This window comes from Streptomyces sp. NPDC029296 (assembly GCF_055569255.1).
In genome coordinates this window covers 45845-102115 of sequence record NZ_JBVHXT010000034.1, presented here as the reverse complement: position 1 = coordinate 102115, position 56271 = coordinate 45845, and the positions used below count along the sequence as shown (strand labels likewise).

Genomic DNA, 56271 nt, shown 5'->3' with positions numbered 1-56271 from the left:
CGACCTGCTCGCGGCGCTGCGCCACGTCGCCCGGCAGCCCGAGGTGCGGGCCGTGGAGGAGGCCATCAACCCCTATCTGGAGCAGGAGCGGGACCTGGACGACCAGGAGTCCGCGCGGGTCTTCTTCACCCGGGCGGCGCTGCCCGCCGTGCACCACGTCACCGCGGGCGAGCTGACCGAGGGCGAGCGGCTGGCCCGCTACTACCCGGCCCGGCCGGGCGACGGCATGCGGCTGGCGGAGCTGCTCGCCCGGCAGGACGAGGCGGCGGCGGACGACCCGGACAGCCCCGTCCTGCGCAGCACGATCTTCCAGCGCGACGACGTCGTCGTGCGGCTGCTCGACGTACGTCCCGGCTCCGGAGCCCGGGCCGCCCTGCCGGAGTCCGGGGACCCGGCCGAGCTGGAGGCCCTGCTGGACGGCGAGCCCGCCGGCATGGACCTCGTCACCGACCGCCGTTCGCCCGACGCCTGACGCCCGCGGGCCGGCCCAACCAACGGAGGAACACCGTGATCACACCCCTTCCGAAAATCGTGGACCTGAGCGAGATCGAGCCCAACACCCGGCGCGGCGGTGATCTGCGCGCCATGCTCACCCCCACGACGGTGGGCGCCACCAGCGGTTTCATGGGCGTGGCCATCGTCCAGCCCGGCGACCGCATCGGCGAGCACTACCACCCCTACTCCGAGGAGTTCGTCTACGTCCTGTGCGGGCAGCTGGAGGTGGACCTGGACGGCGAACCGCACCCGCTGCGGCCCGAGCAGGGCCTGATGATCCCGATCAACATGCGCCACCGGTTCCGCAACGTCGGCAACGTGGAGGCGCGGCTCGTCTTCCACCTGGGCCCGCTCGCCCCGCGGCCGGCCCTCGGCCACGTCGACACCGAGGAGACGGAGCGGCCCGTGGCCGCCGTCGCCGAGCCCGCCGGCCGGGAACAGGTCCGCTCATGACCCGGCGCGTGGCGGTCACCGGCATAGGCGTCGTCGCTCCGGGCGGGATCGGCGTACCGGCGTTCTGGGACCTGCTGGCCGCGGGCCGTACCGCGACGCGGGGCATCACGTTCTTCGACCCGGCCGGGCTCAGGTCCCGGATCGCGGCCGAGTGCGACTTCGACCCGGCCGCGTATGGCCTGGACGCCGAGCAGGTCCAGGGGGCGGACCGGTACATTCAGTTCGCCCTGGTCGCCGGCGAGGAGGCGGTGCGGGACTCCGGTCTCGACCTCGCCCGGGAGGACCCCTGGCGGGTCGGTGTCTCCCTGGGCACCGCCGTCGGCGGCACCACCCGCCTGGAGCACGACTACGTCCTGGTCAGCCACCGCGGACAGCGCTGGGACGTCGACCACGCCGAGGCCGAGCCGCAGCTGCACCGGGCGTTCTCCCCGAGCACCGTGGCCTCCGCCGTGGCGGAACGTTTCGGCGCACGGGGTCCGGTACAGACCGTCTCCACCGGCTGCACCTCCGGACTGGACGCCGTCGGCTACGCCTTCCACACCGTCCAGGAGGGCCGCGCCGACATATGCGTCGCCGGGGCCTCGGACTCCCCGATATCCCCGATCACCATGGCCTGCTTCGACGCGATCAAGGCCACGAGCCCGAACAACGACGACCCGGCGCACGCCTCCCGGCCCTTCGACAACAACCGTGACGGCTTCGTCATGGGCGAGGGCGGCGCGGTGCTCGTCCTGGAGGAGCTGGAACACGCCCGGGCCCGCGGTGCCCATGTGTACTGCGAGTTCGGCGGCTACGCCACCTTCGGCAACGCCTACCACATGACCGGCCTGACCAAAGAGGGCCTGGAGATGGCGCGGGCCATCGAGACCGCTCTCGGGCAGGCGCGGCTGGACCCCACGGCGATCGACTACGTCAACGCGCACGGTTCCGGCACCCGGCAGAACGACCGCCACGAGACGGCGGCCGTGAAGCGGGCGCTCGGCCACCACGCCTACGACACCCCGATGAGCTCCATCAAGTCCATGGTGGGGCACTCCCTCGGGGCGATCGGCGCCATCGAACTGGTCGCCTGTGTGCTGGCCCTCGCCAAGCAGGTCGTACCGCCGACCGCGAACTACGAGATCCCCGACCCGGAGTGCGACCTGGACTACGTCCCGCGTGTCGCCCGCGAACGGAAGCTGAGCAGCGTGCTGTCCGTGGGCAGCGGGTTCGGCGGATTCCAGTCCGCGGTGATCCTGACCCGGCCGAGGGAGTGAGGACACACGATGAGCGAACCGAAGGACCGGCAGGCGGCCATCACCGGCATCGGGGTGGTCGCACCCAACGGCACCAGCACCGACACCTTCTGGAAGGCGACCCAGGAGGGCCTCAGCGTCCTCGGCCGGGTCACCCGCGAGGGCTGCGAGCACCTTCCCCTGAAGGTGGCCGGTGAGGTCCGCGCCTTCGACCCGGCGGCCACCATCGAGGAGCGCTTCCTCGTCCAGACCGACCGGTTCACGCACTACGCCATGGCCGCGGCCGACTTCGCGCTGGACGACGCCCGGCTCGGGCCGTCCGGCATCCCGGACGCGCCGTACTCCATCGGCGTCGTCACCGCCGCCGGATCCGGCGGCGGCGAGTTCGGCCAGCGCGAACTGCAGCGACTGTGGGGCAAGGGCAGCCGGTTCGTCGGGCCGTACCAGTCCATCGCCTGGTTCTACGCCGCGAGCACCGGCCAGGTCTCCATCCGCCGCGGCTTCAAGGGGCCGTGCTCGGTCGTCGCCTCCGACGAGGCCGGCGGCCTGGACGCCCTCGCCCACGCGGCCCGGGCGGTGCGCCGCGGCACCGACGTGATCGTGGCCGGCTCCACCGAGGCGCCGCTCGCGCCGTACTCGATGGTCTGCCAGCTCGGCTACGCGGAACTGAGCCGCGAGACCGACCCCGCCCGGGCCTACCGCCCCTTCACCGAGGGGGCGTGCGGGTTCGTGCCGGCCGAGGGCGGCGCCATGCTCGTCGTCGAGGCGGCGGGCACCGCCCGGGCCCGGGGCGTCGACGTCCGGGCCGTCGTCGCGGGCCACGGGGCCACCTTCACCGGTGCCTCCCGCTGGACGGACTCCCGCGACGGACTCGCGCACGCCATCCGGCAGGCCCTGGCGGAGGCAGGCGCGGCCCCCGAGGAGATCGACGTCGTCTTCGCCGACGCCCTCGGGGTGCCGGAGGCCGACCGGGCCGAGGCGCTGGCGATCGCCGACGCCCTCGGCGCGCACGCCGTCCGGGTCCCGGTCACCGCCCCGAAGACCGGGTTCGGCCGCGGCTACTGCGCGGCCCCCGTGCTGGACACCGCAGCGGCCGTGCTGGCGATGGAGCACGGCCTGATCCCGCCGACGCCGAACGTCTTCGACGTCTGCCACGACCTCGACCTCGTGACGGGCCGCGCCCGCGCCGCCGAGCCGCGCACGGCACTCGTGCTCAGCCGCGGACTCATGGGGTCGAACTCGGCGCTGGTGCTGCGAGCCGGCACCAGGCAGTGAGCACAGCAAAGGAGGAAAGCACATGCCGCAGATCACCGTGGAAGAACTCGCCGCGCTGATGAAGAAGGCCGCCGGGGTCACCGTCAGCCCGGAACAGCTGATCGAGAAGCCGGACACCGGCTTCGACGTCCTCGGTGTCGACTCGCTCGGCCTGCTCGGCATCGTCGGCGAGCTGGAGAACACCCACGGCACCCCGATGCCGGTCGACGCCGAACGCTGCAAGACGCCGCAGCAGTTCCTCAACCTCGTCAACACCACCCTGATGGCAGGAGCCTGAGATGGCAGGACACACCGAGAACGAGATCACCATCGCCGCCCCGCTGGACCTGGTCTGGGACATGACCAACGACCTGGAGCGCTGGCCGCAGCTGTTCAGCGAGTACGCGTCGGTGGAGGTCCTCAAGCGGGAGGGCGCCAGGACCACGTTCCGGCTCACCATGCACCCGGACGAGAACGGCACCGTGTGGAGCTGGGTCTCCGAGCGCGAGCCGGACCGCGACTCCCTCACCGTCACGGCCCGCCGGGTGGAGACCGGCCCCTTCGCCCACATGAACATCCGCTGGAGCTACGAGGAGGTCCCGGCCGGCACCCGGATGGTGTGGGTCCAGGACTTCGCGATGAAGCCGGACGCGCCGGTCGACGACGACTGGATGACCGACAACATCAACAAGAACTCCAAGGTCCAGCTGGCCCTGATCCGGGACAGGATCGAGAAGGCGGCGGCCGGACAGCGGCCCGCCCCGGCCCTGGCCGACTGAGCCGGACGACAGGAGACGACCGTGCACCAGGCCCTGATCGTCGCCCGCATGGCCCCCGGCTCCGCCCCGGACATCGCCAAGGTGTTCGCGGAGTCCGACCGCGGGGAGCTGCCGCACCTCGTCGGGGTGGTCCGGCGCAGCCTCTTCCAGTTCGGTGATGTGTACATGCACCTCATCGAGTCCGAACGCGAGCCCGGACCGGCCATCGCCAAGGTCACCTCGCACCCCGAGTTCAAGGAGGTCAGCGAGCGGCTGTCGGCGTACGTCAGCGCGTACGACCCCGAGACCTGGCGGTCCCCGAAGGACGCCATGGCCCAACGGTTCTACGTCTGGCAGCGCGACACCGGAGTCTGACACCCTCGTCCGGAGCACCGGTGCCGGGTCCGCGTCCGACGCGGACCCGGCACCGGTGTGCCGTGGGGGAGTGCGCTCAGACGGGGACCGTGCAGTCGAACGCGTGCAGGAAGGGGTTGACCGGCGCGATGCCGCCGACCTCCAGGCCCGCCGCCCGCAGCCGGCCGGTCATGCCGGCGGTGGTGTGCTTGGCCCCGCCGACGTTGAGCAGCAGCAGCAGGTCCATGGCGGTGCTGAACCGCATGGACGGCGTGTCGTCCACCAGGTTCTCGATCACGACGACCCGGGTGCCGGGGCCGCCCGCCTCGACCACGTTGCGCAGCAGCCGGGTGGTGGACTCGTCGTCCCACTCCAGGATGTTCTTGATGACGTAGACGTCGGCCTTGACCGGGACGGCCTCGCGGATGTCGCCCGGCACGATCCGCGCCCGGCCGGCCAGGTCGCCGCCCTCGCGCAGCCGCGGCAGGGCGTTGTCCACCACCCGCGGCAGGTCCAGCAGGTAGCCCCGCATCGCCGGGTACTTGTCGAGCAGGCTGGCCACCACGTGCCCCTGCCCGCCGCCGAGGTCGGCGACCGAGTCGCTGCCGGACAGGTCGAGCAGCGCGGCGACCTCCCGGGCCGACTGCTCGCTGGAGCGGGTCATGGCCCGGTTGAAGACGTCGGCGGACTCCGGGGCGTCCTCGTTGAGGTACGCGAAGAACTCCTTGCCGTACAGGTCCTCCACGACGTTCCGGCCGGTGCGCACCGCCCGGTCCAGCCGGGGCCAGGCGTCCCAGGTCCAGGGTTCGGTGCACCACAGGGCGATGGCCCGCAGGCTGTTCGGGTCGTCCTCGCGCAGCAGCCGGGACATCTCGGTGTGGGCGAAGGTGCCGTCGGGCCGCTCGGCGAAGACGCCGTAGCAGGACAGGGCGCGCAGCAGCCGGCGCAGCGGCCCGGGCTCGGTGTGCACGGCCGCCGCCAGGCCCTGCACGGTCATCGGGGCGTCACCGAGGGCGTCGGCGACGCCGAGCCGGGCGGCGGCGCGGACGGCGGCGGCGCAGGCCGCCCCGAACACGAGCTCGCGCAGCCGCATCGACGGCGGCGGGGTGGGGGGTGCCCCGGGCTCCGGTGCGGTGGAGAGCGCGGGGGATGGTGCGGTCATGGGCCGCCTTCCTTCCTTGCGTGGGTCGGGTACGGCTGTCCGGTCAGCACAGGCCCGCGGGCCTGGAGGCGCGGCAGGAGTTGCGGTCGAAGGCGTTGCCGCTCTTCGCGGCCTCCTGGTTGACCAGGTCCGCCGGGGAGTTGGCCGACAGCTGGTTGCCGGTGATCCGGTTCCGCTCGCTGGGGGCGCCGACGAAGCTCTTGAACAGGACGATGCCGCCCGACAGCGGGGACTTGCCGAAGTGGCCGGTGACGGTGTTCCGGGAGATCAGGGTCTTCTCGGTGCCGGTGAGCACGATGCCGGAGCCCTGGAGGTGGGGCAGCCGGGCGGTCTTCGGGCAGTACTTGTTGTTCCGCTCGACCAGGTTGGCGCGCACGGTCAGCGCGCCCGCCCGGGGCTTGTTCTCGTCGCCCACCACGAACACGCCGGCGCAGTTGCCGGTGACGTGGTTGCGCCGGACGGTGAGGTTGCGCAGCCGGCGGACGGTCAGGCCGATCCGGTTGCCCTCCAGCAGGGTGCGCTCGACCACCGTGCCCTTGCTGTCCTTGGCGCCCTGCTCGGCCTTGACGCTGTTGGCGAGGAACAGGCCGGCGTCGCCGTTGCGCCGGGCGGTGTCGCCCCGGAAGAGCCCCCGGGTGGAGTGCTGCTGGGCGATGCCCCACTGGCCGTTGTCGTCGGCGGTCACCCCGGTCACGGTCAGCCGGTCGGTGCCCATGGACCACAGGCCGACCTTGGCGAAGCCGGTCACCTTGAGATCGGCGACGGTGACGTCCCGCAGGGGCTTGTTCTTGCCGCCGATCACGCAGATGCCGTTGCCGGACCCGCGACAGGTGGGGGTGGCCCCCTTCGCGGGCGGTACGGCCTTGGGCCCCGCGGGCGGCCGGATGACGGTGCGCGGGCCCGCGCCCCGCAGGGTCAGCGCGGCGGTCCGCACGGTGACGCTCTCGTGGTAAGTGCCGGCCAGCACCCGCACGATGTCGCCGGGCCGGGCGGCGTTCACCGCCTTCTGGATGGACTCACCCGGATGCACCACGAGGGTCCGGTGGGCCGCCGACGCCGGGGCTGCGCCGGCGAACGCGCCGACGAAGGCCGTGGCGCATGCGAGGTACGTAATATGGCGTTTTGTCACACTCTGAAGGCTAAGAGCCGATGAGCTGATTACCTGCCGGATGCTCCGTTCGGTGGCGTGTCAACGACAAACCCCGCACCCTTCGGGGGCGCGGGGTCTCGTCGATGGCGTACGGGGGTGCGGTCAGCGCCCCCGGGGTCCGCCCTTCGGCAGCTTCATGCCCTTGGGCATCGGGCCCTTGGGCAGCGGCATGTTGCTCATCAGGTCGCCTAGCGCACGCAGCCGGTCGTTGGTGGCGGTCACCTGGGGGCCGGTGAGCACCCGCGGGAGCTTCAGCAGGGTGGTGCGCAGCTTCTTCAGCTCGACCTGGCCCTCGCCGGTGCCCACGATCACATCGTGCACCGGCACGTCCGCGACGATGCGGTTCATCTTCTTCTTCTCGGCGGCCAGCAGGGTCTTCACCCGGTTCGGGTTGCCCTCGGCGACCAGCACGATGCCGGCCTTGCCGACGGCCCGGTGCACCACGTCCTGGCTGCGGTTCATCGCCACCGCCGGAGTCGTCGTCCAGCCCCGGCCGATGTTGTCCAGCACGGCCGCGGCGGCGCCCGGCTGGCCCTCCATCTGGCCGAAGGCCGCCCGCTCGGCCCGGCGGCCGAACACGATGGCCATCGCCAGCAGGGCGATCAGCAGACCGAAGATGCCCAGGTAGACCGGGTGCCCGAGCAGGAAGCCGATCACGAGGAAGACACCGAGGACGCCGATGCCGACGGCCGCGAGTACAAGACCGATCTTCTTGTCGACCTTGCGGGTCATCTGGTACGTCAGGGCGATCTGCTTCAGTCGCCCGGCATTCGCGGCGTCCGCCGCGGTTTCCTTCCTCGCCATGTCACGAAGTCTACGTGCCCCCGGGAGCGCCGACGACGGCAGTGCCCGGCGGGGCCCGCCCCCGGGACGGGGCGGGGGCGTCAGGAGCGGCCGGCGGCCTGCTCCAGGAACCGCTGCGCCTCGACCCGGTCCTGGGCGCGACGGCGGTCCTCCAGGACGGACGTCCAGGCGTTGCGGCGGGCGGTGCGCTGGCCGCCGCTCAGCAGCAGGGACTCGACACGGCGGAGCGCGTCGGTGAAGGACGGGATGGCGGTGGCGCGCACGGGTGCTGCCTGCATGGGCGGGATCCCCCCTCGAAGCGGTGGAGATAGGGGCATGACACCAAGGGTCACTGTCTGGTGTTACCAGGGCGTGACCGACCGGTCAAACAGTGGTGAACCCCCCGGTGCGGGGGCCGGAACGCCGACGCGGCCCCGCCGCCGCCCTCATCAGCGAGGACGGAGGGGACCGCGTCGACCCGGCCGCTACCGGCCGGTAGTGATGTGTGCGGCGATTCACACGCGCGGCTCACACCGCGGGTCTCACGCCTTGGGGCTCACACCGCCTGCGCGGCGATGAACGCACCCCGCTTCTCGACGGCCATCTGGTACAGCCGCCCGGCGCGGTAGGAGGAGCGCACCAGCGGGCCGGACATCACACCGGAGAAGCCGATCTGCTCGGCCTCCTCCTTCAGCTCCACGAACTCCTGCGGCTTCACCCAGCGCTCCACCGGGTGGTGCCGGACGGACGGGCGCAGGTACTGGGTGATGGTGACCAGCTCGCAGCCCGCCTCGTGCAGCTGCCGGAGCGCCTCGCCGACCTCCTCGCGGGTCTCGCCCATGCCGAGGATCAGGTTCGACTTGGTGACCAGGCCGAAGTCGCGGGCCTCGGTGATGACCTTCAGGGAGCGCTCGTAGCGGAAGCCGGGGCGGATCCGCTTGAAGATCCGGGGGACCGTCTCGACGTTGTGCGCGAAGACCTCGGGGCGGGAGTCGAACACCTCGGCCAGCTGCTCGGGCACCGCGTTGAAGTCGGGGGCGAGCAGCTCCACCTTCGTGCGGCCGTCCTCGCGGTCCGCCGTCTGGGCGTGGATCTGGCGCACGGTCTCGGCGTACAGCCAGGCGCCGCCGTCCGACAGGTCGTCGCGGGCGACGCCGGTGATGGTGGCGTAGTTCAGGTCCATCGTGACCACGGACTCGCCCACGCGGCGCGGCTCGTCGCGGTCGAGCGCCTCGGGCTTGCCGGTGTCGATCTGGCAGAAGTCGCAGCGCCGGGTGCACTGGTCGCCGCCGATGAGGAAGGTCGCCTCGCGGTCCTCCCAGCACTCGTAGATGTTCGGGCAGCCGGCTTCCTGGCACACCGTGTGCAGGCCCTCGCTCTTCACGAGGTTCTGCATCTTCGTGTATTCGGGGCCCATTTTCGCCCGGGTCTTGATCCACTCGGGCTTGCGCTCGATGGGGGTCTGGCTGTTGCGGACCTCCAGGCGCAGCATCTTGCGTCCGTCCGGTGAGACTGCGGACACGTCGGCTCCCTGTGACTTCGATTCTTCGGCGTACACCAGGGTACGCCCGTGCTCATTGCGCCCTGCCGGTGAGACCAACCCCGCGTCCACGGGGCGCATTCCCGGCGCGGGTGATCAGGCGGACGCCTTCTCGATCTCCCGGGGCTTGAGGTCCGCGTTCTCCAGGACGTCCCTGAGGTGCCGCTCCACCACCGGCACGACCTCCTCGACCGTGATGTCCCGGCCCAGCTCGCCCGCGAGGGAGGCCACGCCCGCGTCGCGGATGCCGCACGGGATGATCCGGTCGAACCACTTCATGTCCGGGTTCACGTTGAACGAGAAGCCGTGCATCGTGACGCCCTTGGCCACCCGGATGCCGATCTGCGCGATCTTGCGGTCCTCGCGCCGCTGGCCCGCGTTGGAGGGGGCGTACTCCGGGCCGTTGAGCCGGGGGTCGAACTCCTCGTCGGTCAGGCGCGGGTCGAAGTCCAGGGAGAGCCCCCCGAGCGCGGGCCGCCGCTCGACCGGGTCGCCGAGCACCCACACGCCGCTGCGGCCCTCGACCCGGGTGGTCTCGAGGCCGAACTCGGCGCAGGCGCGGATGAGCGCCTCCTCCAGCCGCCGCACGTGCGCGACCACGTCCACCGGGCGGGGCAGCTTCTGGATCGGGTAGCCCACCAGCTGGCCCGGGCCGTGCCAGGTGATCTTGCCGCCGCGGTCCACGTCGACGACCGGGGTGCCGTCCAGCGGGCGCTCGCTGTCCTCGGTGCGCCGGCCGGCCGTGTACACCGGCGGGTGTTCCAGGAGGAGCACGGTGTCGGGGACCTCGTCGGCGAACCGGGCCGCGTGGATCCGGCGCTGCTCGTCCCAGGCCTCCTGGTAGTCGACGGCATCGGCACCGAATCCCCTGCGGACGAACCGCAACTCACTCACGGCAAGCGCCTCCCTCGGCGATGGGTGTGTCAGGCATGTATCGCGCCCACGCCACTGTACGTCCGACCCCTCCAGGTCAGCCCCGCGGGCGTAGCTCACACGAACGGATGAATGAGTGGTGAAGATTGTGATCGCACGCTCACTCTCCGCTACATTCGCGCCGTTCGTGAGCCATAAGGGCTGCTCAAAGGCAATCCGGGCACGTCGACAGGCCCGGAAGGCAGGAGACCGCACCGCAGATGACGGACCGACCCGCGCAGCGCACCCCCAACCGCCAGCTCGCCGCGCTCATCGCAGAAGCGGGGTTCTCCAACGCGGGTCTGGCCCGCCGGGTCGATCAGCTCGGTCAGGAACACGGGCTGGACCTCAGATACGACAAGACATCGGTCACCCGCTGGCTGCGCGGGCAGCAGCCGCGCGGGACGACCCCCGCCCTGATCGCCGAGGTGTTCACCCGCCGGCTGGGGCGCCGGCTCACCGCCCAGGATCTCGGCCTGGACTCCTGTGCGCCGGTGTACGCCGGGCTGGAGTTCGCGGCCACCCCGGAGGAGGCCGTCGACATCGTCAGCGGGCTGTGGCGCAAGGACTCCGGCAGCCACGCCGAGCTGCGCAAGATCGCCTTCACCCCGGCCGGCCTGGTCGTGCCCAGCCGGGACTGGCTGATCGGCAAGCCCGACGACCGGGTGGCCCACGAACCGGGGCCCCGGGTGCCGCCGCAGGGCCGCCCCGGCACGGCCAGGCCCCCGCTCCCGCCGGGGGCGGCGGCCGTGGCCCGGGCCCGCGCGAGCGTCGAACGCGCCCCCAGCCACCGGGTCACCCCCGGTGACATCGCCGCGCTGCGCTCGGTCGGCGAGCTGTTCCGCACCCTGGACGACCGGTTCGGCGGCGGCCACGCCCGGCAGGCGCTGGTGCGCTACCTGGAACACGAGTGCGAGCCGATGCTCCGCGGCAGCTACGGCGAGCAGACCGGCCGACGGCTGTTCGGCGCCGCCGCCGACCTGACCCGGCTCGCGGGCTGGACGTCGTACGACATCACCGCGCACGGACTCGCCCAGCGCTACTTCGTGCAGGCCCTGCGGCTCGCCCAGGCCGCCGGCGACCGGGCCTACGGCTCCTACGTCCTGGTCACCATGAGCCGCCAGGCCGTCTACCTCGGCCACGGCAGGGAGGCCGTGCAGCTGACCCGGGTCGCCCAGCAGGGCGTGGGCAGCGGGGCCCCGCCCGTCGTCCAGGCGCTGCTGCACGCCTCCGAGGCACGGGCGCACGCCGTCCTGGGTGAGATCCGGGCGTGCGCCGCGGCGCAGATCCGGGCCGAACGCGCGCTGGGGGCGGCCCGGCCCGGGGACGAGGTGCCGCACTGGGCCCGGTTCTTCGACGAGGCGCAGCTCGCCGACGAGTTCGGCCACTGCCACCGGGACCTCCAGCAGTACCGGGCCGCCGCGCAGCACGCCGAGCGCGCCCTCCAGCTGCGGGCGCCCGTGCACGCCCGCAGCCGGCTGTTCTGCCGGGTCGTCCTCGCCACCGCGCGGCTCGGCCTCGGCGAACTCGACCAGGCGTGCGCGCTGGCGGCGGAGGCCGCGGGGCAGGCGGCGGAGATGCGGTCCGCCCGCGCGGTGGAGTACGTGAAGGACTTCGAACGCCGGCTGGAGCCGTACCGGGACGCGGCGCCCGTGCGCGGCTACCGGGAGAAGGTCGCGGCGCTGGGGTAGGGCCCGGCGCGTCTCACGCCGCCCTCGGCAGTGTCGGGGCCGGGTCCGCGCGGTGCATCGGGCCCGCCGCGCCCAGGTCCGCCAGGAGGGCCGACGTCGCCCGGCGGGCGGAGTGCAGCGCGCCCTGCACCGTACTGGTGTCGCGGTGGTCGCCGCAGACGTACAGGCCCGCCAGGAGGCGTACCGGGCGGCGCGGGTCGTGCGGGGGGCGCATGGCCGGGACCGCCTCGGGAGTGTGGTGCACGGCCAGCGTCTCCCAGCGGCGCGTGGAGGTGCCGTAGAGGCGGGAGAGGTGGATGCGGACGGCGGTGTCGACGCCCTCCGGCGGCGGACCCAGCACGGTCGAGGAGATCAGCACCCGGCCGGCCGGGGCCCGGCCCGGGTCCACGGTGCTGAGCACCGCCGTGTGCGCCACCGGCCCGCCCCGGTCCGCGTCCAGCAGCAGCGAGGCGCCGGTCGCGAACGCCTCCGCGGGCTCGTCCGTGGTGTGGTGGACCACCGTCACCGGATGGAAGTCCGGCACCCGCAGGCCCGGCAGCAGCTCCGCCGCGGCCCGTGCGTCGGTGGCCACGAGCACCGCCCGGCAGCGGATCTCGCCGTGCTCGGCGGTGCTCACCGAGGTCGTGGACACCGAGGTCACGCGCACCCCGGTGTGCACCGTGCCCGGCGGCAGCATCCCGGCCAGCAGCTGCGGCACCCGCTCCGCGCCGCCCTCCGGCACGCACAGCCGGCCGCTCGCGAAGGCGCGCAGCGCGAGATCGGCGCACCGGCTGGACGTGGTCAGCTCCGGGTCGCACAGCAGCGCGGCCAGCAGCGGGCGCAGGAAGCCGTCGATGGTGCGCGGCGGCACCCCGCGCCGGGCCAGCGCCTGGGCGGCGGGCAGCTCCGGGCGGGCCAGGACGCGCTCGACCGGGGTCGCCGCGAGCCGGCCGAGCGCGGCACCCAGCCGGGCCTGGTCCACCGCGCCGCCCACCGGTGCCGCGCCGGCCCGGCCGGGCGTGACCGTCGTACCCCGGCCGGTCGCGGCCCGGGCCGCCGTCGCCCGGGGCGCCGTGCCCCTGGGCGGGCCGGCGAGGGCGCGCACCGCATGGAGTGCGCCCCGTGCGCCCCGTGCGCTCCCGCCGACCGCCGGCGTGCCCGCGCGCTGGAGGCAGCCGTCGCGGTGCAGCAGCACGCCCGGCGCGAAGCGGCGCACGGCCAGCCCGGCCAGGCCCGGGGTCAGCCGGAGTTCGGGGCAGGACGTGGTCAGCAGCTGTCCGAAGCGGTCGAGCCGGAAGCCGTCGACCTTCTCCGTCGCCATGCGGCCGCCGACGTACGGGGCGGCCTCCAGGACCGCGGTGGTGACTCCGGCGCTGGTCAGCCGGTGGGCGGCGGAGAGGCCGGCGATGCCGGCCCCCACGATGACGACGTCCACCTGGTACGCGGGCTCAAGCACGAGGCCCCTCCTGTGGTTACGCGGCCGGGGGAGGAGCCATGCCTCCCACTGGCGCCACGGATACCCGAGTTCGGATCGAGGTTAGGGCGGTGATCTGTCCGGAGGAGTCGCGCATCAACAGGGCACGGTCGCATGGAGGTCGCATACGGTCACTTTTGTTCGCCCTTGTTGCCAACCGGCTCACTACGCCGCGCGGATCGCCTCCTCGATGCCCGGGAACGCGAACCGGAACCCCGACTCCAGCAGCCGTCTCGGCACCACCCGCTGACTGCCGAGCACATCCCCGGCCATCTCCCCGAGCACCGCCCGCAGCACGCCGGCGGGCACCGCGCACACCGCCGGCCGGCGCAGCACCCGGCCCATCGCCGCCGTGATCTCCCGGTTCGTCAGCGGCTGCGGGGCGGTCAGGTCGAACGGGCCGGACAGGTCGTCCCGGTCGATCAGATGCCGGATCGCGGCCACCTCGTCGTGCAGCGCGATGTACGACCAGTACTGCCGCCCGTCGCCCAGCCGCCCCCCGAGACCCGCCCGGAACAGCGGGAACAGCCGTCCCCACGCCCCGCCGCCGCGGGCCACCACCAGTCCCGTGCGCAGGAGCACCGTCCGCACCCCGGCCTCCTCGGCGGGCGCCGCGGCCTCCTCCCACTCCACGCACAGCCGGGCCAGGAAGCCGTCCCCCGGGGGCGCGTCCTCGTCCACCACCCGGTCGCCGGTGTCGCCGTAGAAGCCGATCGCGCTGCCGTTCAGGAAGGCCCGGGGCGGCTTCGGCAGCGACGCCACCGCCTCGGCGAGCGCGGCCGTGCCCAGCACCCGGCTGTCCCGCAGCACCCGCTTGTACTCCGGGGTCCAGCGCCGGTCGCCCACCCCGGCCGCCGCCAGGTTGACCACCACCTCGCACCCGGTCAGCCCGGCCGCGTCGACCCGGCCCCGCTCCGGGTCCCAGCGGACCTCGTCCGGGCCCCGGGGCGCCCGGCGCACCAGCCGCACCACCTCGTGCCCGTCCGCGGTCAGGGACCGCACCAGAGCGCCGCCGATGAGACCGGACGCGCCGGCCACCGCGATACGTGAACGTTCCATGACCCCCAGCATGACCCCCGCGCGCCCCGGAAGACCCACCGGGCGCCCGGACCGCGCGTCGTAGGGTGATCTTCATGTCCGAGCCCTCCATACGCACCGCCCAGGCCGACGACGAGGAGGAACTCGCCGTCCTCGACCGGGCCACCTGGTCCACCCTGCACGCGGTCATGCCCCGGCCGCGGCCGCCGTACCCGCCGTTCTTCGACGACCGGCACCCCCCGGAGGACTTCCTCGTCGCCGAGGACGGGGACGCCCGGGCCGGCGGACGCCTCCTCGGCTACATCCGCCTCGCCCACCCCACCCCGCTCGCCTCCAACGCGCACGTCCTGCAGATCCAGGGGTTCGCCGTCGCCGAGGAGGCGCGCGGCCGGGGCGTCGGGCGGGCGCTGGTCCGGGCCGCCGTCGGCCGCGCACGCGAACGCGGCGCCCGGCGCCTGACCCTGCGCGTGCTCGGGCACAACACCCCGGCCCGGGCGCTGTACGCGTCCGAGGGGTTCGCCGTGGAGGGCGTACTGCCGGGGGAGTTCCTCATCGACGGCCACTACGTCGACGACGTGTGCATGGGCCGGTCCCTGTGACCGTGACCCGGGGGCGCTAGGCGGCGACCAGGTCGCCCGTGTCCACCGGTGCCGTGGCCGTGGCCGCGCGCTCGGCGTCGCCCGTCACCTCGGCCGCCGTCAGCGCGTACCCCGTCCCGTCGTCCGAGGCGGACCGGGCGAAGACCAACCCGAAGACCCGGCCGTCCGGGGTCAGCAGCGGGCCGCCGGAGTCGCCCGGCCGGATCGGGGCACGGATCGCGTAGACCTCCCGGGTGACCGTGTGCTCGCTGTAGATGTCCGCGCCGATCGCCCGCACCCGGCTCGTGACCGTCGCCGCCCGCAGGTCCAGGCCCCCGTTCTGCGGGTAGCCCGCCACCACCGCCGCGTCCCCGCGCCCGGCGCCCGGGGCGAACCGCAACGCCGGCGCGCGCAGCCCGGGCACGTACAGCACCGCCACGTCCCGGCCCGGGTCGAAGAACACCACGCGGGCCGGGTACGACCGTCCGGTGCCGCCGACCCGCACGCCCGGGCGGTCGATGCCGGCCACCACGTGCGCGTTGGTCAGCACCCGCCGGGACGCGTAGACGAACCCGGTGCCCTCCCGGCCCTCGGCGCCCGCGGCTCCCGTGATCTTCACCGTGCTGTGCCGGGCCGCCTTCGACGCGGCCGCGGTGACGCCGTCGCCCGGCGGCCGGGCCACCCCGGCCGCCGACCGGGTTTCGAACGGGTCGGACACCCGCGGCAGACCGGCGTCCGTCAGCCTGGCCGCGGCCCGCGAGAACCAGGCCGGCGCGGTCGCCGGCATCCGCTGCCCCACCGCCTTCAACAGCGCCGAGTCCCCGATCGCCGCCGACAGCGCCGGCGCGGGGGCCGCGCCCAGCACGCCCGCCGCCACCCAGGCCACCACCAGCACCGCGACCCCGTTCACCGCGGCGCCCCCGACGCCGTCCGCGACCCGCAGCGGGCCCCGGTCCAGCCGCGCGCGCAGCCGCGGCGCCGACCGGCCCGCGAGCTGCCGGCCCAGCAGCGCCGGCCCCAGCACCGTGGCCGCCGCGAGCGCCGTCGCCGCCGTCGAACCCCGTGCCACCTGGGCCGTCGCCCACGGCAGCAACCACACCCCGACGAGCGCGCCGCCCACGAACCCGGCCAGCGAGACACACCCGGCCACCAGCCCGCGCCGGTATCCCGACAGGGCGCAGCAGACGGCCACCACAGCGAGCAGCAGATCCAGCCGGTTCACGGAACAGCCTTTCTCCCGGGCCCCCGGATCCCCCTGCCACGACGAGGCTTGCGCCAAGTGGCAGAACGCGCGTCGCGGCCACGGCCCGGCGGCTTGACAGTGGGACCATGCGTGTCCTGCGAAGAGCCCCGCGGGCCCCGGCACGGCCGGCCGCGGGGACCCCCCGTCCCGCCCGGCGGACCCCCGGTGCGCTGCTGGTGCTGCTCGGCTGCCTGCCCGGGCTGCTCGCCGTCGGCGCGCTGGCCCTGTGCGCCCGGGGCGGCGAACGCGCCGCCGTCTCCCGCCCCGACCGCCCCGCCGCCGGTGCCCGGCCGCCCGTCGGGCACCGGGCCGTCCGGCCGCGCATCGTGCCGCGCTCCGCCTGGCTGGACCGCGTCACCGGGCACACCCAGCCGCCGCCGCGCTACGACGACAAGGTGGTCGCCGTCTTCCTGCACCACACCGACTCGCCCAACGGCTACGCCTGCGCCGACGCGCCCCGCATCATCCGGGGCCTGTACGCGGGCCAGACCGGCGCCCGGCGCTGGGACGACATCGGCTACAACTTCCTCGTCGACCGCTGCGGGACCATCTACGAGGGCCGCGCCGGGGGCATCGACCGGCCCGTGACCGGCGCCCACACCCAGGGCTTCAACCACCGCACCGCCGGCATCGCCGCCCTCGGCACTTTCACCGCCGGCGCCGCCGTGCCCCGGGCCATGACCGACGCCATCGCCGCCCTCGCGGCCTGGAAGCTCGGGCTCGCCGACATCGACCCGCGCGGCCGGGCCCGGCTGGTCTCCAGCAGCGGCCAGAGCCGCTACCGGACGGGCGCCACCGCCACCCTGCCCGCCCTCGCCGGGCACGACGCCGGATTCCGCACCAGCTGCCCCGGCGAGGCCCTCACCGCCCGCCTCCCGGCCATCCGGGAGCATGCCGCCCTGCTCCAGGGCCGTCCGGCCACCGCCCGGCCGCACCGCCCGCACCTCACCGGCCGGCCGAGGGCACCCCGCGGTCCGGGCACGCCCCGCCCCACGGCCGCCTCCGGCACGGGCACCCACCGGGCCGGTGCCGGTGCCGGGGAGCACGGAAAGCGGCCGTGACGGCGGGCCGGACCGACCGGAGGCGGTAGGCGCGAGGTACGGCCAGGGGCCCCGAAGGGCCGGCGTCGCCCCGGCGCGGCCCGCGGCCGGGGCGGGGCGGGAGCGGGCGGCAGCGCCCGCCGACGGAGTCCGCCCGCGTACGGCCCCGCACGAGGCGGCCGTCATGTCCGCAACCGCTCCCACAGCCGGGGGAACCGCTCGGCGAGCACCCGGTCGTCCTCCAGGTCGAGCGCGGTGCCCCCCGGCTCGGCCGGCGCCGGGGCGAGGCCCAGGTCGGGCGCGACCGTGCCGGTCAGCTGCTCGTACGCCTCGTCGGCCGCGTAGCCCAGCTCCTCGCCGTCGCCGTCGATCTCCTCGTCGAACTCGCCCAGCAGCCCGGCCAGCGCGTCCGGGTCGTGCAGGGCCCCCTCGAAGACCTCCCGGCCCTGCCCGATCAGCCAGCACCGGAAGAAGTCGAACGCGTCGTCGCTGCACCCGTCCAGCAGCAGCCAGGCGGCCCCCCACAGATCCCAGCGGTAGGCGCGGTTGTAGCGGGCCTCGAAATGACGGGCGAAGTCCAGGACCCGCTCCGGATCCAGCGCGAGAAGCCGCTCCACGAGCAGGTCGGCCTGCTCCTCGGGGTCACCCCCGGCGGCCTGGCGGGTGGAGTCGATCAGCTCCCAGAACTCCGTCTCGTCCATCACGCCACCAGCATCGGGCCTGATCCGGCGGCACGCACCCGGAGTACGGCGGACTCGCTCAGCCGTCCCCGCCGTGGTACAGGGCGGCGGCGCGGGCCGCGTCCGCCGCGAACCGCTCGCGCAGCGCGGCCGGCGCCAGCACCTCGGCCTCCGGGCCGAGCGCCGTCAGCTGCTCGTACGCGACCTCCTCCGACTCCACCGGCAGCGTCACCGTCACCCGGCCCGCCGCGTCCGGCGCGCCCGGCTCCGCGAGGGCCGTCCGCGCGGCGAGCGGGTCGACGGCGTGCGGCAGCCGGCGCACCCCCTCCGGGGAGAGCCGTACGACGACCTCGGCGCGCAGGATCGAGCGGGCGAACCGCTCGGCCTGCTCCGCCCAGAAACCGGGCAGATCGAATTCCGGATCGCGCTCGAAGCGCTCGTCCAGCGCCTCCACGTCGGTGAACCGGTCGATCCGGTACGTCCGGAAGGAACCGCTTCCCGCGACCCGCGCGCACAGGTACCAGACACCGGCCTTCAGCACGAGCCCGTACGGCTCCAGCCGCCGCTCCACCGTGTCCCGCCCGCGCCGGTACCGGGCGAGGACCCGGCCGTCGCCCCACACCGCCTCGGCGAGCACGGGCAGCGGCGCGGGCGTCACCGGCTCCCGGAACCAGGCGGGCGCGTCCAGGTGGAAGCGCTGCGCGGCGGTGTCCGGGGCGTCCCGCAGCGAGGGCAGCAGGGCCGCGGACACCTTCAGCCGGGCCGCCGAGGCGGCGTCCTCGAGCCCCATCTCCCGCAGCGCCCCCGGCACCCCGCTCAGGAAGAGCGCCTCGGCCTCGCCGCGGGCCAGCCCGGTCAGCCGCGTCCGGTACCCGCCGACCAGCCGGTACCCCCCGGCCCGCCCCCGGTCCGCGTACACCGGCACGCCCGCCTCCGACAGCGCCTGCGCGTCCCGCGTCACGGTCCGCTCCGACACCTCCAGCTCCCGGGCCAGCTCGGCGGCGGTCATGACGGGCCGGGACTGGAGAAGCAGGACCATCTTGATGAGCCGGGCCGCACGCATGCGTTCATGATGCCGAACGGCACCGACGACGCGGACCGCGGGGGAAGACGAACGCGGGGGAAAGACGAACGCGGCGGACAGGAGCGCGTCCGCACCCGCGAAGGCGCGCACCCTCCTGTCCGCCGCGACGGCGCTCGGCCGCGACGGCCGGCCCGGCGGTGCCGGGCCGGCCGTCACGGTCCGCCGGCCTTCTTACAGGCCGTACTTCTCCCGGGCCTCCTTGACGGCCGTCGCCTTGACCTCGCCGCGGCGGGCGAGCTGGGCGAGGGCGGCCACGACGATCGACTCGGCGTCGACGCCGAAGTGGCGGCGGGCGGCCTCACGGGTGTCCGACAGGCCGAAGCCGTCGGCGCCCAGCGAGGACCAGTCCTGCTCGACCCACTGCGCGATCTGGTCCGGTACCTGGCGCATGTAGTCGGACACCGCGAGGACGGGGCCCTCGGCGCCCTGCAGGGCCTGGCGGACGTACGGCGCACGGTCCTCGCCGCGCAGCAGCGCCGCGTCGGCCTCCAGCGCGTCCCGGCGCAGCTCGGTCCAGGAGGTCGCCGACCACACGTCCGCGGCCACGCCCCACTCCTCGGCCAGCAGCTTCTGCGCCTGGAGCGCCCAGTGGATCGCCGTGCCCGAACCCAGCAGCTGGATGCGCGGGGCGCCCGCCGCGACGGCGATGCCCGCCGACTCCGCCGTGTTGAAGCGGTACAGGCCCTTGACGATGCCCTCGTCGATGCCGAGGCCCTGCGGCTTGGCCGGCTGCGGCAGCGGCTCGTTGTAGACCGTCAGGTAGTAGAAGACGTTCTGGTCCTCGCCCGGCTTGGCCTCGCCGTACATCCGGCGCAGACCCTCACGGACGATCACCGCGATCTCGTAGGCGAACGCGGGGTCGTACGTCAGCGCGGCCGGGTTGGTCGCGGCGATCACCGGGGAGTGGCCGTCGGCGTGCTGGAGGCCCTCGCCCGTCAGGGTGGTGCGGCCCGCCGTCGCGCCGATGAGGAAGCCGCGGCCGAGCTGGTCGCCGAGCTGCCACATCTGGTCGGCCGTGCGCTGCCAGCCGAACATCGAGTAGAAGATGTAGAACGGGATCATCGCCTCGCCGTGCGTCGCGTACGACGACGAAGCGGCGATGAAGTCGGCCATCGAACCGGCCTCGGTGATCCCCTCGTTGAGGATCTGGCCGTTCTTGGCCTCCTTGTAGTACATCAGCTGGTCGCGGTCGACCGGCTCGTACGTCTGGCCCTTGGGCGAGTAGATGCCGAGCGACGGGAAGAGGCTCTCCATGCCGAAGGTGCGCGCCTCGTCCGGGACGATCGGCACCCAGCGCTTGCCCGTCTCCTTGTCGCGGACCAGGTCCTTGACCAGGCGGACGAAGGCCATGGTGGTGGCCACGTTCTGGGAGCCGGAGCCCTTGTCGAAGGAGGCGAACGCCTTCTCGGCCGGGGCCGGCAGCGCGGGCAGCGGGTGCGTGCGGCGGGCCGGGGCCGGGCCGCCGAGGGCCGCGCGGCGCTCCTGGAGGTAGCGCACCTCGGGGGAGTCGGTGCCCGGGTGGCCGTAGGGCACCACGCCGTCGACGAAGTCGCTGTCCTTGATCGGCAGACCGAGCCGGTCGCGCATCGCCTTGAACTCGTCCACCGTCAGCTTCTTCATCTGGTGGTTGGCGTTCTTCGACGCGAAGCCCTCGCCCAGGGTGTGGCCCTTGACCGTCTGGGCCAGGATCACGGTCGGCGCGCCCTTGTGCTCGACGGCGGCCTTGTACGCGGCGTAGACCTTGCTCGCCTCGTGACCACCGCGCGAGAGGTGGAAGCACTCGAGGATCTTGTCGTCGCTCAGCAGCTTGGCCATCTCGGCCAGCGCCGGGTCCTTGCCGAAGAAGTCCTCGCGGATGTAGGCGGCGTCGCGGGTCTGGTACGTCTGGACCTGCGCGTCCGGCACCTCGCGCAGCCGGCGGACCAGCGCGCCCGTGGTGTCCAGGGCGAACAGCTCGTCCCAGGCCGAGCCCCACAGCGTCTTGATCACGTTCCAGCCGGCGCCGCGGAACTGGGCCTCCAGCTCCTGCACGATCTTGAAGTTGGCGCGGACCGGGCCGTCCAGGCGCTGGAGGTTGCAGTTGATGACGAAGGTGAGGTTGTCCAGCTGCTCACGCGAGGCCAGCGCGAGGGCGGCCGTGGACTCCGGCTCGTCCATCTCGCCGTCGCCGAGGAAGGCCCAGACGTGGGACGCGGAGACGTCCTTGATGCCGCGGTTGGTCAGGTAGCGGTTGAACCGCGCCTGGTAGATCGCCGACAGCGGGCCGAGGCCCATGGAGACCGTCGGGAACTCCCACAGCCAGGGCAGTCGGCGCGGGTGCGGGTAGGAGGGCAGGCCGTTGCCGCCGGCCTCCTGGCGGAAGTTGTCGAGGTGCGCCTCGTTCAGGCGGCCGTCGAGGAAGGCGCGGGCGTAGATGCCCGGGGAGGCGTGGCCCTGGATGTACAGCTGGTCGCCGGAACCGTCGCCCTCCTTGCCCTTGAAGAAGTGGTTGAAGCCGGTCTCGTACAGCCAGGCGGCGGAGGCGAAGGTCGCGATGTGGCCGCCGACGCCGTGCTTGCTGCCGCGGGTCACCATGGCCGCCGCGTTCCAGCGGTTCCAGGCGGTGATCCGGGCCTCCAGCTCCGGGTCGCCGGGCAGGGCCGGCTCCGCGGAGGTGGGGATGGTGTTGACGTAGTCCGTCTCGAGGAGCTTCGGCAGCGCGATGCCGCCCGCCTCGGCGCGCTCCAGCGTGCGGCGCATCAGGTACGCGGCGCGGTGCGGTCCGGCTTCCCTGGCCACGGCGTCCAGGGAAGCCTGCCATTCGGCGGTCTCCTCCGGGTCGCGGTCCGGGAGCTGGTCGAGCGCGCTCGGCTGGATGGCGTGGGGGTCGGTCATGTCGCCGCCTTCCTCAGTCGAAGGGGGTTCCCTCATCGTCAAGGGTTCGGGGGTGCCCTAGGTCTTTGGCAGGACAGGGCAGCGGACTTCGGTGGAAGTCCGTCGGCGACTGTAACCCTCTGATCGATGATCGATCAAAGGGTAGAGGCGGAAAAAGCCCCGATTCCGGGAAAGTAGGCACCCGGTGCCTTCGAAATGGGCACCCGGTGCCGCTTTCGGGAGGGGTTTTCGCAGGTGAGCGTGGGTGTGCTCGGCTGGGTCAGGCGCGCGGCGCGCACCCCAGCACATGCGCCTTCACCAGTTCCGCGATCCGCGGATCACGGCGCTTGAACGCCTGCACCAACTCCTCGTGCTCCTCCGCGTACGACTGCTGGACCGTGCCCAGCCAGCGGATCGACAGCGCCGTGAAGACCTCGATGCCCAGCCCTTCCCACGTGTGCAGCAGCACCGAGTTGTGCGCGGCGCGCACCAGCTCCCGGTGGAAGCCGACCGTATGCCGCACCTGGGCCGTGCCGTCCGCTTCCCGGTCGGCCTCGTACAGGGCCGTGACGTGCGGTTCCAGCGCCGAGCAGTCCTCCGCGAGACGCTCCGCGGCCAGCTCGGCGGCGATGGCCTCCAGCCCCGCCCGGACCGGGTAGCTCTCCTCCAGGTCGGCGGCCGTCAGATTGCGGACGCGTACGCCCTTGTTCGGGGCCGACTCGATCAGCCGCAGCGACTCCAGCTCGCGCAGGGCCTCCCGCACCGGGGTCTGGCTGACCTCCAGCTCGGTGGCGATCCGCCGCTCCACGATCCGCTCGCCCGGCTGCCAGCGCCCGCTGACGATTCCCTCCACGATGTGCTCGCGGATCTGCTCGCGCAGCGAGTGGACGACGGGCGCGGTCATGACGGCTCCTTAGGGAGGGGCCGTCCTGCGGCCCCCGGGGGCTTTGACGTTTAGACAATACGGCTGGTTCGCGTCGCGGGGAGGGCGCGCGGGGGCGCTTTGATGCAGGTGAGACGAGCCTTACACGCTCCGCATCCGGACAAACACGAACACCCCGCCCGGAAGAAAACTCCGGGCGGGGTGTCGTCTGCCTGAGCAGGCGTGATGCGGTCAGAGGCCGAGCTCGACCTCGAACTCGCCGGCCTCCAGGATCGCCTTGACCGCCGTCAGGTAACGGGCCGCGTCGGCGCCGTCGACCAGGCGGTGGTCGTAGGAGAGGGTCAGGTAGGTCATGTCGCGGACGCCGATGACCGTGCCCTCCTCGGTCTCGATGACGGCCGGACGCTTGACCGTGGCACCGATGCCGAGGATCGCGACCTGGCCCGGCGGCACGATGATCGTGTCGAACAGCGCGCCGCGCGAACCGGTGTTGGAGATGGTGAAGGTCGCCCCCGACAGCTCGTCCGGGGTGATCTTGCCGGCGCGGACCTTGCCGGCCAGCTCCGCCGTGGCCTTGGCGATGCCCGCGATGTTCAGGTCGCCGGCGCGCTTGATGACCGGGGTCATCAGGCCCTTCTCGGAGTCCACCGCGATACCGATGTTCTCGGTGTCGAAGTAGGTGATGGTCCCCTCGGCCTCGTTGATCTTGGCGTTGATGACCGGGTGGGCCTTCAGCGCCTGCGCGGCGGCCTTGACGAAGAACGGCATCGGGGAGAGCTTGACGCCCTCGCGGGCCGCGAAGGAGTCCTTCGCCCGGGCGCGCAGCTTCATCAGACGGGTGACGTCGACCTCGACGACGGACGACAGCTGCGCCTGCTCGTGCAGCGCCTTGACCATGTTGTCGCCGATGACCTTGCGGATGCGGGGCATCTTGACGGTCTGGCCGCGCAGCGGGGAGGCCTCCAGCGCCGGGGCCTTCTTCGCGGCGGCGGCCGGGGCGGCCGCGGCGGGGGCCGGGGCGGCGGTGGCGGCCTTCGCGGCCTCGGCGGCGGCGAGGACGTCCTGCTTGCGGATCCGGCCGCCGACGCCGGTGCCCTTGACGGTGGCCAGGTCGACGCCGTTCTCGGCGGCGAGCTTGCGCACCAGCGGGGTCACGTACGCGCCCTCGTCGGTCGCCTGGGTGGCGGTCGGCGAGGTCGGCGCGGTGGCCGGGGTGACCGGAGCCGGGGCCGGGGCGGGCGCCGGAGCGGCGGCGGGCGCGGCCTGGGCGGCGGGCGCCGGAGCCGGGGCGGGCGCCGGGGCAGCGGCCGGAGCCGGAGCCGGAGCCGGGGCGGGCGCCGGAGCGGGGGCGGGCGCCGGGGCCGGAGCGGCCTCGGCAGCGGGGGCCGGGGCGGCCGGGGCGGCCTCGGCGGCGGGGGCCGGGGCGGCACCCGGGGCACCGATGACGGCGAGCTTGGCGCCGACCTCGGCCGTCTCGTCCTCGCCGACCACGATCTCCAGCAGCACACCCGAGGCGGGCGCGGGGATCTCGGTGTCGACCTTGTCCGTGGAGACCTCGAGCAGCGGCTCGTCGGCCTCGACGGTCTCGCCGACCGACTTCAGCCAGCGGGTCACGGTGCCCTCGGTGACGGACTCGCCCAGCGCGGGCAGTACCACGTCGGTGCCCTCGGCGCCGCCTGCCGGGGCGGCCGGTGCGGCCTCGGCGGCGGGGGCGGGGGTCTCGGCCGGGGCCTCGGCGGCCGGGGCGGGGGCAGGCTCGGCGGCGGGGGCCTCGGCGGCCGGAGCGGCCTCGGCGGCGGCGGGCGCACCCGTGCCGTCGTCGATGAGGGCCAGCTCGGCGCCGACCTCGACCGTCTCGTCCTCGGCCACCTTGATGGAGGCCAGGATGCCCGAGGCGGGGGCGGGGATCTCGGTGTCGACCTTGTCCGTCGAGACCTCGAGCAGCGGCTCGTCGGCCTCGACGCGCTCGCCCTCGGCCTTCAGCCAGCGGGTGACAGTGCCCTCGGTGACGCTCTCGCCGAGCGCCGGAAGGGTTACGGAAACCGCCATGGTTTCGGTTGCTCCTAACGAATTGCGGAAGTCTGTGGTCGTCGCGCCCGAAGACGGAAGGCGTCAGTCGTGCATGTGGAGGGGCTTGCCGGCCAGGGCCAGGTGGGCCTCGCCGAGAGCCTCGTTCTGCGTCGGGTGGGCGTGGATGAGCTGGGCCACCTCGGACGGCAGCGCCTCCCAGTTGTAGATCAGCTGCGCCTCGCCGACCTGCTCGCCCATGCGGTCGCCCACCATGTGGACGCCGACCACGGCACCGTCCTTGACCTGGACGAGCTTGATCTCGCCCGCGGTCTTCAGGATCCGGCTCTTGCCGTTGCCGCCGAGCGGGAACTTGATGGAGACGACCTTGTCCGCGCCGTAGACCTCCTTGGCCTTGGCCTCCGTGATGCCGACGGAGGCGACCTCCGGGTGGCAGTACGTCACCCGCGGAACACCGTCGTAGTCGATCGGGACGACCTTCAGGCCGGCCAGGCGCTCCGCCACCAGGATGCCCTCGGCGAAGCCGACGTGCGCGAGCTGGAGGGTCGGGACGAGGTCGCCGACGGCGGAGATGGTCGGGACGTTGGTGCGCATGTACTCGTCGACGAGGACGTAGCCGCGGTCCATCGCGACGCCCTGCTCCTCGTAGCCGAGGCCCTGGGAGACCGGGCCGCGGCCGACGGCGACGAGCAGCAGCTCGGCCTCGAACTCCTTGCCGTCCGCCAGGGTGACCTTCACACCGTCCTGGGTGTACTCGGCCTTCTGGAAGAACGTGCCCAGGTTGAACTTGATGCCGCGCTTGCGGAAGGCGCGCTCGAGAAGCTTGGAGGAGTTCTCGTCCTCGACCGGGACGAGGTGCTTGAGGCCCTCGATGACCGTGACGTCGGCGCCGAAGGACTTCCACGCCGAGGCGAACTCGACGCCGATGACACCGCCGCCGAGGATGATGGCGGACTTCGGCACGCGGTCCAGGACCAGGGCGTGGTCGGAGGAGATGATCCGGTTGCCGTCGATCTCCAGGCCCGGCAGGGACTTCGGCACGGAACCGGTCGCCAGCAGGATGTGGCGGCCCTGGACGCGCTGGCCGTTCACGTCGACGGAGGTGGGGGAGGACAGCCGGCCCTCGCCCTCGATGTACGTCACCTTGCGCGAGGCGATCAGACCCTGCAGACCCTTGTACAGGCCCGAGATGACCTCGTCCTTGTACTTGTGGACGGCCGGGACGTCGATGCCCTCGAAGGAGGCCTTGACGCCGAACTGCTCGCTCTCGCGGGCCTGGTCGGCGATCTCGCCCGCGTGGAGCAGGGCCTTGGTGGGGATGCAACCCTTGTGCAGGCAGGTGCCGCCGACCTTGTCCTTCTCGATCAGGGCGACGTCCAGGCCCAGCTGAGCCCCGCGCAGGGCCGCGGCGTAACCACCGCTACCACCGCCGAGGATCACTAGGTCGAAAACGGTGCTGGCGTCGTTCGCCACGTCACGTCCTCCATGCATGTGCGCCGTACGCCGGTCGGCGATGACCGGCAGGCGGCTGGTGTCCGGCCGCTTGATGCTTCGGCCCTTCGGTGGGGGCCCTGTCCTGCCGGGCTCCATCTTTGCACTTGTCGGACGAGATCGAGACGCCGGGCCGGTGTGTGAGACGTCCCACGTTCGGCGGCGCCGAGGGGGCGCGGGGCCGTATCCGGTGTGCGGCTCCGCCGCGTGGGCGCGACCGGCCTCCACGCGACGGAGCCGCCGGACGGCGGACCGGCCCCGGCTCTCAGGCGGGCATCAGCCCAGGTCACCCTCGGCCGTGAGCTCCGCCAGCCGCACCAGCGTCCGCACCGCGGAGCCCGTGCCGCCCTTCGGGGTGTACCCGAACGGCCCGCCCTCGTTGAACGCGGGCCCGGCGATGTCCAGGTGCGCCCAGGTGATGCCCTCGCCCACGAACTCGCGCAGGAACAGGCCGGCCACCAGCCCGCCGCCCCAGCGCTCGCCCATGTTCGCGATGTCGGCCACCTGCGAGTCCATGCCCTTGCGCAGGTGCTCCGGCAGCGGCATCGGCCAGGCCGGCTCGCCGACCTCCTCGGCCGCCTCGTGCACCGCGGAGCGGAACGCGTCGTCGTTGGCCATGACGCCGAACGTCCGGCTGCCCAGCGCCAGCATCATCGCGCCGGTCAGCGTGGCGACGTCCACGATCGCGTCCGGGTTCTCCTGCGAGGCCGCCCACAGCGCGTCGGCGAGCACCAGCCGGCCCTCGGCGTCGGTGTTGAGCACCTCGACCGTCTTGCCGCTGTACATGCGCAGCACGTCACCCGGGCGGACGGCGGAGCCGGACGGCATGTTCTCGGCCAGCGCCAGCCAGCCGGTGACGTCGACCTCCAGGCCGAGCCGGGCGGCGGCGACGACCGCGGCGAACACGGCGGCGGCGCCGCTCATGTCGCACTTCATCGTCTCGTTGTGCCCGGCCGGCTTCAGCGAGATGCCGCCCGAGTCGTAGGTGATGCCCTTGCCGACGAGGGCCAGGTGCTTGTCCGCCTTCGGGTGCTTGTACGACAGCTTGACCAGGCGCGGGGTGGCCGCCGAACCGCCGCCGACGCCGAGGATGCCGCCGTAGCCGCCCTTGGCCAGGGCCTTGTCGTCGAGCACCTGCACCTTGATGCCGTGCTCCTTGGCCGCGGTCTGCGCGAGGGCGGCGAAGGCGGCGGGGGTGAGGTCGTTCGGCGGCATGTTGACCAGGTCGCGGGCGCGGTTCAGCTCCTCGCAGACCGCGACGGCGCGGGCGAGCGCGCCCTTGTGGGCGGCGTCGCGCGGCTTGCCGCCGAGCAGCGCGGCCTCGGCCAGCGGCGCCTTGCCGTTCTTGGCCCGGGCGTTCTTCGCGTCCTGGGCGCCGCCCTTGTAGGCGTCGAAGGAGTAGGCGCCGAGCAGGACGCCCTCGCCGATGGCGCCGAGCGCGCCGGGGCCGTCGACGGGCAGCGCGAACGCGGCCTTCCTGGCTCCGGTGAGCGCGCGGGCGGCCACACCGGCGGCCTTGCGCAGCGCCTCGGCGTCGTAGCCGGCGTCGTCGCCCGTGGGCTCGGCGCCCAGGCCCACCGCCACCAGGAGCGGGGCCTTGAAGCCGGCCGGTGCGGGCAGCTTCGTCAGCTCGCCCTCGGCACCCGAGGCGCCGAGGGTCTCCAGGACGCCGGCCAGCTTGCCGTCGTACGCCTTGTCCACGGCCTCGGCGCCCGGCGCGACGACGGGCCCCTGGGCGCCCTTGGCGACACCGATCACGATCGCGTCGGCCCGCAGGCCGGGCGCCGCGGCGGTGCTGAGAGTCAGAGCAGTCACGGTGGTGAGTTCTCGCTTCCGATGTGAAGTTGCAGTGGCCGAAATGGGGTGGGTCGACCGGGCCCGAGAGCCGACCCTAGGTCCAGGCCTGGGGACAGGTGGCAACCGGGGCCTTCACCCTGTCGGCGAACACCCGGGACGAGACTACGCGCGTGGGTGCGTTCGCTCATTCCTTCGGGTGTTCACCCGCGTGTGGCGTCGTGTCCACGGAGGGCTTCCCGGAGGGCTCCGCGGAGGGCCCCGCGGCGGCGGCTAGCGGCCGAGCGCGAACACGACGAGCACGGTCGTCGCCGCCGTCTCCGCGAGCGCGCCGAACACGTCCCCGGTCACTCCGCCGAACCGGCGCACGCACCGCCGCAGCAGCGCTTCGGCGACCACGGGAGCGGCGGCCACCGCGAGGGCGGTGCGCACGGCGTCGTACCCGCCGAGGCAGGCGCCCGCCGCCCCGGCCGCCGCCGTCACCCCGGCCGCGACGGCCAGGGCTGCGGCCCCCGGCACCACCCCGGCCACCGCCGCGCCGAGTCCTTCCGGGCGGGCGGGCGGAACCCCGGCGCGGGCGGCCAGGGTGAGCGCGAGCCGGGCCGCGACCGCCGAGACGACGGCGGCGAGCGCGCCGCGCGCCCAGGAGTCGCCGTAGAGCTGGGCCAGTACCGCCACCTGGGCCAGCAGCACCAGGACGAGGGTGAGCACCCCGAACGGTCCGATGTCCGACTGCTTCATGATGCGCAGCGCGTCCTCGGCGGGCTTGCCGCTGCCCAGCCCGTCGGCGGTGTCGGCCAGCCCGTCCAGGTGCAGCCCGCGGGTCAGCGCGGCCGGTACGGCGACCGAGGCGACGGCGGCGAGCGGCGGACCGGCGCCCAGGCGGAGCAGCAGCAGCCCGAGCCCGGCCGCGGCGGCGCCGACGACCAGCCCGGCCGCCGGGGCGCACAGCATCCCGCCGCGCGCCGCCGCCCGGTCCCAGCGGCGCACCCGCACGGGCAGCACGGTGAGCGTCCCGAAGGCGAACCGCGGACCGTCGGACACGGAGGGCGGGGGAGAGGACGGGGACGGGGACGGGGAGGACGAGGACGACGTGGCCACCGGCGCAGGGTACCGGCGGCCCCGGGCCCCGGCGGACCCCGGGGGGACGGCCGGGGTTCACGGGCGGGCCGGCGGGGTGCCCGGGCCGGGTGCGGGCCAGGCACCCGGCCGGCGAGGGGGACGGGGGCGGGCCGGGCGGTCCCGCAGGGCGGCCAGCAGGCACAGCAGTCCGACCACGGTGAGCGCGGCCAGGTGCTCCTTGCCCGCCAGGTTCTCCTTCAGCAGCACCTCGGCCACCATCGCGAGGGTCACCGCGCCCGCCGTCGCGTAGGCGCCGTACCGCCAGCCGGCGTACACCGCGAGCCCCACGACCGCCGCCGAGGGGCCGGTGTCCACCACCTGCGCGTCGGTCCAGGGCAGCCCGAACGGGGCGTGCGCGCCGAGGGTGACGCCGAGGCGCGCGTACAGGGTCCCGGCGAGCGTGGCGGCGTAGGCGACGGTCAGCGTCCGCCACCGGCCCAGGCACAGCTCGGCGACCCCGAACACCAGCAGGATCTGCGCCAGCGCCCCCCACACCGGCAGGTCCGGCGCGGGCACGAACAGCGACAGCGGGGTGCGCAGCAGGGCCGCCCACAGCGGGTCGTCGGCCCGCACGGCACCCAGGTTCCGCACGAGCGGGTATCCCCACGGCTGGTTCTGCGCGTAGTGGAGGAAGGCCGTCAGGCCCACCGCGGCCAGGGTCATCGGCGGTACCGGCAGCCGCCGCCGGCGCAGCGGGCCGCGCACGGCGGCGTACAGCGGGCCCCACTCGGCTCGGGCCCAGCGGGCGAGCGTTCCCTTCACGTGTCCCTCGTCCCCGTACGGTCATCGGTGGGTCCGCGGCTGCCCGCGGTGCGGCCACCCGGGCGGTCGCGGGGCCCCCAGGAACCCTTCCGCGCGGGCCGAGGCGAGGCCGATGCGCGGCAGGTCCGCGCTCTTCTCGAAGAGCAGGAAGCGCGGCTCCCAGACGGGCCGGTACTTGGCGTTGGCGCGGTACAGCGACTCGATCTGCCACCAGCGGGAGAAGAAGCCGAGCAGCGACCGCCACAGCCTCAGCACCGGTCCGGCGCCGAGGCGTGCGCCACGTTCGAAGACCGAGCGGAACATGGCGAAGTTGAGCGAGACCTGAGTGATCCCGATCTCGCGGGCGCGCCGCAGCAGCTCGATGACCATGAACTCCACCAGCCCGTTGCCGCAGTCCCGGTCCCGTCGCATCAGGTCCAGCGACAGCCCGTCGGGGCCCCACGGCACGAAGGACAGCAGGGCCCGCAGCCGCCCCTCGGCGTCCGTGCACTCCAGCATCACGCACCGGCCGTCCCGGGGGTCCCCGAGCCGACCCAGCGCCATGCTGAAGCCGCGCTCGGTCGCGCCGTCCCGCCAGTCGTCGGCGCGCTCGACCAGGTACGCCATCTCGGGCGCCGGGATGTCCTCGTGGCGCCGGACGCGCACCCGGTACCCGGCCCGCCGCACCCGGTTGTACGCCTGCCGGACGGTGCGCATGGCCCGCCCCTCCAGCGTGAACCGGGCGACCTCCACGACCGCCTCGTCCCCGAGTTCCAGCGCGTCCAGGCCGTGCCGGGCGTAGACCGTCCCGGCCTCCTCGCCCGCGCCCATCACCGCCGGGATCCACCCGTGCGCCCGTGCCTCGGCCAGCCACGGCACGATCGCCCCCGGCCAGGCCTCCGGGTCCCCGAGCGGGTCCCCGGACGCGAGGCTCACCCCGCCGACGACGCGGTAGACGACGGCGGCCTTCCCGGTCGGCGACCACACCACGCTCTTCTCCCGGCGCAGCGCGAAGTAGCCGAGCGAGTCCCGTGCACCGTGCCGCTCCAGCAGCTCCCGCAGCCGTTTCTCGTCGTCCTCGGTGAGCGGGTCGACGGCCCGCCGGGAGCGGAAGGCGGCGTACAGGACGGCGAGCAGGAGCGCGGTGCTGAGCACGTTGACGGCCACGTTCACCCAGGTGGGCGGGGCGATGCCGGGGAAGCGGGACTCCTCGGCCGAGACCGACACCAGCCGCAGGGTGCCGTAGTACCAGCGCTCCGGGAACGTCGAACGGGCCGCGCCCGGCGCCTGGCCGGTGACCGTGACCAGCAGCCCGGCCAGCAGGCTCGCGGCCAGGCCGCCGCCGACGGCCACGGCCGCCGCCAGCCGGGGGTTGGACCGGTCGCCCGTGGCGTAGAACTCCCGGCGGCCGATGAGCAGCGCGGCCACGAAGGCGGCCGTCAGCGCCAGGGAGACCCAGTTCTGCGCGTACCGCCGGATCTCCGGGAAGGTCATGGCGAACGCGAGCAGGGCCAGGAAGAGCCCGCTCAGCACCAGGTTCAGGATCCACGCGGCCCGTTTGCGGCGGCGCGTGGTGACGGCCAGGAAGGCGGTGAAGACACCGGAGGCGAAGCCGGCCGTCAGCAGGTACGGCGTGAAGAGGTCGTCCTGGTTGTGCCGGCGCACGTCCTGGCCGAGCGAGACCCACACCGCGCTGAGGAAGTTGACGAACGCGACGGTCCGCAGATACCAGACGGCGAACGCGGCGGCCCGCCGGGACGCCCCGGCGGCCCACCGCACCCTCACTCGCCGCATCACGGCAATTCGGGCATCCTCCATAGCGGAAGATCATATGGGTGCGATCAGAATAAATCGCACTTTTCGCGCCATTCGCGGCATCAGTCCAGGGACTGTTCCTTCTCCGCCGGCTCCTGCCCCACCGGTTCCCGCTCCGCCGGCTCCTCGGGTGCCGGCTCCTTCTCGGGAAGCTCCGCGGCCAGCGCGGCGGCGGCCCGGACCAGGGGCAGCGCCAGCAGGGCGCCCACGCCCTCGCCGACCTTCACGCCCTGCTCCAGCAGCGGCTCCAGGGCCATCCGGTCCAGCGCCTTCGCCTGCCCCGGCTCCCCGCTGACGTGCCCGGCCAGCCACCAGTCCGGCGCCCGGAAGGCGACCCGCTGGGCGACCAGCGCGCACGCGGCGGCCACGACCCCGTCGAGGATCACCGGCAGCCTGCGCACCGCGCACTGCAACAGGAATCCGGTCATCGCCGCGAGGTCCGCGCCGCCCACGGCCGCCAGCAGCCGGAGCTGGTCCCCGAGCACCGGCCGGGCCCGCCGGAGCCCGTCCCGGATCGCCGCGCACTTGCGCATCCACGCCAGGTCGTCGATGGCGAGCCCGCCGCGCCCGGTCACCACGGACGCGTCGGTGCCGCACAGCGCGGCGATCAGCACCGCCGCCGGCGTGGTCCCGCCCACGCTGACGTCGCCGAGCACCACCAGGTCGGTCCCCGAGTCGGCCTCCTCGTCGGCGATGGCGACCCCGGCCCGCAGCGCGGCCTCGGCCTCCTCCGGGGTGAGCGCGTCCTCGATGTCGACCCGGCCGCTGCCGCGCCGCACCCGGTGCCGCACGACGTCCGGCGGGAAGGCGTCCGGCGGGCAGTCCACCGCCATGTCCACGACCCGCACCGGCACCTCCAGCCGGCGGGCGAGCACCGACACCGGGCTCGCGCCCTCCAGCACCGCCCGCACCAGCCGCTCCGCACCGCCCGCGGGCCGCGCGGAGACGCCCAGCCCGGCGATGCCGTGGTCACCGGCGAAGAGCACCACCCGGGGCTGCCCGACCGGCCGTACCGGCACCTCGCCGCGCGCGGCGGCCAGCCACTCGCCCAGCTCGTCCAGGCGGCCCAGTGCCCCGGGCGGCACGATCCGGCGCTCCCGCAGGGCCTCGGCGTCACGGCGTACGCCCCCGTCCGGGCGCTCGATCAGATCGGTGAAGTCGTCCAGATTAAGGCTGCTCATTCGCCGAACAGTACCGCCCGCGCGCGAACGGTCCCGCGCCACATCGCCACCACACCACCACGATGTCTTTGCACCTCGGATCGACATCCCATACGTTCCGCTTTGCCGCGGAATGTCGCACAGGGAGCCGCCCATGCCGACCTCGCCCCTCACCCCGCAGTCCACCACCCCGCACGACCCCTTCCGGGAACCCCGCCGCGAGGACTGCCCCTGGTGCGGCTCCCGGCGGCTGCGCACCCGGCTGCGTGCGCCCGACCCGCTGCGCCACCGGGCCGGCACGTTCGCGCTCGACGCCTGCGGGGACTGCGGCCACACCTTCCAGAACCCCCGGCTGAGCGCGGAGGGACTCGCCTTCTTCCACCGGGACTTCTACGAGAGACAGCTGGAGGAGTTCGCCGGCCGGATCCTGTCCGACCGCGCGGTGCGGCGCCGCCACCGGGCCGCCGCGTGGCGCCTGTCGGGGCTCGGCGAGCCGGAGAGCTGGCTGGACGTCGGCACGGGGCACGCCCGCTTCCCCGAGGCGGCGAAGGAGTTCTTCCCGTACACCAGCTTCGACGGGCTCGACCCCACCGCCCGGGTCGAACAGGCGCTGCTGGAGGGCCGCGTGGAGGAGGCGCACCGGGGCTACCTGACGACCCCCGGGATGGCGGCCCGGCTGCGCGCCCGCTACGACGTGGTCACGATGTTCCGCCATCTGGAGCACGCCCCCGACCCGCGCGCCGAACTCCGCGCCGCGCTGACCGTGCTGCGGCCCGGCGGCCACCTGGTCGTGGAGGTCCCGGACCCCGCGTGCGTCTTCGCGGCGCTGCTGGGCCGGTGGTGGCTCCCCTACGGGCAGCCGCGCCGTCTGCACCTGGTGCCGCGGGCCAACCTGTGCGCGGAACTGGCCGGACTGGGCTGCGCGCTCCTCGTCGTGGACCGCAGGGCCGCGCACGTCCCCTACGACCTCTCGGCGGCCGTCGCGCTCTCCCTGGTCCACGCCCACCCGGCGCTCCACCTGGCCGCCGCGCCGGCGCGGGCGCTGGCCTCGGCCCTGGACCGCGGGGGCGCTCCGCTGTTCCGGCGGACCCGGTTCTCCAACGGGTACCGGGTGGTGGTGCGGAAGGGCACGGGGTAGTTCCGGGTCGTCGCCGGCCGCGGACGCGCGGGCGCGCTGCCGCCCGCGCCCCGCGGCAGAGAGCCGCACAGGGGCGAGGCCCCGCACCCCTTGCGGGGGCGCGCCCCGCTCACCCCCGCAGCACCAGCGCCTGGCCCGCCACCACCAGCACCACCTGCTCGCACTCGTGCGCGAACGCCGTGTTCAGACGGCCCAGTTCGTCGCGGTAGCGGCGGCCGGAGGCGGTCGCGGGGACGATGCCCGAGCCGACCTCGTTGGAGACCGCGACCACGGTGCGCCGGGTGGAGCGCACCGCGTCGGTCAGTTCCCGCACCCGCTCCCGCAGCGACTTCTCGCCCCCGCCCGCCCACTCCGCGTCGTCCCAGGCCCCCACGGAATCCATGGCGTCCGCCAGCCACAGCGACAGACAGTCGACCAGCACCGGCGGCCCGTCCTCGGCGAGCAGCGGCACCAGGTCGGTGGTCTCCGCCGTACGCCACGACCCCGGCCGCCGCTCCCGGTGCGCGGCCACCCGTGCCGCCCACTCGGTGTCCCCGCTGCGCGTGCCGCCCGTCGCCACGTACAGCACGCCCGGGAACGCCTCCAGCCGCCGCTCGGCCTCCACCGACTTGCCCGACCGGGCCCCGCCCAGCACCAGCGTCCGGCGCGGCACGTCCGGCACCTCCTCGTACGCCCCGACCACCAGCGTCGTACCGTCCGGCACCGCCCGCGCCCCGGCCGCCGCGAGCCGGCGCCGCACCTCCGCGCCGCCCGGCACGTCGTGGTCGAGGTGGACGGCGACGACGTCCGTCGTGGGGCCCGCCGAGCCGACCGCCCGGAGCCGGGCGAGCGCGTCCGGCCGGTTCACGACGTCCGCGAGGACCATGTCGTAGGACTGCGCGCCGGTCTGCTCCAGGCCGGCCGGCGCCCCGCCCGGCGGCAGATACAGCAGCCGCTGCCCGTCCGGCCCGGTCACCGCGTACCCGGTGCCGCCCGCGTCCATCGCCACCGCCCGCACCCGATGGCCCGTCAGCAGCGCCAACTCCCGTCCGTCCGGCACCCGGCCGGGCTGCGGCAGCCCGGCCGGCACCTCCACCGCCGGGCCGTCGTGCGGGTGCGACAGCAGCACCTGCCGTACCCCGCCCAGCGAATGCCCGGCCCGCGCGGCCGCGAACGCCGCGCCCGGTGTGAGGTCGAGCAGCAGCGAGCCGTCCACGAGCACCGCGGTCGCGGCCCGCGCGTCCGGTCCGAGCGCGGTCGCGCAGACGGCGCAGGAGCAGTCGGGGCGAGGCAGTCCCGCGGGGGCGCCGGTACCGAGCAGAGTGATGTCCACGGACCGATTTTCGCCTGTCCCGGTGGGTCTTGCGCTTCCGGCTAGGCTGCCAGCAGGTGTTGGATCAAAGGAGGCCTGTATGACGGCATGGACGTGGCGGTTCGAGAAGGCCGACGGGACGGAGGTCCAGCCCGCCGTCCGGCCCGAGGAGTTCACCACGCAGGGCGATGCCGAGTCCTGGATCGGCGAGAACTGGAAGGCGTTGCAGGAGGGCGGGGCCGACCAGGTGCGGCTGTTCGAGGAGGGCGCCGAGATCTACGGGCCGATGAGCCTGCACGCCGACGCCTGACCGGACCGGCGCCCGCGGTGGGGAGAGGGACTCCTCTCCTCACTGCTCGCCCAGCGTCACCTGGACCGTGTGCTCGTCGCCGTCGCGGAGGAACGTCACCGACGTCCGCCGGCCCGGCTGCGCCGCGGCCAGGGCCTCGGCGAGCGAGGTGAGGTCGGTGATCCGCCGGCCGCCCAGCCCGGTGATGATGTCACCCGGCCTGAGGCCCGCCTTGTCGGCCGCCCCGCCCGCGGGGGCGACGACCACCGCCACCCCGACCGGCCGGTAGCGGTCGTCCAGGACGGTCCGCGCGGTGATGTCGAGGGCCGCCCGCCCGGAGTCGACGACCTTGCCCTCCTTGACGATCTGGTCGGCGACCGTCTTCACCATCGACGCCGGGATGGCGAACCCGATGCCCGGCGCCGCGCCGCCGCCGAGGCTCTGGTCGACCGCCGCCAGCGTCGGGATGCCGATCACCCGCCCCTCCAGGTCGACCAGCGCGCCGCCGCTGTTGCCCGGGTTGATCGCGGCCGAGGTCTGCACCATGTTCGCGATGGTCGCGCCCGTGCCGCCGCCCGAGTCGCCCTCGCTGACGGTCCGCCCGGTCGCCGAGACGATGCCCTGGGTCACGCTGGACGACAGCCCCAGCGGCGACCCCATGGCCAGCACGATCTGGCCCACCGCCACCTTCCCGGAGTCCCCGAGCACCGCCGGTCTCAGCCCGTCCGGCATCCGGTCCAGCCGGATCACGGCGAGGTCCTGCTCGGGGTAGGAGTAGACCAGGCGCGCGGTGAGCGGCTCCTCGTTGTTGGCCGTGGTCACCTGGAACGTCTTCTCCGAGCCGACCACGTGCGCGTTGGTGACGATGTGCCCGTTGCCGTCGTACACCACCCCGGAGCCCAGGTCCCGGCTCGCCTGGATCTGCACGACCGACGGCAGCACCTCCTTGATGACCCGCAGGTACTGGCTCTGCAGATCGCCCGCCGCCATGGACACGGCCGCCCCGGTGGCCGCCGGGACGTCCCGTCCGGCCGGGACGGCGGGGGTGGTGCAGCCGGCGGCGAGGGCCGCGCAGCACAGCAGGGCGGCGCGGGCGGCCGTACGGACCCGCGCGCGGATACGGGAAGCGTCCATGCCCCGAGTCTCACCGCACGGTGACCGGCCGTCCCGTGCGGTTGCCCCGAACGGGGTCAGCCCCGTACCCCGCACAGATGCAGCAGCGCCGCCACCCCGCGGTAGGGGTCGGTGCGCCCGGCCCGCTCCTCGACCTCGAGCAGCGTCGGCAGGTCCTGGGGGAGCGCCGCGTTCTGCGCCGCCGTGTCCGTGAAGACCCGCACGCCGTACCAGGCCTGCAGCGGGGCGGCGATCCCGGCGAGCGTGGCGGTCAGGGCGGACAGCCGGTCGGCGCGCACGTCCAGGCCCAGGCGGTTGCGGTAGGTGGTGGTGTCGAAGGCGGCCAGGGCGTCCGCCCAGTCGCCGCCGAGGCCCGGCCGCATGGCGAGGGCGTCGCCGTTGCGGACCAGGAGGGAGAGGAGACCGCCCGGGGCCAGCATCCGGGCCAGGCCCGCCACCAGCGGGTCGGGGTCCTCCACGTACATCAGTACGGCGTGGCAGAGCACCACGTCGAAGCCGCCCGGCAGGAAGTGCACCCCGGTGTCCCGGCCGTCGCCCTGCACCAGCCGCACCCGCTGCCGGATGCCCTCCGGCTCCCGGGCCAGGGCCGCGCGGGCGGCGGCGATCATCCTCGGGTCCCGTTCGACCCCGGTCACCTCGTGGCCGAGCCGGGCCAGCCGCAGCGCCTGCGCGCCCTGACCCATCCCCACGTCGAGCACCCGCAGCCGCCGCCCGACCGGGAACCGCCCGGCTATCTGTTCGTCCAGCTGCCGGGTCACCAGCTCCTGGGACACGAGGTCGCGCAGCCCGCCCAGCTCGTGCGGCCGGGCCGGGGAGGCGCCCCCGGTGAACGCGTCGGCGTTCAGGGCCGCTCTCCGCGCTTGACCCGGGGCTTCGGCAGACGGAGCCGGCGCATCTGGAGGGACCGCATCAGCGCGTAGGCGACCGCGCCACGGGTGTTCTCGTCCGGGAAGCGCTCGGCGAGCCGCTTCTTCAGACGGAAGCCGCTGAAGGCCGCGTCCAGCACGATCAGCACGATCACGATCAGCCACAGCAGCAGCGCGATGCTCTGGATCGCGCCGACCCGGACCACGCTCAGCACCAGGATGACCACGGCGAGCGGCAGGAAGAACTCCGCCACGTTGAACCGCGAGTCGACCCAGTCCCGGGCGAACCGGCGGACCGGGCCCTTGTCCCGGGCGGGCAGATAGCGCTCGTCCCCGTTGGCGAGCGCCTGGCGCTGCCGTTCCAGGGCCTGCCGCCGCTCCTCGCGCTGGCGCTTGGCGGCCTCCTTGCGGTTCGTCGGCGTATGGGCGACGCTGCGGCGCTGGGTACGGGCCTCACTGCGCTTGGGCGTGGGCCTGCCCTTGGGGGCCTGCGGGTCACGGGGCTGCTTGGAGTCGGTCAGCGCCGCCTTGGCGGCGGGGGCCTTCTCTTCCTTGGCACGGCTACGGAACACAAATCCCAAGGGTAAGGGCTGCACCGGCATGGACCCCAGCCCGGTGGGGAACGATCCGGCAACGCCGGACGTCCGAAGGGGACGGAGGGGGACGTGGGGGGTGGGATCACCTACTCCTTGCGCCGGAGCGGAGCGGTCCGCAGTCGTCCTCGGGGATGAGCGCATCACCGGGCGAACAGTGCGGTAATGGAGACAGGGCCCGTACTGTGGGTCTTGTCGCAGGATCGGTGAGCCGGAGTCCGTCAGAAGGGGGCGCGCGAAGCCCATGAGCGGTGTCATGAAGCGTATGGGGATGCTTTTCCGCGCGAAGGCGAACAAGGCCCTGGACCGGGCCGAGGACCCGCGCGAGACCCTCGATTACTCCTACCAGAAGCAGCTGGAGCTGCTGCAGAAGGTGCGGCGCGGCGTCGCCGACGTGGCGACCAGCCGCAAGCGCCTGGAGCTCCAGCTGAACCAGCTCCAGCAGCAGTCCGCCAAGCTGGAGGACCAGGGCCGCAAGGCGCTCGCGCTCGGCCGGGAGGACCTGGCCCGCGAGGCGCTGTCCCGCAAGGCCGCGCTCCAGCAGCAGGTCGGCGATCTGGAGTCGCAGCACGCCACCCTCCAGGGCGAGGAGGAGAAGCTCACCCTCGCGGCCCAGCGCCTTCAGGCCAAGGTGGACGCCTTCCGCACCCGGAAGGAGACCATCAAGGCCACCTACACCGCCGCCCAGGCCCAGACCCGCATCGGCGAGGCGTTCTCCGGCATCTCCGAGGAGATGGGCGACGTCGGCCTCGCCATCCAGCGCGCCGAGGACAAGACCGCCCAGATGCAGGCCCGGGCCGGCGCCATCGACGAGCTGCTCGCCTCCGGCGCCCTGGACGACCCCTCCGGCATGCACAAGGACGACATCCAGGCCGAGCTGGACCGGCTCTCCGGTGGTACGGATGTAGAGCTGGAACTGCAGCGCATGAAGGCCGAGCTGGCCGGGGGCTCCCCGCAGCAGGCCATCGAGGGCGGCACCGCTCAGGGGCAGTCCCAGCAGCAGCCGCAGGACACCCCGCGCTTCGACAAGCAGTAGCCGGGCGCCGGGGCCCGAGCCGAGGAGACCGACGTGATCGTACGGATCATGGGGGAGGGCCAGGTGAGGGTGGACGACGCCCACCTCGCCGAGCTGAACGGGCTGGACGACGAACTGCTCGCCGAGATGGAGGGCGGCGACGAGGAGGGCTTCCGCCGCACACTCGTCGCGCTGCTGGACGCCGTCCGCCGCTTCGGCACCCCGCTGCCGGACGCCGCGCTGGAGCCGTCGGACCTGATCCTGCCGTCGGACGACGCCACCCTGGAGGAGGTCCGCGCCCTGCTGGGCGACGACGGCCTCATCCCGGGCTGACCCCGGTCAGCTCACGGCGCGCCTCGTGGTGCGCGACTTCTGCCCTCCGGGTGGGCGAGGTCCTTCGCCCGGGTGCCGTCCCCGTGCGGATCGGCGGACCCGCCGCCCGTGACCGGCCGCACCCGCGCCCCGGCGGTGGCCGAGTCGGCACGGACCCCACGGACTCCCGGCCGCCCGCGTCCGCCGTCGGCGGGTCCAGCACCCTCACCGGATGGTGCCCGGGCGTCCCGTCCCGGGAGTACAGGGCGTAGGGGGCGCCGTCGTCCTCGGCGGCCCACGACCCGGCGAGGACCAGGCACCGGCACCCCTCGCCGCGGCGCGGATCCCGGACCGGCGGCCCGCAGAGGTCCACACCGGGACCGTGCCGCCCCGGCCGGCGGCCGGACCGGTGTGCGGCCCGTCCCGGAGCCGGCCCGGGCCACACGGCTCCCCCCGTTCTCACGCGTCCCGGCGGTCGTGTGCGGCCCCGGACCGCCGAAGGCGCGGGACACCGGAACGGCCGTCAGCCGGTGATCACCCGAACGGGGGACCCAGGGGTTTCCGGCCCGGGGCCGCGGCGCCGGAAGCGCGCCGTACTGTTCCTGCGTGAGCACTCTCGAACGCGCCCGGTACGGCCTGAAGGCCCACCCCCTCGCCCTGGACGCCGCCCTGGCCGCGGGCGTCCTGGGGTGCATGGTCGCCGGCTCCTTCGCGGTGCCGCGGGACGGGCACGTGACCTGGGGCGTGCACACCCCGGACACCCTGAGCCTGGTCCTCATGCTGATCGGCGCCGTGGCGCTGGTCCCGCGCCGCCGCCGGCCGCGCGCCGTCCTCGCCGTCACCGGTACGGTCTCCCTGGTCGAGCTGGTCACCGGCGACCCGCGCGCCCCGGTCGCGATGTCCGCCGTCGTCGCCCTGTACACGGTCGCCGCGACCACCGACCGCCCCACCACCTGGCGCCTCGGGCTGCTCACCATGACCGTGCTGACGGGCGCCGCCATGCTCGCCGGCCCCCTGCCCTGGTACGCGCAGGAGAACCTGGGCGTGCTCGCCTGGACCGGCATCGGCGCCACCGCCGGGGACGCCGTGCGCAGCCGCCGCGCCGTCGTGCAGGCCATCCGGGACCGCGCCGAGCGCGCCGAGCGCACCCGGGAGGAGGAGGCCCGGCGCCGGGTCGCCGAGGAACGGCTGCGCATCGCCCGCGACCTGCACGACGTCGTCGCCCATCACATCGCCCTGGTGAACGTGCAGGCCGGGGTCGCCGCCCACGTCATGGACAAGCGGCCCGACCAGGCCAAGGAGGCGCTGGCGCACGTCCGCGAGGCCGGCCGCAGCGCGCTGAACGAGCTGCGCGCCACCGTCGGACTGCTGCGCCAGTCCGACGACCCCGAGGCCCCCACCGAACCCGCCCCCGGCCTCGGCCGGCTGGCGGAGCTGGCGGCCACCTTCCGCAGCGCCGGCCTGCCGGTGGAGGTGGCCTGCGCCGACCGGCCCGGCGAGCTGCCCGCCGCCGTCGACCTGGCCGCCTACCGGATCGTGCAGGAGGCACTGACCAACGTGCGCAAGCACGCGGGCCCCGCGGCCCGGGCCGAGGTCAGCGTCGTACGCGTCGGACCCCACCTGGAGGTCACCGTGCTGGACGACGGCGCGGGCGTCCCCGGCACGCCCGGCGACGGCGGGGGGCACGGGCTGCTCGGCATGCGCGAGCGGGTCACCGCCCTCGGCGGCACCCTGAGCACCGGACCCCGCTACGGCGGCGGTTTCCGCGTCCATGCGATCCTTCCGGTCCGGCCGACGACCGCCCAGGGGGAGCCCGTATGACCATCCGTGTCCTGCTCGCCGACGACCAGGCACTGCTGCGCAGCGCGTTCCGGGTGCTGGTCGACTCCGAGCCCGGCATGGAGGTGGTGGGGGAGGCCTCCGACGGCGCGGAGGCGGTCCGGCTGGCCCGCGAGCACGTCCCCGACGTCGTCCTGATGGACATCCGGATGCCCGGCACCGACGGCCTCGCCGCCACCCGGCAGATCGGCGCCGACCCGTCCCTGGCCCAGGTCCGCGTGGTCATCCTGACCACCTTCGAGGTGGACGACTACGTGGTCCAGGCGCTGCGCGCCGGCGCGTCCGGCTTCCTCGGCAAGGGCAGCGAACCGGAGGAGCTGCTGACCGCCATCCGGGTCGCGGCCGGCGGGGAGGCCCTGCTCTCCCCGGCCGCCACCAAGGGCCTGATCGCCCGCTTCCTCGCCCAGGGCGACACGGGCCCCGGCCCCGACCCGGCCCGCGCCGGGCGGCTCGCCGCCCTCACCGGACGGGAGCGGGAAGTCCTCGTCCAGGTCGCCGGCGGCCACTCCAACGACGAGATCGCCGAGCGCCTGGCGGTCAGCCCGCTGACGGTGAAGACGCACGTCAACCGGGCCATGGCCAAGCTGGGCGCGCGGGACCGGGCGCAGCTCGTCGTCACCGCGTACGAGTCGGGGCTGGTACGCCCGAGGATGGACTGATCTCCACCCGGGTGTACTGCGCGCGGAGTAGGGGCCCGGCGGGGAACGGGACCTGGGACCTACGGAACGGCGGTCCGGGATGGCCCAGGGTGGTGGAGACTCCTGCCGCTCCCGGATGAGAGAACCTGATCCATGTCCTGGCTGTCCCGCTTCAGCCTCGCGCAACGGGCCCTCGTCGGGCTCGTGTCGCTCGTCGCGCTCGCCTTCGGGCTGATCGCGATACCCCAGATCAAACAGCAGCTGCTGCCCACCATAGAACTGCCCATGGTGTCAGTGATCGCGCCGTACCAGGGCGCCTCGCCCGACGTGGTCGAGAAACAGGTCGTCGAGCCCATCGAGGACAACCTCCAGGGCGTCGACGGCGTCACCGGCGTCACCTCCACCGCGAGCGAGGGCAACGCCGTGATCATGGCGTCCTTCGACTACGGCAACGACACCGAGCGGATCGTCGGCGACGTCCAGCAGGCCGTGAACCGGGCCCGCAACCAGCTCCCGGACGGCGTCGACCCCCAGGTCGTCTCCGGGTCCACCGACGACATGCCGACCGTGGTCCTCGCCGTCACCTCCGACCGGGACCAGCAGGCGCTCGCCGACCAGCTCGACACCACGGTCGTACCGGCCCTGAAGGACATCGACGGCGTCGGCCGCGTGCAGATCACGGGCGTCCGCGACCGCCAGGTCACCGTCACCCCCGACGACGCGAAGCTCGCCCGCGCCGGTCTCACCGCCGCCGACCTCGGCCGGGCCCTGACGGCGGGCGGCGCGACCGTCCCGGCCGGCTCCTTCGACGAGGACGGCGCCAACCGCACCGTCCAGGTCGGCGGCGGCTTCACCTCGCTGGGGCAGATCAAGGACCTGATGGTCACCGGCGAGGGCGCGAGGCCCGTGCGGCTCGGGAACCTGGCCACCGTCAGGGAGCGGCCGGCCCCGGCCGACTCCCTCACCCGCACCGACGGCCGGCCGAGCCTCGCCGTCAGCGTCACGATGGACCACGACGGCAGCGCGGTCTCCATCTCGGAGGCGGTCGAGGACAAGCTGCCCGGCCTGCGCGCGGACCTCGGCTCCGGCGCGCGGCTCACGGTCGTCAGCGATCAGGGCCCGGCCGTGTCCAAGTCCATCAAGGGCCTGACCACGGAGGGCGCGCTCGGTCTGCTCTTCGCGGTCCTGGTGATCCTCCTCTTCCTGGCGTCGGTCCGCTCGACCCTGGTCACCGCGGTCTCCATCCCGCTGTCCGTGGTCCTCGCCCTGCTCGTGCTGTGGACGCGCGGCCTGTCGCTGAACATGCTCACCCTCGGCGCGCTGACCATCGCCGTCGGCCGGGTCGTCGACGACTCGATCGTGGTCCTGGAGAACATCAAGCGGCACCTCGGCTACGGCGAGGAGCGCAAGGAGGCCATCCTCGCCGCGGTGCGCGAGGTGGCCGGCGCGGTCACCTCCTCCACCCTCACCACGGTCGCCGTGTTCCTGCCGATCGGCCTGGTCGGCGGCATGGTGGGCGCCCTGTTCGGCTCCTTCAGCCTCACCGTGACGGCGGCCCTGCTGGCCTCCCTGCTGGTGTCGCTGACGGTCGTGCCGGTGCTGTCGTACTGGTTCCTGCGCGCCCCCAAGGGCACCCCCGAGGACGCGGCCGAGGCCCGCCGCGAGGCCGAGGAGAAGGAGGCGAACAGCCGCCTCCAGCGTGCCTACGTCCCCGTGCTGCGGTTCGCCACCCGGCGCCGGCTGACCAGCGTGCTCATCGCGATCGTCGTCCTGGTCGTCACCTTCGGCATGTCCGGCCTGCTGAAGACGAACTTCTTCGACCAGGGCGAGCAGGAGGTCCTCACGATCAAGCAGAAGCTGGAGCCCGGCACCAGCCTCGCGGCCACCGACGCCGAGGCCCGGCGGGTGGAGAAGCTGCTCGCCTCCACCGAGGGGGTGAAGGACTACCAGGTCACCGTCGGCTCCTCCGGCTTCATGGCGGCCTTCGGCGGCGGCACCGACACCAACCAGGCGTCGTACCAGGTGATGCTGGAGGACTCCGCGTCCTACGACGAGGTGCGCCGGCACCTGGAGGACGGGCTGAAGAAGCTCGACGGCGCCGGTACGACCACCGTGTCGGCCGGTGACGGCTTCGGCAGCCAGGACCTGAGCGTGGTGGTCAAGGCGTCCGACCCGGAGGCGCTGCGGACGGCGGCGGAGCGGGTCCGCGCCACGGTCGCCGGCCTCGACGACGTCACCGACGTCACCAGCGACCTGGCGCAGAGCGTGCCGCGGATCTCGGTGAGGGCCAACGCCAAGGCGGCGGCGGCCGGGTTCGACGACCAGAAGCTCGGCGCGGCGGTGGCGCAGGCGGTGCGCGGGACGACGGTCGGCAAGGCGGTCCTGGACGACACCGAGCGGGACGTCGTCGTACGGTCGGCCAAGCCCGCCACCACGCTGGCCGAGCTGCGGAACCTGCGTCTCGGCCCGGTGCGGCTCGGCGACATCGCCACGGTGGAGCCGGTGGACGGCCCGGTGTCCATGACCCGCATCGACGGGCAGCGCGCGGCCACCGTCACCGCCCGGCCGACGGGGGACAACACGGGCGCGATCAGCGGCAAGCTCCAGTCGAAGATCAAGGCGCTGAAGCTCCCGGCGGGCGCCACGGCCGAGATCGGCGGCGTCTCCTCCGACCAGGACGACGCGTTCAAGAACCTGGGCCTGGCCATGCTCGCGGCCATCGCGATCGTGTTCATGCTGCTGGTCGCGACGTTCCGCTCGCTCGCCCAGCCGCTGATCCTGCTGGTCTCCATCCCCTTCGCGGCGACGGGCGCGATCGGCCTGCTGGTGGCCACCGGCACCCCGATGGGCGTGCCCGCGATGATCGGCATGCTGATGCTGATCGGCATCGTGGTGACCAACGCGATCGTGCTGATCGACCTGATCAACCAGTACCGGGCCCAGGGCCACGGAGTGGTGGAAGCCGTGGTCGAGGGCGGCCGGCACCGGCTCCGCCCGATCCTGATGACGGCGCTGGCGACCATCTTCGCCCTGCTCCCGATGGCTCTGGGCATCACCGGCGAGGGCGGTTTCATCGCCCAGCCGCTCGCCGTGGTCGTCATCGGCGGCCTGATCACCTCCACCCTGCTGACGCTGCTGCTGGTACCGACGCTCTACGCGATGCTGGAGCTGCGCAAGGAGCGCCGGGCGGCGAAGCGGGCGGCGAAGCGGGAACCGAGCACCGAACAGGCGCCGGAGCCGGCCGGAGTGTGACGGCAGCGCGAAGGGCCGGGTCCCGCACGGGAACCCGGCCCTTCGCGCTGCCGCGCGGCCCGGTTACGGCAGCGCCAGCATCCGCTCCAGCGCCAGCTTGGCGAACGCCTCCGTCTCCTTGTCGACCTCGATCCGGTTGACCAGGTTGCCCTCGGCCAGGGACTCCAGCGCCCAGACCAGGTGGGGCAGGTCGATGCGGTTCATGGTCGAGCAGAAGCAGACCGTGCGGTCGAGGAAGACGATCTCCTTGCCCTCGGACGCGAAACGGTTCGCCAGCCGGCGCACGAGGTTCAGCTCGGTGCCGATGGCCCACTTGGAACCGGCCGGGGCGGCCTCCAGGGCCTTGATGATGTACTCGGTCGAGCCGACGTAGTCCGCCGCCGCCACGACCTCGTGCCGGCACTCCGGGTGCACCAGGACGTTCACGCCGGGGATGCGGGCGCGCACGTCGTTCACCGACTCCAGGCTGAAGCGGCCGTGCACGGAGCAGTGGCCGCGCCACAGGATCATCTTCGCGGCCCGCAGCTCGTCCGCGGTGAGACCGCCGTTGGGCTTGTGCGGGTTGTAGACCACGCAGTCGTCCAGCGACATCCCCATGTCCCGGACGGCGGTGTTGCGGCCCAGGTGCTGGTCCGGCAGGAAGAGGACCTTCTCGCCCTGCTCGAACGCCCAGTCCAGCGCCCGCTTGGCGTTGGACGAGGTGCAGATCGTGCCGCCGTGCTTGCCGGTGAACGCCTTGATGTCGGCGGAGGAGTTCATGTACGAGACGGGGACGACCTGCTCGGCGATCCCGGCCTCGGTCAGCACGTCCCAGCACTCGGCGACCTGCTCGGCCGTCGCCATGTCGGCCATGGAGCAGCCGGCGGCCAGGTCGGGCAGGACCACCTTCTGGTCGTCGGAGGTCAGGATGTCCGCCGACTCGGCCATGAAGTGCACACCGCAGAAGACGATGTACTCGGCCTCCGGGCGCGCGGCGGCGTCCCGGGCCAGCTTGAAGGAGTCGCCCGTGACATCGGCGAACTGGATGACCTCGTCACGCTGGTAGTGGTGGCCGAGCACGAAGACCTTGTCGCCGAGCTTCTCCTTGGCCGCGCGGGCGCGCTCGACCAGGTCGGGGTCGGACGGCGACGGCAGGTCACCGGGACACTCGACGCCCCGCTCGCTCTTCGGGTCGGCCTCACGGCCGAGCAGCAGCAGGGCGAGCGGACTCGGCTGCACGTCGAGCTCCGGGGTCTGGGCGGTGGTCACGACACGCACCCTTTCTACTTTTCGTCTAACTGACGCTATCTATCATAACCGGTTCACGTCACTTTGACGATGGCCATAACGTCGATGTGACGTGAATCCCGCCGGACCCCCTCTCCGCGCCGCTGTCCCCCCGACGGGCCATGTGCGAGCATGAGGAAGCAACACGAAAACGCGACCACGCGAATGCCCGGCCCGGAATGAATCCGCGGAAACGCCGGTTGCACTCGTCGGCAAGCAGTCTCCGTACAACCCGGGAGAGATGTAGATGTCCGTATCGGACGAGACCACCACCGTCACCGACGGCATCATCCTGACCGACGCCGCCGCGGCCAAGGTCAAGGCCCTGCTCGACCAGGAAGGCCGCGACGACCTCGCGCTGCGCGTCGCCGTCCAGCCCGGCGGCTGCTCCGGCCTGCGCTACCAGCTCTTCTTCGACGAGCGCTCGCTCGACGGCGACGTCGTGAAGGACTTCGGCGGGGTCAAGGTCGTCACGGACCGGATGAGCGCCCCGTACCTGGGCGGTGCCACCGTCGACTTCGTGGACACGATCGAGAAGCAGGGCTTCACGATCGACAACCCGAACGCGACCGGCTCCTGCGCCTGCGGCGACTCCTTCAGCTGAGCCGGCACCGGACGGTGAAGGCGGCGGTCCCCGTGCCGGGGGCCGCCGCCTTCGTCCGTTCCGCGCGGGTCGCCGTCCGCCGGCTCAGCGCGGCCGCGGGGACGCGTCCGGCCGCAGCGCGCCCGGCTCCGCCTCCGGGACCGCCCGGCCGTCCGCACCGGTCACCGTCCGCCCGTCCAGCGGCGCGCGGAGCGTCACGGTCTTCACGTACTCCTTGGCGACCAGCACGCACACCCTGTCCGGCCAGGGCGTCTCGGTGACGGTCACCGTCACCCGACCGCCGCTCTCCCGCGCCGAAACCCGGTAGTCGGCGCACACCCCGCCCGAGAAGCCCACGGTCATCGTCCGCCCGTCGGCCGTGTACGCCCGCACCGGCACGCTCCCGCTCCTCCCGCTCTCCCCGGACGGCGTCGGCACGGGAGACGCGGACCCGGACCCGGACGCCGGCACCAGGTACGCCGGGTCGACCGCCGGATACGTCACCGTGAACGCCTCGCCCCCGGCGGATCCCCGCGCCCGGAACAGCCAGGACGGCACCAGCGTCCGCCGCCCGCCCACGGAGTGCGCGGCCAGCCCGAACACCGCCTTCTCCACCGTCACCGTCTCCCGTACCCGCCGCGCCGGCCCGGAGGGCGCCCCGCACGGCCGCTCCAGCCGGTCCTTCGACGGCACCGGGCTCGCGCACCCGCCGATCCCCGTCCGGTGGCCGCCCCCGGCCTTCCCGTTCAGCAGCTCCAGTGTCCGCGCCGCGCCCAGCACCGGATACGTCGCGCCCCTCACCGGCGCGGCCAGCAGCCCATGGCCGCCGATGATCTCGCCCCCGCGGCCGACGCCCAGGCCGGTCGTCCAGCCGTAGGTGGGCAGCCCGCCCACCACCGGATCGGCGTTCACCACCCGCTGGGCGCCCGTCACCCGGCTCGCGTCGGTCCTCGCGTTCTCCAGCCCGGCCGCCGCCAGCACCGGCGCCGCCGCCTTCTGCGCGTCGGCCACGCTCACCGGGTCGCCGGCCGGAGCGCCCGGGTCCGGGGAGCAGACGGTCACCTTGCGGCAGTTGTCGGTGCCGGGCGCGTACCGGCTGTACGACCAGTCGCCCGGCGCGTCCCGGCGCACGGTCAGCGCCGGCCCGGAACCGTCCCGGCCGCCGACCCGCCAGCCGCGCCCCTCGGCCACCGGGGTCCCGTCCATGCCGAGCGCCTTCGCCAGTCCGGCCACCCGCTCCCGGCCGGCCCCGGCCCCCGGCTCGTACACCGGCGCCGTACCGGGTCCGTCCGGCAGCGCGCCGGCGGCCACGTACCGGGCGCCGTACGGGTCCGGCTCGCCGGGCGCGATACCGCCGGTGCCGGTGCCGGTGCCGGTCCAGCCGTCCAGGGCGAGCGGCGGGGGAGTGCGGGCCCCCGCGGGGGTCCCCGCGGGCGCCGCCGCGTCGTCCCCGCGGCCGTCCGGGCCGCCGCCGGCGGCGAGGCAGGCCCCGCCGCCGGCGAGCAGCACGGCGCCGGCGGCGAGAAAGGCGGCGAGGGCGGCGGGGCGGCGCCTCGCCCGCCGGGTCCCGCGCTCTCGGGGGACGCCGGAGTGTTCGGGGTGCTGGGTGTTCACCGCATCGCTCCTCGCTGTCGTGCCCCGCGTTCCCCGCGCGGGGGACGGCGATGGGACGCGGGAGGGCGGCGCGCGGTTCCCGGGGGCCCGCCCCCGGTCAGTCGCCGTAGTCCGACATCGCGTCCAGCAGCCGGGCGGACCGCGCCGGCACGGACACCCCGTGGATGCGGGACGGGGACACCGGACGGGAGTCGGCCCGCTCCGGGGCCGCCCAGTGCGGAGCCATCCGGGCGCAGTCGCCCCACAGGGGAGCGAGGCCGCCGCCGGGCTCGGCCGGGACGGAGGAGGTGACCTCTAGGTTCGTCATGACCGCACCGTACGCACGGCACGCGCCGCGAAGAAAGATCTACTATCGGGTAGATTCGCCAGCTTCAGCGACGGCGGCGGAGCGGGTAGCGTGAACTGTCAACCCAGCCTCCCGCAGGAGAACCCCGCCGTGCGCATCGCAGTCACCGGCTCCATCGCCACCGACCACCTCATGACCTTCCCCGGCCGCTTCGCCGACCAGTTCGTCGCGGACCAGCTGCACACGGTTTCGCTCTCCTTCCTGGTCGACAACCTCGACGTCCGCCGCGGGGGCGTCGCCGCCAACATCGCCTTCGGCATGGGCCAGCTCGGCACCCGGCCGATCCTGGCCGGCGCCGCGGGCTTCGACTTCGACGAGTACCGGGCCTGGCTCGACCGCCACGGCGTGGACACCGAGTCGGTCCGCATCTCCGAGACGCTGCACACCGCCCGCTTCGTGTGCACCACCGACGCCGACCACAACCAGATCGGCTCCTTCTACACCGGCGCGATGAGCGAGGCCCGCCTCATCGAGCTGAAGACCGTCGCGGACCGCGTGGGCGGCCTCGACCTGGTCCTCATCGGCGCCGACGACCCCGAGGCGATGCTCCGCCACACGGAGGAGTGCCGCTCCCGGAACATCCCGTTCGCCGCCGACTTCTCCCAGCAGATCGCCCGGATGGAGGGCGAGGAGATCCGGATCCTGCTGGACGGCGCGACCTACCTCTTCTCCAACGAGTACGAGAAGGGGCTCATCGAGTCCAAGACCGGCTGGAGCGAGGCGGAGATCCTGTCCAGGGTCGGCCACCGGGTCACCACGCTCGGCTCGCGGGGCGTGCGCATCGAGCGGACCGGCGAGGACCCGATCGAGGTCGGCTGCCCCGAGGAGGAGCGCAAGGCCGACCCCACGGGCGTCGGCGACGCCTTCCGCGCCGGGTTCCTGTCCGGGCTGGCCTGGGGCGTCTCGCTGGAGCGCGCGGCGCAGATCGGGTGCATGCTCGCCACGCTGGTCATCGAGACCGTGGGCACGCAGGAGTACCAGCTGCGGCGCACCCACTTCATGGAGCGGTTCGTGAAGGCGTACGGGGACGAGGCGGGCGAGGAGGTCCGGGCCCACCTCGGCTGAGCGCCGGCCGGGCGGGGGGTCAGTCCACCCGGCGGACCAGGTACGCCGTACCCCGTTCCGCCGGCTCCTCGCCCACGTACTCCTGTCCCCGCATCTGGCACCACGCCGGGATGTCCAGGCGGGCCGCCTCGTCGTCCGAGAGGACCCGGACGAGGCCGCCCACCGGGACCTCGCCGAACACCTTCGCCAGTTCGATGACCGGGATCGGGCAGCGCTTGCCGAGGGAGTCGACGACCAGCTCCCGCGCCCGGACGGCCGTCACCGGGGCCGGTGCGCCCAGCTTCTCCCGGACGCCCGCCACCACCCCCGGCAGCACCTCGAGGAACCGTTCCACGTCCTCCTCGGCCGCCCCCGCCGGCAGGGACACCCGGACGTTCCCCTCGCTCAGCACCCCCATCGCCTTCAGCACATGGCTCGGCGTCAGCGTGCCGGACGTGCACGAGGAGCCGGAGGAGACCGAGAAGCCGGCCCGGTCCAGCTCGTGCAGCAGGGCCTCGCCGTCGACGTAGAGGCAGGAGAACGTCACGATCCCGGGCAGCCGGTGCCCGGCGTCGCCGACCACCTCCACGTCCGGCACCAGCCGCGGTACCCGGTCCCGGATCCGCCGCGTCAGCTCCCCGAGCCGTGCCGCCTCCCGGTCCGCCTCGGCCCGTACCGCGCGCAGCGAGGCCACGGCCGCCACGATGGCCGGGATGTTCTCGAAACCGGGCGCCCGGCCCGACTCCCGCTCGTCCCCCGGGCCTTGGGCGGCGTACCGCACCCCCTTGCGCACGACGAGCAGCCCGACCCCCGGCGGCCCGCCCCACTTGTGCGCGCTGGCCGTCAGCAGCGACCAGTCGCCCTCCACCGGCCCCCAGCCCAGCGACTGGGCCGCGTCCACCAGCAGCGGCACCCCGGCACCCCGGCACGCCTCGGCCACCTCGGCGACCGGCTGCACGGTGCCCACCTCGTGGTTGGCCGACTGCAGGCACGCCAGCGCGGTGTCCGCCCGGAGCGCCCGCGCGTACCCCGAAGGGTCGACGGCCCCCGCCCGGTTGACGGCCACCCGGGTGACGCTCCCGCCCTCCGCCTCGAACGCTTCCGCCGAATGGAGGACGCAGGAGTGTTCGACGGCGGACACGATCAGGTGGCGCCCCACCCGCCGCCGCCCGGCCAACGCCCCCGCGATCCCCGTGTGTACGGCCCGCGTCCCGGACGGGGTGAAGACCACCTCGTCGGCCCGGCAGCCCACGGCCTCCGCGGCCGCCTCCCGGGCCGCGTCCAGCAGCATCCGCGCCTTGCGCCCCTCCCGGTACAGCCGCGCGGGATCGGCCCACCCTTCATCCAAAGAGGCCAACAGCGCCTGACGGGCCACGGGATGGAGGGGAGTGGCGGAAGCAGCATCAAAGTAGGCCATACGGCAACGCTAAACCGCCGGTCAGCCGGGCGTCCCCAAGGGGTGCGCCGCCGGGCGCGACCAGCCACAACACCCCCGCAGCCGCCAATCAAGCGAACCACCCCACCCAGTAGGCACCCCTCCTCGCGAACCCTCGGAGAGGGTGGGCTAGGGTTTGGTCCGCATAAACATCCAAACCCCTGCCCGACGCAGGGCGGCGACCGACCAGCGAGAAGGCCGCAGCCAACCGCGCGGGCGAGACTCTCGGGAAGGCGCTACGTGAGTCCCAACGGCTCCGACCGCTCGCCGCGGCGCCCGATGCGGCGGAAGCTGCTGCAGGCACTGACCGCGGGCCTGGTCCTGGCGACCGCAACCGGTTGCACATACAAGGACTTCCCCCGCCTTGGCATGCCCACCCCGACCACGGAAGAGGCTCCGCGGATCCTCTCCCTGTGGCAGGGCTCCTGGGCTGCCGCGCTCGCCGTCGGCGTGCTGGTGTGGGGCCTGATCCTGTGGAGTGCTTTCTTCCACCGGCGCAGCCGCACCAAGGTCGAGGTTCCTCCGCAGACCCGGTACAACATGCCGATCGAGGCCCTGTACACCGTGGTCCCGATCATCATCATCTCGGTGCTCTTCTACTTCACGGCCCGGGACGAGTCGAAGCTCCTGGACACCTCCAAGAAGCCCGACGTCACGGTCAACGTGGTCGGCTTCCAGTGGAGCTGGGGCTTCAACTACATCGAGAACGTCCCCGGTTCCACCGGCGATGCCAAGACCGACAAGAACCTGGACGCCATCCCGGACCGGTTCAAGGACCAGTTCCCGGCGAACGCCGGCGGTGTCTACGACGTCGGCACGCCCGGCACGCGGAACCCGCAGACGAACAACCCCGGTCCGACGCTCTGGCTCCCCAAGGGCAAGACGGTCCGTTTCGTCCTGACCTCGCGTGACGTCATCCACTCCTTCTGGGTGGTGCCGTTCCTCATGAAGCAGGACGTCATCCCGGGCCACACCAACGCCTTCCAGGTGACCCCCAACAAGGAGGGCACCTTCCTCGGCAAGTGCGCCGAGCTCTGCGGCGTCGACCACTCCCGGATGCTGTTCAACGTGAAGGTCGTCTCCCCCGAGCGTTACGAGCAGCACCTCAAGGACCTCGCCAAGAAGGGGCAGACCGGTTACATTCCCGCCGGCATCGCGCAGACGAGCCACGAGAAGAACCGGGAGACGAACAACCTGTGAGCATCCTCAACGAACCCCAGGGTGCCGCGGCAGCTGATGGCTCGTACGCCGACGAGCTGCCGGTCAGGCGCAAGCAACCCGGCAATGTCGTGGTGAAGTGGCTGACGACCACCGACCACAAGACGATCGGCACGCTGTATCTGGCGACGTCGTTCGCGTTCTTCCTGATCGGCGGCGTGATGGCGCTCATCATGCGCGCCGAGCTGGCCCGTCCGGGCCTGCAGATCATGTCGAACGAGCAGTTCAACCAGGCGTTCACGATGCACGGCACGATCATGCTGCTGATGTTCGCGACGCCGCTGTTCGCCGGTTTCGCCAACTGGATCATGCCGCTGCAGATCGGCGCGCCCGACGTGGCGTTCCCGCGGCTGAACATGTTCGCCTACTGGCTGTACCTCTTCGGCTCGCTCATCGCGGTGGCCGGCTTCCTCACCCCGCAGGGCGCGGCCGACTTCGGCTGGTTCGCCTACTCCCCGCTGTCGGACGCGGTCCGTTCGCCGGGCGTCGGCGCCGACATGTGGATCATGGGTCTGGCCTTCTCCGGCTTCGGCACGATCCTCGGCTCGGTCAACTTCATCACCACGATCATCTGCATGCGTGCCCCGGGCATGACCATGTTCCGCATGCCGATCTTCGTGTGGAACGTGCTGCTGACCGGTGTGCTGGTCCTGCTGGCCTTCCCGGTGCTGGCCGCCGCGCTGTTCGCCCTGGAGGCGGACCGGAAGTTCGGCGCCCACATCTTCGACGCGGCCAACGGCGGCGCACTGCTGTGGCAACACCTCTTCTGGTTCTTCGGACACCCAGAGGTGTACATCATCGCCTTGCCGTTCTTCGGCATCATCTCCGAAGTCATCCCGGTGTTCTCCCGCAAGCCGATGTTCGGCTACATGGGCCTGATCGCCGCGACGATCGCGATCGCGGGTCTGTCCGTGACCGTGTGGGCCCACCACATGTACGTCACCGGCGGTGTGCTGCTGCCGTTCTTCTCCTTCATGACGTTCCTGATCGCCGTACCGACCGGTGTGAAGTTCTTCAACTGGATCGGCACGATGTGGAAGGGCTCGCTGTCCTTCGAGACACCGATGCTCTGGGCGACCGGCTTCCTGATCACCTTCACGTTCGGTGGTCTGACCGGTGTCATCCTGGCCTCGCCGCCCATGGACTTCCACGTCTCCGACTCGTACTTCGTGGTGGCCCACTTCCACTACGTGGTCTTCGGCACGGTCGTCTTCGCCATGTTCTCCGGCTTCCACTTCTGGTGGCCGAAGTGGACCGGCAAGATGCTGGACGAGCGCCTCGGCAAGATCACCTTCTGGACGCTGTTCATCGGCTTCCACGGCACCTTCCTGGTCCAGCACTGGCTGGGCGCCGAGGGCATGCCGCGCCGGTACGCCGACTACCTGAACGCCGACGGCTTCACCGCGCTGAACACGGTGTCGACCATCAGCTCCTTCCTGCTCGGCCTGTCGATCCTGCCGTTCCTGTACAACGTCTGGAAGACCGCCAAGTACGGCAAGAAGGTCGAGGTCGACGACCCGTGGGGCTACGGCCGCTCGCTCGAGTGGGCGACCTCCTGCCCGCCGCCGCGGCACAACTTCCTCACCCTGCCGCGGATCCGCAGCGAATCCCCGGCGTTCGACCTGCACCACCCCGAGATCGCCGCGCTCGAGCAGCTTGAGCACGCCGGTCACGGCACCGCCGTCGCGGGCAGCAAGGAGGCCGGCAAGTGAAGATCCAGGGTCGGATGTTCATCTGGCTGAGCGTCTTCATCCTGATCATGGCCATCGTGTATGGCGTGTGGTCGAAGGAGCCGGCCGGCACCACGGCACTCTTCCTGGCCTTCGGCCTGGCCGTCATGATCGGCTTCTACCTGGGCTTCACCGCCCGGCGGGTCGACGCGGGCGCCCAGGACGACAAGGAGGCCGACGTCGCGGACGACGCGGGCGAGCTGGGCTTCTTCAGCCCGCACAGCTGGCAGCCGCTCATGCTGGGCTTCGGCGGCGCGATCGCCTTCCTCAGCATCGCGGTCGGCTGGTGGCTGATCTACTTCTCCGCCCCGTTCATCCTGATCGGCCTGTTCGGCTGGGTGTTCGAGTACTACCACGGTGAGAACCGCACCCAGTAGGGCGCGCAGAAGCACCGGGAGCCCGGACCTTCCTGACGGAGGGTCCGGGCTCCACTCGTTTGCCGGTGCATCGTTCGCTCGGATGAGTGACTCACCATGCCAGTAGTCTCTTCATCTCATAGCGTGATCATATGAACCACACTGCGCGGACCCGCACCGTCGTCGGCTGCACCCTGCTGGTGACCGCCCTCGGTGCGGGCGTCACCGCCTGCGGTTCGGACGGCAACCCCCTGTCGGCCAGGCCGTACGACGCAGCGGACCTGATCTCCTTCAACGGCCCCGTCGAAGCGGGCAAGCGGGCCGACCCCGACAAGCCCCTGGAGGTCACCGCCAACAGCGGTGAGGGCCGGATCACGGACGTCACCGCCCGGGACTCCACAGGGCGCTACGTGACGGGCGAACTCGCCGCCGACGGCAGCCGCTGGCACAGCACCTCCCCGCTGGCCGCGGGCGCCCACTACACGGTCACCGTGAGCACCGAGGACGACGACGGCGCGCCCGGCCGCAAGGTCCTCTCCTTCGACACCGGCAAGCCCGCGGGCAAGAGCCTGGGCGTCACCTTCGGGCCGGGCACCGGCACCTACGGCGTCGGACAGCCCCTCACGGCCCAGCTCGACCAGGGGATCAAGGACAGGGCGCAGCGCGCCGTCGTGGAGCGGGCCCTGCGGGTGGAGTCCGTGCCGGCCGTGCCGGGCTCCTGGTACTGGGTGAACGACAAGGAACTCCACTACCGCCCCAAGGACTACTGGCCGGCCCACGCCACCGTCCAGGTGCGCAGCAACCTGGACGGCGTCCGGATCAACGACCGGCTGCGGGGCACGAAGTCCACACCGCTGAAGATCACCACGGGGGACCGGGTCGAGGCCGTCGCGGACGCCGACACGCACCAGCTGACGTACTACCGGAACGGCCAGTTTGTCGAGCAGCTCCCGGTCACCGCCGGCAAGCCCGGCTTCGAGACCCGCAACGGCGTCAAGGTCGTCCTGGAGAAGCAGTACTTCGTACGGATGCGCGGCACCACCGTCGGCATCGCCGAGGGCACCTCGGACTCCTACGACCTGCCGGTGTACTACGCCACCCGGGTCACCTGGTCGGGCGAGTACGTCCACGCGGCCCCCTGGTCCGTCGGCTCCCAGGGCTACGAGAACGTCAGCCACGGCTGCGTCGGGATGAGCACGTCCAACGCCGAGTGGTTCTACGACAACATCCGCGAGGGCGACATCGTCAGGGTGGTCAACTCCCAGGGCCAGACCATGGAGCCCTTCGGCAACGGCTTCGGCGACTGGAACGTCGACTGGAAGAAATGGCGCGCGGGCAGCGCCCTCACGAACAAGACCCCGGACGGCCCGGCCCCGGCCGAGGCGGTACGCCTCCAGCCAAGGGCCGTGTAGACACCCGTGAGGGGCGGGGGGGGGGGGGGGGGGGGGGGGGGGGGGGGGGGGGGGGGGGGGGGGGGGGGGGGGGGGGGGGGGGGGGGGTGTGGGGGTGGGGTCTCGCCCCA

Annotated in this window: 51 protein-coding genes (1 of these 51 running past the window's edge); 23 read left to right on the top strand and 28 right to left on the bottom strand. The window is 73.5% G+C overall.

All coding sequences use genetic code 11. The features are described 5' to 3' along the window. The 7 genes in view from ACZ4W9_RS27595 to ACZ4W9_RS27565 are tightly spaced (at most 35 nt apart) and all read left to right on the top strand, a layout consistent with a single transcriptional unit that may run on beyond the window. Window positions 1-472: the 3' end of a SchA/CurD-like domain-containing protein gene (locus tag ACZ4W9_RS27595; RefSeq protein WP_467940291.1), read on the top strand. 611 nt of this gene lie to the left of the window's left edge; only the last 472 of its 1083 coding nucleotides appear in the window; the start codon falls outside the window, past its left edge; the stop codon is at window positions 470-472. Window positions 473-507: 35 nt separating this feature from the next. Continuing rightward, window positions 508-948 carry a cupin domain-containing protein gene (locus ACZ4W9_RS27590; protein ID WP_467940290.1) on the top strand — a complete coding sequence of 147 codons (441 nt, stop codon included), beginning with the start codon at window positions 508-510 and terminating at the stop codon, window positions 946-948. Beyond that, window positions 945-2204, top strand: coding sequence for a beta-ketoacyl-[acyl-carrier-protein] synthase family protein (locus ACZ4W9_RS27585; protein WP_467940289.1), 1260 nt, complete (start codon window positions 945-947; stop codon window positions 2202-2204). Before ACZ4W9_RS27590 ends, ACZ4W9_RS27585 begins: the two co-directional genes overlap by 4 nt. A gap of 9 nt (window positions 2205-2213) precedes the next feature. Then, a complete protein-coding gene (locus ACZ4W9_RS27580; RefSeq protein WP_467940287.1) occupies window positions 2214-3458 on the top strand; it encodes a ketosynthase chain-length factor in 1245 nt (414 codons plus the stop codon). 22 nt (window positions 3459-3480) lie between these two features. After that, window positions 3481-3735 carry an acyl carrier protein gene (locus ACZ4W9_RS27575; protein WP_358689266.1) on the top strand — a complete coding sequence of 85 codons (255 nt, stop codon included), beginning with the start codon at window positions 3481-3483 and terminating at the stop codon, window positions 3733-3735. A gap of 1 nt (window position 3736) precedes the next feature. Beyond that, window positions 3737-4216, top strand: a complete 480-nt coding sequence (locus ACZ4W9_RS27570; protein ID WP_467940286.1) for an SRPBCC family protein — start codon at window positions 3737-3739, stop codon at window positions 4214-4216. Between the two features lie 21 nt (window positions 4217-4237). Further along, complete coding sequence (locus ACZ4W9_RS27565) at window positions 4238-4570, top strand: TcmI family type II polyketide cyclase (protein ID WP_318203919.1); 333 nt, start codon at window positions 4238-4240, stop codon at window positions 4568-4570. 76 nt (window positions 4571-4646) lie between these two features. On the opposite strand, the gene ACZ4W9_RS27560 is transcribed toward ACZ4W9_RS27565, so the two are convergent. The 6 genes from ACZ4W9_RS27560 to lipB all read right to left on the bottom strand — a co-directional run bounded on the left by ACZ4W9_RS27560 (window position 4647) and on the right by lipB (window position 10078). Next, window positions 4647-5642: a methyltransferase gene (locus ACZ4W9_RS27560; RefSeq protein ID WP_467940322.1), complete on the bottom strand. Its 996-nt coding sequence runs from the start codon at window positions 5640-5642 to the stop codon at window positions 4647-4649. Between the two features lie 112 nt (window positions 5643-5754). Next, a complete protein-coding gene (locus tag ACZ4W9_RS27555; RefSeq protein WP_467940284.1) occupies window positions 5755-6840 on the bottom strand; it encodes a right-handed parallel beta-helix repeat-containing protein in 1086 nt (361 codons plus the stop codon). Between the two features lie 123 nt (window positions 6841-6963). After that, entirely contained in the window at window positions 6964-7665 is a 702-nt protein-coding gene (locus ACZ4W9_RS27550) for a DUF4191 domain-containing protein (protein WP_467940283.1), read from the bottom strand. 80 nt (window positions 7666-7745) lie between these two features. After that, the gene (locus ACZ4W9_RS27545; protein WP_318203922.1) at window positions 7746-7943 is read right to left on the bottom strand and encodes an SCO2195 family GlnR-regulated protein; all 198 of its coding nucleotides are present in this window, start codon (window positions 7941-7943) and stop codon (window positions 7746-7748) included. A gap of 257 nt (window positions 7944-8200) precedes the next feature. Next, window positions 8201-9166 carry a lipoyl synthase gene (gene lipA, locus ACZ4W9_RS27540; protein WP_467940282.1) on the bottom strand — a complete coding sequence of 322 codons (966 nt, stop codon included), beginning with the start codon at window positions 9164-9166 and terminating at the stop codon, window positions 8201-8203. Between the two features lie 114 nt (window positions 9167-9280). After that, window positions 9281-10078, bottom strand: coding sequence for a lipoyl(octanoyl) transferase LipB (gene lipB, locus ACZ4W9_RS27535; protein WP_467940281.1), 798 nt, complete (start codon window positions 10076-10078; stop codon window positions 9281-9283). Between the two features lie 239 nt (window positions 10079-10317). Between lipB and ACZ4W9_RS27530 the strand changes: the two genes are divergently transcribed. Next, entirely contained in the window at window positions 10318-11787 is a 1470-nt protein-coding gene (locus tag ACZ4W9_RS27530) for a regulator (protein WP_467940279.1), read from the top strand. Between the two features lie 13 nt (window positions 11788-11800). On the opposite strand, the gene ACZ4W9_RS27525 is transcribed toward ACZ4W9_RS27530, so the two are convergent. Beyond that, on the bottom strand, window positions 11801-13222 hold the full coding sequence (locus tag ACZ4W9_RS27525) for an NAD(P)/FAD-dependent oxidoreductase (RefSeq protein ID WP_467940277.1): 1422 nt from the start codon (window positions 13220-13222) through the stop codon (window positions 11801-11803). Window positions 13223-13405: 183 nt separating this feature from the next. Then, window positions 13406-14299, bottom strand: a complete 894-nt coding sequence (locus tag ACZ4W9_RS27520) for a TIGR01777 family oxidoreductase (RefSeq protein ID WP_467940276.1) — start codon at window positions 14297-14299, stop codon at window positions 13406-13408. Between the two features lie 74 nt (window positions 14300-14373). On the opposite strand from ACZ4W9_RS27520, the gene ACZ4W9_RS27515 reads away from it, so the two are divergent. Then, on the top strand, window positions 14374-14877 hold the full coding sequence (locus ACZ4W9_RS27515; protein ID WP_467940274.1) for a GNAT family N-acetyltransferase: 504 nt from the start codon (window positions 14374-14376) through the stop codon (window positions 14875-14877). 16 nt (window positions 14878-14893) lie between these two features. Here the strand turns inward: ACZ4W9_RS27515 and ACZ4W9_RS27510 are convergent, their stop codons facing one another. Then, window positions 14894-16078 (bottom strand): MarP family serine protease, encoded by a 1185-nt coding sequence (locus tag ACZ4W9_RS27510; protein ID WP_467940273.1) that lies wholly within the window; start codon window positions 16076-16078, stop codon window positions 14894-14896. 107 nt (window positions 16079-16185) lie between these two features. On the opposite strand from ACZ4W9_RS27510, the gene ACZ4W9_RS27505 reads away from it, so the two are divergent. Then, entirely contained in the window at window positions 16186-17160 is a 975-nt protein-coding gene (locus ACZ4W9_RS27505; protein ID WP_467940271.1) for a peptidoglycan recognition protein family protein, read from the top strand. Between the two features lie 161 nt (window positions 17161-17321). On the opposite strand, the gene ACZ4W9_RS27500 is transcribed toward ACZ4W9_RS27505, so the two are convergent. The 11 genes from ACZ4W9_RS27500 to cobT all read right to left on the bottom strand — a co-directional run bounded on the left by ACZ4W9_RS27500 (window position 17322) and on the right by cobT (window position 32811). Then, a complete protein-coding gene (locus ACZ4W9_RS27500; RefSeq protein WP_467940321.1) occupies window positions 17322-17840 on the bottom strand; it encodes a DUF4240 domain-containing protein in 519 nt (172 codons plus the stop codon). A 58-nt stretch (window positions 17841-17898) separates the two neighbouring features. Next, window positions 17899-18882, bottom strand: a complete 984-nt coding sequence (locus ACZ4W9_RS27495; protein WP_467940269.1) for a helix-turn-helix transcriptional regulator — start codon at window positions 18880-18882, stop codon at window positions 17899-17901. A gap of 192 nt (window positions 18883-19074) precedes the next feature. Then, the gene (aceE, locus tag ACZ4W9_RS27490) at window positions 19075-21777 is read right to left on the bottom strand and encodes a pyruvate dehydrogenase (acetyl-transferring), homodimeric type (protein ID WP_467940268.1); all 2703 of its coding nucleotides are present in this window, start codon (window positions 21775-21777) and stop codon (window positions 19075-19077) included. A 259-nt stretch (window positions 21778-22036) separates the two neighbouring features. Next, the gene (locus ACZ4W9_RS27485; protein ID WP_467940267.1) at window positions 22037-22660 is read right to left on the bottom strand and encodes a GntR family transcriptional regulator; all 624 of its coding nucleotides are present in this window, start codon (window positions 22658-22660) and stop codon (window positions 22037-22039) included. A 210-nt stretch (window positions 22661-22870) separates the two neighbouring features. Further along, entirely contained in the window at window positions 22871-24688 is a 1818-nt protein-coding gene (gene sucB / locus ACZ4W9_RS27480; protein ID WP_467940265.1) for a 2-oxoglutarate dehydrogenase, E2 component, dihydrolipoamide succinyltransferase, read from the bottom strand. A 63-nt stretch (window positions 24689-24751) separates the two neighbouring features. Next, window positions 24752-26140, bottom strand: coding sequence for a dihydrolipoyl dehydrogenase (gene lpdA, locus ACZ4W9_RS27475; RefSeq protein WP_030616724.1), 1389 nt, complete (start codon window positions 26138-26140; stop codon window positions 24752-24754). A 294-nt stretch (window positions 26141-26434) separates the two neighbouring features. Beyond that, window positions 26435-27973, bottom strand: coding sequence for a leucyl aminopeptidase (locus ACZ4W9_RS27470; protein ID WP_467940263.1), 1539 nt, complete (start codon window positions 27971-27973; stop codon window positions 26435-26437). A 252-nt stretch (window positions 27974-28225) separates the two neighbouring features. Next, complete coding sequence (locus tag ACZ4W9_RS27465) at window positions 28226-28996, bottom strand: adenosylcobinamide-GDP ribazoletransferase (RefSeq protein ID WP_467940262.1); 771 nt, start codon at window positions 28994-28996, stop codon at window positions 28226-28228. Between the two features lie 114 nt (window positions 28997-29110). Beyond that, window positions 29111-29836 carry a hypothetical protein gene (locus tag ACZ4W9_RS27460; protein ID WP_467940261.1) on the bottom strand — a complete coding sequence of 242 codons (726 nt, stop codon included), beginning with the start codon at window positions 29834-29836 and terminating at the stop codon, window positions 29111-29113. Between the two features lie 21 nt (window positions 29837-29857). After that, the gene (locus tag ACZ4W9_RS27455) at window positions 29858-31633 is read right to left on the bottom strand and encodes a phosphatidylglycerol lysyltransferase domain-containing protein (protein WP_467940259.1); all 1776 of its coding nucleotides are present in this window, start codon (window positions 31631-31633) and stop codon (window positions 29858-29860) included. A 59-nt stretch (window positions 31634-31692) separates the two neighbouring features. Further along, the gene (gene cobT / locus ACZ4W9_RS27450; protein WP_467940258.1) at window positions 31693-32811 is read right to left on the bottom strand and encodes a nicotinate-nucleotide--dimethylbenzimidazole phosphoribosyltransferase; all 1119 of its coding nucleotides are present in this window, start codon (window positions 32809-32811) and stop codon (window positions 31693-31695) included. A gap of 133 nt (window positions 32812-32944) precedes the next feature. Here cobT and ACZ4W9_RS27445 point away from each other — a divergent pair, with 133 nt between their 5' ends. Next, entirely contained in the window at window positions 32945-33928 is a 984-nt protein-coding gene (locus tag ACZ4W9_RS27445) for a class I SAM-dependent methyltransferase (protein ID WP_467940257.1), read from the top strand. Window positions 33929-34037: 109 nt separating this feature from the next. On the opposite strand, the gene ACZ4W9_RS27440 is transcribed toward ACZ4W9_RS27445, so the two are convergent. Then, a complete protein-coding gene (locus tag ACZ4W9_RS27440; protein WP_467940255.1) occupies window positions 34038-35240 on the bottom strand; it encodes a bifunctional adenosylcobinamide kinase/adenosylcobinamide-phosphate guanylyltransferase in 1203 nt (400 codons plus the stop codon). A gap of 79 nt (window positions 35241-35319) precedes the next feature. Between ACZ4W9_RS27440 and ACZ4W9_RS27435 the strand changes: the two genes are divergently transcribed. After that, window positions 35320-35529, top strand: coding sequence for a hypothetical protein (locus tag ACZ4W9_RS27435; RefSeq protein WP_467940254.1), 210 nt, complete (start codon window positions 35320-35322; stop codon window positions 35527-35529). 39 nt (window positions 35530-35568) lie between these two features. Here ACZ4W9_RS27435 and ACZ4W9_RS27430 read toward each other — a convergent pair whose 3' ends face one another. The 3 genes from ACZ4W9_RS27430 to ACZ4W9_RS27420 form a co-directional block, all read right to left on the bottom strand. Continuing rightward, window positions 35569-36642, bottom strand: coding sequence for a S1C family serine protease (locus ACZ4W9_RS27430; RefSeq protein WP_467940253.1), 1074 nt, complete (start codon window positions 36640-36642; stop codon window positions 35569-35571). 56 nt (window positions 36643-36698) lie between these two features. Further along, window positions 36699-37400: a class I SAM-dependent methyltransferase gene (locus ACZ4W9_RS27425; RefSeq protein ID WP_467940252.1), complete on the bottom strand. Its 702-nt coding sequence runs from the start codon at window positions 37398-37400 to the stop codon at window positions 36699-36701. A gap of 83 nt (window positions 37401-37483) precedes the next feature. Further along, on the bottom strand, window positions 37484-38110 hold the full coding sequence (locus tag ACZ4W9_RS27420; protein WP_467940250.1) for a DUF3043 domain-containing protein: 627 nt from the start codon (window positions 38108-38110) through the stop codon (window positions 37484-37486). A 235-nt stretch (window positions 38111-38345) separates the two neighbouring features. Between ACZ4W9_RS27420 and ACZ4W9_RS27415 the strand changes: the two genes are divergently transcribed. From ACZ4W9_RS27415 to ACZ4W9_RS27395, 5 genes are all read left to right on the top strand, one after another. After that, entirely contained in the window at window positions 38346-39137 is a 792-nt protein-coding gene (locus ACZ4W9_RS27415) for a PspA/IM30 family protein (protein ID WP_467940249.1), read from the top strand. Window positions 39138-39170: 33 nt separating this feature from the next. Beyond that, complete coding sequence (gene pspAA / locus ACZ4W9_RS27410) at window positions 39171-39449, top strand: PspA-associated protein PspAA (RefSeq protein ID WP_467940248.1); 279 nt, start codon at window positions 39171-39173, stop codon at window positions 39447-39449. A gap of 585 nt (window positions 39450-40034) precedes the next feature. Beyond that, on the top strand, window positions 40035-41249 hold the full coding sequence (locus tag ACZ4W9_RS27405) for a sensor histidine kinase (RefSeq protein WP_467940247.1): 1215 nt from the start codon (window positions 40035-40037) through the stop codon (window positions 41247-41249). Beyond that, window positions 41246-41926: a response regulator gene (locus tag ACZ4W9_RS27400; protein ID WP_467940245.1), complete on the top strand. Its 681-nt coding sequence runs from the start codon at window positions 41246-41248 to the stop codon at window positions 41924-41926. Before ACZ4W9_RS27405 ends, ACZ4W9_RS27400 begins: the two co-directional genes overlap by 4 nt. 132 nt (window positions 41927-42058) lie before the next feature. Then, window positions 42059-45157, top strand: coding sequence for an efflux RND transporter permease subunit (locus ACZ4W9_RS27395; RefSeq protein ID WP_467940244.1), 3099 nt, complete (start codon window positions 42059-42061; stop codon window positions 45155-45157). 63 nt (window positions 45158-45220) lie between these two features. Here the strand turns inward: ACZ4W9_RS27395 and nadA are convergent, their stop codons facing one another. Then, window positions 45221-46405 (bottom strand): quinolinate synthase NadA, encoded by a 1185-nt coding sequence (nadA, locus tag ACZ4W9_RS27390; RefSeq protein WP_467940243.1) that lies wholly within the window; start codon window positions 46403-46405, stop codon window positions 45221-45223. Window positions 46406-46670: 265 nt separating this feature from the next. On the opposite strand from nadA, the gene ACZ4W9_RS27385 reads away from it, so the two are divergent. Next, on the top strand, window positions 46671-47027 hold the full coding sequence (locus ACZ4W9_RS27385; RefSeq protein ID WP_030340884.1) for an iron-sulfur cluster assembly accessory protein: 357 nt from the start codon (window positions 46671-46673) through the stop codon (window positions 47025-47027). An 84-nt stretch (window positions 47028-47111) separates the two neighbouring features. Here the strand turns inward: ACZ4W9_RS27385 and ACZ4W9_RS27380 are convergent, their stop codons facing one another. After that, window positions 47112-48620 carry a hypothetical protein gene (locus ACZ4W9_RS27380; RefSeq protein ID WP_467940241.1) on the bottom strand — a complete coding sequence of 503 codons (1509 nt, stop codon included), beginning with the start codon at window positions 48618-48620 and terminating at the stop codon, window positions 47112-47114. A 97-nt stretch (window positions 48621-48717) separates the two neighbouring features. After that, a complete protein-coding gene (locus ACZ4W9_RS27375; protein WP_467940240.1) occupies window positions 48718-48927 on the bottom strand; it encodes a hypothetical protein in 210 nt (69 codons plus the stop codon). Between the two features lie 129 nt (window positions 48928-49056). Here ACZ4W9_RS27375 and ACZ4W9_RS27370 point away from each other — a divergent pair, with 129 nt between their 5' ends. Continuing rightward, entirely contained in the window at window positions 49057-50031 is a 975-nt protein-coding gene (locus tag ACZ4W9_RS27370) for a carbohydrate kinase family protein (RefSeq protein WP_467940238.1), read from the top strand. Window positions 50032-50050: 19 nt separating this feature from the next. Here ACZ4W9_RS27370 and ACZ4W9_RS27365 read toward each other — a convergent pair whose 3' ends face one another. Next, a complete protein-coding gene (locus ACZ4W9_RS27365) occupies window positions 50051-51427 on the bottom strand; it encodes an aminotransferase class V-fold PLP-dependent enzyme (protein WP_467940237.1) in 1377 nt (458 codons plus the stop codon). Between the two features lie 258 nt (window positions 51428-51685). Between ACZ4W9_RS27365 and ctaC the strand changes: the two genes are divergently transcribed. The 4 genes from ctaC to ACZ4W9_RS27345 all read left to right on the top strand — a co-directional run bounded on the left by ctaC (window position 51686) and on the right by ACZ4W9_RS27345 (window position 56161). Further along, on the top strand, window positions 51686-52645 hold the full coding sequence (ctaC, locus tag ACZ4W9_RS27360) for an aa3-type cytochrome oxidase subunit II (RefSeq protein ID WP_030616660.1): 960 nt from the start codon (window positions 51686-51688) through the stop codon (window positions 52643-52645). Further along, entirely contained in the window at window positions 52642-54375 is a 1734-nt protein-coding gene (gene ctaD, locus ACZ4W9_RS27355) for an aa3-type cytochrome oxidase subunit I (RefSeq protein WP_467940235.1), read from the top strand. Before ctaC ends, ctaD begins: the two co-directional genes overlap by 4 nt. Further along, window positions 54372-54770 (top strand): cytochrome c oxidase subunit 4, encoded by a 399-nt coding sequence (locus tag ACZ4W9_RS27350; RefSeq protein ID WP_030616654.1) that lies wholly within the window; start codon window positions 54372-54374, stop codon window positions 54768-54770. Before ctaD ends, ACZ4W9_RS27350 begins: the two co-directional genes overlap by 4 nt. Window positions 54771-54901: 131 nt before the next feature. After that, the gene (locus ACZ4W9_RS27345; RefSeq protein ID WP_467940234.1) at window positions 54902-56161 is read left to right on the top strand and encodes a L,D-transpeptidase; all 1260 of its coding nucleotides are present in this window, start codon (window positions 54902-54904) and stop codon (window positions 56159-56161) included. Window positions 56162-56271 lie beyond the last annotated feature (110 nt).

What these genes read in the sequence shown, in the direction of transcription:
- ACZ4W9_RS27485 (WP_467940267.1), bottom strand. Translation starts at nt 22,660, where the DNA reads ATGACCGCGCCCGTCGTCCACTCGCTGCGCGAGCAGATCCGCGAGCAC.
- ACZ4W9_RS27495 (WP_467940269.1), bottom strand. Translation starts at nt 18,882, where the DNA reads ATGCGTGCGGCCCGGCTCATCAAGATGGTCCTGCTTCTCCAGTCCCGG.
- ACZ4W9_RS27560 (WP_467940322.1), bottom strand. Translation starts at nt 5,642, where the DNA reads ATGCGGCTGCGCGAGCTCGTGTTCGGGGCGGCCTGCGCCGCCGCCGTC.
- ACZ4W9_RS27505 (WP_467940271.1), top strand. Translation starts at nt 16,186, where the DNA reads ATGCGTGTCCTGCGAAGAGCCCCGCGGGCCCCGGCACGGCCGGCCGCG.
- ACZ4W9_RS27585 (WP_467940289.1), top strand. Translation starts at nt 945, where the DNA reads ATGACCCGGCGCGTGGCGGTCACCGGCATAGGCGTCGTCGCTCCGGGC.
- ACZ4W9_RS27395 (WP_467940244.1), top strand. Translation starts at nt 42,059, where the DNA reads ATGTCCTGGCTGTCCCGCTTCAGCCTCGCGCAACGGGCCCTCGTCGGG.
- sucB (WP_467940265.1), bottom strand. Translation starts at nt 24,688, where the DNA reads ATGGCGGTTTCCGTAACCCTTCCGGCGCTCGGCGAGAGCGTCACCGAG.
- ACZ4W9_RS27365 (WP_467940237.1), bottom strand. Translation starts at nt 51,427, where the DNA reads ATGGCCTACTTTGATGCTGCTTCCGCCACTCCCCTCCATCCCGTGGCC.
- ACZ4W9_RS27400 (WP_467940245.1), top strand. Translation starts at nt 41,246, where the DNA reads ATGACCATCCGTGTCCTGCTCGCCGACGACCAGGCACTGCTGCGCAGC.
- ACZ4W9_RS27580 (WP_467940287.1), top strand. Translation starts at nt 2,214, where the DNA reads ATGAGCGAACCGAAGGACCGGCAGGCGGCCATCACCGGCATCGGGGTG.
- ACZ4W9_RS27545 (WP_318203922.1), bottom strand. Translation starts at nt 7,943, where the DNA reads ATGCAGGCAGCACCCGTGCGCGCCACCGCCATCCCGTCCTTCACCGAC.
- ACZ4W9_RS27515 (WP_467940274.1), top strand. Translation starts at nt 14,374, where the DNA reads ATGTCCGAGCCCTCCATACGCACCGCCCAGGCCGACGACGAGGAGGAA.
- ACZ4W9_RS27445 (WP_467940257.1), top strand. Translation starts at nt 32,945, where the DNA reads ATGCCGACCTCGCCCCTCACCCCGCAGTCCACCACCCCGCACGACCCC.
- ACZ4W9_RS27575 (WP_358689266.1), top strand. Translation starts at nt 3,481, where the DNA reads ATGCCGCAGATCACCGTGGAAGAACTCGCCGCGCTGATGAAGAAGGCC.
- ACZ4W9_RS27455 (WP_467940259.1), bottom strand. Translation starts at nt 31,633, where the DNA reads ATGGAGGATGCCCGAATTGCCGTGATGCGGCGAGTGAGGGTGCGGTGG.
- ACZ4W9_RS27415 (WP_467940249.1), top strand. Translation starts at nt 38,346, where the DNA reads ATGAGCGGTGTCATGAAGCGTATGGGGATGCTTTTCCGCGCGAAGGCG.
- ACZ4W9_RS27520 (WP_467940276.1), bottom strand. Translation starts at nt 14,299, where the DNA reads ATGGAACGTTCACGTATCGCGGTGGCCGGCGCGTCCGGTCTCATCGGC.
- cobT (WP_467940258.1), bottom strand. Translation starts at nt 32,811, where the DNA reads ATGAGCAGCCTTAATCTGGACGACTTCACCGATCTGATCGAGCGCCCG.
- ACZ4W9_RS27420 (WP_467940250.1), bottom strand. Translation starts at nt 38,110, where the DNA reads ATGCCGGTGCAGCCCTTACCCTTGGGATTTGTGTTCCGTAGCCGTGCC.
- ACZ4W9_RS27570 (WP_467940286.1), top strand. Translation starts at nt 3,737, where the DNA reads ATGGCAGGACACACCGAGAACGAGATCACCATCGCCGCCCCGCTGGAC.
- ACZ4W9_RS27345 (WP_467940234.1), top strand. Translation starts at nt 54,902, where the DNA reads ATGAACCACACTGCGCGGACCCGCACCGTCGTCGGCTGCACCCTGCTG.
- ACZ4W9_RS27530 (WP_467940279.1), top strand. Translation starts at nt 10,318, where the DNA reads ATGACGGACCGACCCGCGCAGCGCACCCCCAACCGCCAGCTCGCCGCG.
- ACZ4W9_RS27430 (WP_467940253.1), bottom strand. Translation starts at nt 36,642, where the DNA reads ATGGACGCTTCCCGTATCCGCGCGCGGGTCCGTACGGCCGCCCGCGCC.
- ACZ4W9_RS27435 (WP_467940254.1), top strand. Translation starts at nt 35,320, where the DNA reads ATGACGGCATGGACGTGGCGGTTCGAGAAGGCCGACGGGACGGAGGTC.
- aceE (WP_467940268.1), bottom strand. Translation starts at nt 21,777, where the DNA reads ATGACCGACCCCCACGCCATCCAGCCGAGCGCGCTCGACCAGCTCCCG.
- ACZ4W9_RS27385 (WP_030340884.1), top strand. Translation starts at nt 46,671, where the DNA reads ATGTCCGTATCGGACGAGACCACCACCGTCACCGACGGCATCATCCTG.
- ACZ4W9_RS27375 (WP_467940240.1), bottom strand. Translation starts at nt 48,927, where the DNA reads ATGACGAACCTAGAGGTCACCTCCTCCGTCCCGGCCGAGCCCGGCGGC.
- ACZ4W9_RS27550 (WP_467940283.1), bottom strand. Translation starts at nt 7,665, where the DNA reads ATGGCGAGGAAGGAAACCGCGGCGGACGCCGCGAATGCCGGGCGACTG.
- ACZ4W9_RS27500 (WP_467940321.1), bottom strand. Translation starts at nt 17,840, where the DNA reads ATGGACGAGACGGAGTTCTGGGAGCTGATCGACTCCACCCGCCAGGCC.